54 protein-coding genes (1 of these 54 cut by a window edge) are annotated in these 56,944 nt (G+C 62.8%); 24 read left to right on the top strand and 30 right to left on the bottom strand.

Translation table 11 applies throughout. The annotated features are described in order from the left end of the window. Positions 1-179 precede the first annotated feature (179 nt). Positions 180-1,283, top strand: a complete 1,104-nt coding sequence (locus EJ066_RS16310; protein ID WP_189644533.1) for a GH25 family lysozyme — start codon at positions 180-182, stop codon at positions 1,281-1,283. Positions 1,284-1,355: 72 nt separating this feature from the next. On the opposite strand, the gene EJ066_RS16305 is transcribed toward EJ066_RS16310, so the two are convergent. Next, positions 1,356-2,231: an AraC family transcriptional regulator gene (locus EJ066_RS16305; RefSeq protein ID WP_189644280.1), complete on the bottom strand. Its 876-nt coding sequence runs from the start codon at positions 2,229-2,231 to the stop codon at positions 1,356-1,358. Positions 2,232-2,443: 212 nt separating this feature from the next. Between EJ066_RS16305 and EJ066_RS16300 the strand changes: the two genes are divergently transcribed. The 6 genes from EJ066_RS16300 (at position 2,444) to EJ066_RS16275 (ending at position 11,437) form a co-directional block, all read left to right on the top strand. Beyond that, positions 2,444-3,910 carry an alpha-glucosidase/alpha-galactosidase gene (locus EJ066_RS16300; protein WP_126039652.1) on the top strand — a complete coding sequence of 489 codons (1,467 nt, stop codon included), beginning with the start codon at positions 2,444-2,446 and terminating at the stop codon, positions 3,908-3,910. A 112-nt stretch (positions 3,911-4,022) separates the two neighbouring features. After that, on the top strand, positions 4,023-6,107 hold the full coding sequence (locus EJ066_RS16295; protein WP_126039649.1) for an ABC transporter substrate-binding protein: 2,085 nt from the start codon (positions 4,023-4,025) through the stop codon (positions 6,105-6,107). 114 nt (positions 6,108-6,221) lie between these two features. Further along, complete coding sequence (locus EJ066_RS16290; RefSeq protein WP_126039646.1) at positions 6,222-7,229, top strand: ABC transporter permease; 1,008 nt, start codon at positions 6,222-6,224, stop codon at positions 7,227-7,229. After that, positions 7,230-8,369: an ABC transporter permease gene (locus tag EJ066_RS16285; protein WP_126039644.1), complete on the top strand. Its 1,140-nt coding sequence runs from the start codon at positions 7,230-7,232 to the stop codon at positions 8,367-8,369. 10 nt (positions 8,370-8,379) lie between these two features. Next, positions 8,380-10,047 (top strand): ABC transporter ATP-binding protein, encoded by a 1,668-nt coding sequence (locus tag EJ066_RS16280; RefSeq protein WP_126039642.1) that lies wholly within the window; start codon positions 8,380-8,382, stop codon positions 10,045-10,047. A gap of 19 nt (positions 10,048-10,066) precedes the next feature. Continuing rightward, positions 10,067-11,437 carry an alpha-glucosidase/alpha-galactosidase gene (locus EJ066_RS16275; RefSeq protein WP_126039640.1) on the top strand — a complete coding sequence of 457 codons (1,371 nt, stop codon included), beginning with the start codon at positions 10,067-10,069 and terminating at the stop codon, positions 11,435-11,437. A gap of 14 nt (positions 11,438-11,451) precedes the next feature. Here EJ066_RS16275 and purD read toward each other — a convergent pair whose 3' ends face one another. Together purD and EJ066_RS16265 are read right to left on the bottom strand one after the other, a co-directional pair. Next, a complete protein-coding gene (purD, locus tag EJ066_RS16270; protein ID WP_126039638.1) occupies positions 11,452-12,738 on the bottom strand; it encodes a phosphoribosylamine--glycine ligase in 1,287 nt (428 codons plus the stop codon). A gap of 341 nt (positions 12,739-13,079) precedes the next feature. Then, entirely contained in the window at positions 13,080-13,601 is a 522-nt protein-coding gene (locus EJ066_RS16265) for a hypothetical protein (RefSeq protein ID WP_245454902.1), read from the bottom strand. Positions 13,602-13,861: 260 nt separating this feature from the next. Between EJ066_RS16265 and ubiA the strand changes: the two genes are divergently transcribed. Next, entirely contained in the window at positions 13,862-14,845 is a 984-nt protein-coding gene (ubiA, locus tag EJ066_RS16260) for a 4-hydroxybenzoate octaprenyltransferase (RefSeq protein WP_126039636.1), read from the top strand. A gap of 49 nt (positions 14,846-14,894) precedes the next feature. Here ubiA and EJ066_RS16255 read toward each other — a convergent pair whose 3' ends face one another. From EJ066_RS16255 to EJ066_RS16245, 3 genes are all read right to left on the bottom strand, one after another. Beyond that, the gene (locus EJ066_RS16255; RefSeq protein ID WP_126039634.1) at positions 14,895-15,461 is read right to left on the bottom strand and encodes a DUF6101 family protein; all 567 of its coding nucleotides are present in this window, start codon (positions 15,459-15,461) and stop codon (positions 14,895-14,897) included. 182 nt (positions 15,462-15,643) lie between these two features. Further along, a complete protein-coding gene (locus EJ066_RS16250) occupies positions 15,644-17,074 on the bottom strand; it encodes an FAD-binding oxidoreductase (protein WP_126039632.1) in 1,431 nt (476 codons plus the stop codon). Positions 17,075-17,092: 18 nt separating this feature from the next. After that, on the bottom strand, positions 17,093-18,091 hold the full coding sequence (locus tag EJ066_RS16245; protein ID WP_189644279.1) for an L-threonylcarbamoyladenylate synthase: 999 nt from the start codon (positions 18,089-18,091) through the stop codon (positions 17,093-17,095). A gap of 209 nt (positions 18,092-18,300) precedes the next feature. Here EJ066_RS16245 and EJ066_RS16240 point away from each other — a divergent pair, with 209 nt between their 5' ends. Continuing rightward, positions 18,301-18,765, top strand: a complete 465-nt coding sequence (locus EJ066_RS16240) for a hypothetical protein (RefSeq protein WP_126039628.1) — start codon at positions 18,301-18,303, stop codon at positions 18,763-18,765. Positions 18,766-18,833: 68 nt separating this feature from the next. Here EJ066_RS16240 and EJ066_RS16235 read toward each other — a convergent pair whose 3' ends face one another. Further along, positions 18,834-19,178 (bottom strand): hypothetical protein, encoded by a 345-nt coding sequence (locus tag EJ066_RS16235; RefSeq protein WP_126039626.1) that lies wholly within the window; start codon positions 19,176-19,178, stop codon positions 18,834-18,836. Positions 19,179-19,289: 111 nt separating this feature from the next. Continuing rightward, complete coding sequence (gene glyS / locus EJ066_RS16230) at positions 19,290-21,689, bottom strand: glycine--tRNA ligase subunit beta (RefSeq protein WP_126039624.1); 2,400 nt, start codon at positions 21,687-21,689, stop codon at positions 19,290-19,292. A 212-nt stretch (positions 21,690-21,901) separates the two neighbouring features. On the opposite strand from glyS, the gene EJ066_RS16225 reads away from it, so the two are divergent. Then, positions 21,902-22,084 (top strand): hypothetical protein, encoded by a 183-nt coding sequence (locus EJ066_RS16225; protein ID WP_126039622.1) that lies wholly within the window; start codon positions 21,902-21,904, stop codon positions 22,082-22,084. Here the strand turns inward: EJ066_RS16225 and EJ066_RS16220 are convergent. Both EJ066_RS16220 and EJ066_RS16215 read right to left on the bottom strand, forming a co-directional pair. Further along, the gene (locus EJ066_RS16220; protein WP_189644532.1) at positions 22,081-23,001 is read right to left on the bottom strand and encodes a glycine--tRNA ligase subunit alpha; all 921 of its coding nucleotides are present in this window, start codon (positions 22,999-23,001) and stop codon (positions 22,081-22,083) included. The genes EJ066_RS16225 and EJ066_RS16220 overlap by 4 nt on opposite strands. Positions 23,002-23,172: 171 nt before the next feature. Further along, entirely contained in the window at positions 23,173-24,948 is a 1,776-nt protein-coding gene (locus tag EJ066_RS16215) for a tetratricopeptide repeat protein (RefSeq protein WP_126043908.1), read from the bottom strand. Positions 24,949-25,187: 239 nt separating this feature from the next. Between EJ066_RS16215 and EJ066_RS16210 the strand changes: the two genes are divergently transcribed. Beyond that, positions 25,188-26,321, top strand: a complete 1,134-nt coding sequence (locus tag EJ066_RS16210) for a helix-turn-helix transcriptional regulator (protein ID WP_245454901.1) — start codon at positions 25,188-25,190, stop codon at positions 26,319-26,321. 274 nt (positions 26,322-26,595) lie between these two features. On the opposite strand, the gene EJ066_RS16205 is transcribed toward EJ066_RS16210, so the two are convergent. Next, a complete protein-coding gene (locus tag EJ066_RS16205) occupies positions 26,596-27,612 on the bottom strand; it encodes a polyprenyl synthetase family protein (protein ID WP_126039618.1) in 1,017 nt (338 codons plus the stop codon). Between the two features lie 166 nt (positions 27,613-27,778). Between EJ066_RS16205 and EJ066_RS16200 the strand changes: the two genes are divergently transcribed. The 6 genes from EJ066_RS16200 to moaB all read left to right on the top strand — a co-directional run bounded on the left by EJ066_RS16200 (position 27,779) and on the right by moaB (position 31,704). Then, positions 27,779-28,003: a DUF2007 domain-containing protein gene (locus tag EJ066_RS16200; protein WP_126039616.1), complete on the top strand. Its 225-nt coding sequence runs from the start codon at positions 27,779-27,781 to the stop codon at positions 28,001-28,003. Continuing rightward, a complete protein-coding gene (locus EJ066_RS16195) occupies positions 28,003-28,803 on the top strand; it encodes a methyltransferase (RefSeq protein WP_126039614.1) in 801 nt (266 codons plus the stop codon). The genes EJ066_RS16200 and EJ066_RS16195 overlap by 1 nt, the downstream gene beginning before the upstream one ends. Positions 28,804-29,096: 293 nt before the next feature. Next, the gene (locus EJ066_RS16190) at positions 29,097-29,963 is read left to right on the top strand and encodes a S49 family peptidase (protein ID WP_126039612.1); all 867 of its coding nucleotides are present in this window, start codon (positions 29,097-29,099) and stop codon (positions 29,961-29,963) included. An 83-nt stretch (positions 29,964-30,046) separates the two neighbouring features. Next, complete coding sequence (locus tag EJ066_RS16185) at positions 30,047-30,232, top strand: hypothetical protein (protein WP_126039610.1); 186 nt, start codon at positions 30,047-30,049, stop codon at positions 30,230-30,232. Between the two features lie 4 nt (positions 30,233-30,236). After that, positions 30,237-31,160 carry a 4-(cytidine 5'-diphospho)-2-C-methyl-D-erythritol kinase gene (locus EJ066_RS16180; RefSeq protein WP_126039608.1) on the top strand — a complete coding sequence of 308 codons (924 nt, stop codon included), beginning with the start codon at positions 30,237-30,239 and terminating at the stop codon, positions 31,158-31,160. Further along, positions 31,147-31,704, top strand: a complete 558-nt coding sequence (gene moaB / locus EJ066_RS16175) for a molybdenum cofactor biosynthesis protein B (protein WP_126039605.1) — start codon at positions 31,147-31,149, stop codon at positions 31,702-31,704. Before EJ066_RS16180 ends, moaB begins: the two co-directional genes overlap by 14 nt. A gap of 65 nt (positions 31,705-31,769) precedes the next feature. Here the strand turns inward: moaB and EJ066_RS16170 are convergent, their stop codons facing one another. Continuing rightward, complete coding sequence (locus EJ066_RS16170; RefSeq protein ID WP_126039602.1) at positions 31,770-32,744, bottom strand: hypothetical protein; 975 nt, start codon at positions 32,742-32,744, stop codon at positions 31,770-31,772. Between the two features lie 202 nt (positions 32,745-32,946). Continuing rightward, a complete protein-coding gene (locus EJ066_RS16165) occupies positions 32,947-33,453 on the bottom strand; it encodes a glycosyltransferase (RefSeq protein WP_126039600.1) in 507 nt (168 codons plus the stop codon). Positions 33,454-33,602: 149 nt separating this feature from the next. Here EJ066_RS16165 and EJ066_RS16160 point away from each other — a divergent pair, with 149 nt between their 5' ends. Further along, positions 33,603-34,757 (top strand): PA0069 family radical SAM protein, encoded by a 1,155-nt coding sequence (locus EJ066_RS16160; protein ID WP_126039597.1) that lies wholly within the window; start codon positions 33,603-33,605, stop codon positions 34,755-34,757. A gap of 154 nt (positions 34,758-34,911) precedes the next feature. Continuing rightward, complete coding sequence (locus EJ066_RS16155) at positions 34,912-35,607, top strand: ribonuclease HII (RefSeq protein WP_126039594.1); 696 nt, start codon at positions 34,912-34,914, stop codon at positions 35,605-35,607. 163 nt (positions 35,608-35,770) lie between these two features. Here EJ066_RS16155 and EJ066_RS16150 read toward each other — a convergent pair whose 3' ends face one another. From EJ066_RS16150 to EJ066_RS16115, 8 genes are all read right to left on the bottom strand, one after another. Continuing rightward, positions 35,771-36,262: a F0F1 ATP synthase subunit B gene (locus EJ066_RS16150; RefSeq protein ID WP_126039591.1), complete on the bottom strand. Its 492-nt coding sequence runs from the start codon at positions 36,260-36,262 to the stop codon at positions 35,771-35,773. Between the two features lie 10 nt (positions 36,263-36,272). Further along, the gene (locus tag EJ066_RS16145; RefSeq protein ID WP_126039588.1) at positions 36,273-36,872 is read right to left on the bottom strand and encodes a F0F1 ATP synthase subunit B; all 600 of its coding nucleotides are present in this window, start codon (positions 36,870-36,872) and stop codon (positions 36,273-36,275) included. 77 nt (positions 36,873-36,949) lie between these two features. Continuing rightward, positions 36,950-37,174: a F0F1 ATP synthase subunit C gene (locus EJ066_RS16140; protein WP_056103679.1), complete on the bottom strand. Its 225-nt coding sequence runs from the start codon at positions 37,172-37,174 to the stop codon at positions 36,950-36,952. An 81-nt stretch (positions 37,175-37,255) separates the two neighbouring features. Next, the gene (locus tag EJ066_RS16135) at positions 37,256-38,014 is read right to left on the bottom strand and encodes a F0F1 ATP synthase subunit A (protein ID WP_126039585.1); all 759 of its coding nucleotides are present in this window, start codon (positions 38,012-38,014) and stop codon (positions 37,256-37,258) included. Positions 38,015-38,083: 69 nt separating this feature from the next. Continuing rightward, positions 38,084-38,482: an AtpZ/AtpI family protein gene (locus tag EJ066_RS16130; RefSeq protein WP_126039582.1), complete on the bottom strand. Its 399-nt coding sequence runs from the start codon at positions 38,480-38,482 to the stop codon at positions 38,084-38,086. 242 nt (positions 38,483-38,724) lie between these two features. After that, positions 38,725-39,891 (bottom strand): cell wall hydrolase, encoded by a 1,167-nt coding sequence (locus EJ066_RS16125; RefSeq protein WP_189644278.1) that lies wholly within the window; start codon positions 39,889-39,891, stop codon positions 38,725-38,727. 445 nt (positions 39,892-40,336) lie between these two features. Beyond that, positions 40,337-41,770 (bottom strand): ribosome biogenesis GTPase Der, encoded by a 1,434-nt coding sequence (gene der / locus EJ066_RS16120; protein WP_126039577.1) that lies wholly within the window; start codon positions 41,768-41,770, stop codon positions 40,337-40,339. 67 nt (positions 41,771-41,837) lie between these two features. Next, on the bottom strand, positions 41,838-42,503 hold the full coding sequence (locus EJ066_RS16115; RefSeq protein ID WP_126039574.1) for a tetratricopeptide repeat protein: 666 nt from the start codon (positions 42,501-42,503) through the stop codon (positions 41,838-41,840). 193 nt (positions 42,504-42,696) lie between these two features. Between EJ066_RS16115 and EJ066_RS16110 the strand changes: the two genes are divergently transcribed. Continuing rightward, complete coding sequence (locus EJ066_RS16110; RefSeq protein ID WP_126039570.1) at positions 42,697-43,701, top strand: polysaccharide deacetylase family protein; 1,005 nt, start codon at positions 42,697-42,699, stop codon at positions 43,699-43,701. 29 nt (positions 43,702-43,730) lie between these two features. On the opposite strand, the gene sbmA is transcribed toward EJ066_RS16110, so the two are convergent. The 3 genes from sbmA to EJ066_RS16095 form a co-directional block, all read right to left on the bottom strand. Further along, entirely contained in the window at positions 43,731-44,990 is a 1,260-nt protein-coding gene (sbmA, locus tag EJ066_RS16105) for a peptide antibiotic transporter SbmA (protein ID WP_126039567.1), read from the bottom strand. A 121-nt stretch (positions 44,991-45,111) separates the two neighbouring features. Beyond that, positions 45,112-46,272 carry a YbfB/YjiJ family MFS transporter gene (locus EJ066_RS16100; protein WP_126039562.1) on the bottom strand — a complete coding sequence of 387 codons (1,161 nt, stop codon included), beginning with the start codon at positions 46,270-46,272 and terminating at the stop codon, positions 45,112-45,114. A 418-nt stretch (positions 46,273-46,690) separates the two neighbouring features. After that, positions 46,691-46,903, bottom strand: a complete 213-nt coding sequence (locus EJ066_RS16095; protein ID WP_126039559.1) for a hypothetical protein — start codon at positions 46,901-46,903, stop codon at positions 46,691-46,693. A 95-nt stretch (positions 46,904-46,998) separates the two neighbouring features. On the opposite strand from EJ066_RS16095, the gene EJ066_RS16090 reads away from it, so the two are divergent. The 3 genes from EJ066_RS16090 to EJ066_RS16080 all read left to right on the top strand — a co-directional run bounded on the left by EJ066_RS16090 (position 46,999) and on the right by EJ066_RS16080 (position 49,632). Beyond that, positions 46,999-47,913 carry a LysR substrate-binding domain-containing protein gene (locus EJ066_RS16090; RefSeq protein WP_126039556.1) on the top strand — a complete coding sequence of 305 codons (915 nt, stop codon included), beginning with the start codon at positions 46,999-47,001 and terminating at the stop codon, positions 47,911-47,913. 84 nt (positions 47,914-47,997) lie between these two features. Beyond that, complete coding sequence (locus EJ066_RS16085; protein WP_126039553.1) at positions 47,998-49,254, top strand: aminopeptidase; 1,257 nt, start codon at positions 47,998-48,000, stop codon at positions 49,252-49,254. Between the two features lie 21 nt (positions 49,255-49,275). Next, positions 49,276-49,632 (top strand): DUF488 domain-containing protein, encoded by a 357-nt coding sequence (locus tag EJ066_RS16080; protein ID WP_126039550.1) that lies wholly within the window; start codon positions 49,276-49,278, stop codon positions 49,630-49,632. A gap of 141 nt (positions 49,633-49,773) precedes the next feature. Here EJ066_RS16080 and ugpC read toward each other — a convergent pair whose 3' ends face one another. The 5 genes from ugpC to EJ066_RS16055 form a co-directional block, all read right to left on the bottom strand. Further along, positions 49,774-50,841 carry a sn-glycerol-3-phosphate ABC transporter ATP-binding protein UgpC gene (gene ugpC / locus EJ066_RS16075; protein WP_126039546.1) on the bottom strand — a complete coding sequence of 356 codons (1,068 nt, stop codon included), beginning with the start codon at positions 50,839-50,841 and terminating at the stop codon, positions 49,774-49,776. Between the two features lie 34 nt (positions 50,842-50,875). Further along, on the bottom strand, positions 50,876-51,601 hold the full coding sequence (locus EJ066_RS16070) for an SDR family oxidoreductase (RefSeq protein WP_126039542.1): 726 nt from the start codon (positions 51,599-51,601) through the stop codon (positions 50,876-50,878). A 63-nt stretch (positions 51,602-51,664) separates the two neighbouring features. Next, positions 51,665-53,170 (bottom strand): extracellular solute-binding protein, encoded by a 1,506-nt coding sequence (locus tag EJ066_RS16065; RefSeq protein ID WP_126039539.1) that lies wholly within the window; start codon positions 53,168-53,170, stop codon positions 51,665-51,667. A gap of 59 nt (positions 53,171-53,229) precedes the next feature. Beyond that, entirely contained in the window at positions 53,230-54,102 is an 873-nt protein-coding gene (locus tag EJ066_RS16060; RefSeq protein WP_126039536.1) for a carbohydrate ABC transporter permease, read from the bottom strand. Position 54,103: 1 nt separating this feature from the next. After that, positions 54,104-54,991 (bottom strand): sugar ABC transporter permease, encoded by an 888-nt coding sequence (locus EJ066_RS16055; protein ID WP_126039533.1) that lies wholly within the window; start codon positions 54,989-54,991, stop codon positions 54,104-54,106. 155 nt (positions 54,992-55,146) lie between these two features. Here EJ066_RS16055 and EJ066_RS16050 point away from each other — a divergent pair, with 155 nt between their 5' ends. Continuing rightward, positions 55,147-56,067, top strand: a complete 921-nt coding sequence (locus tag EJ066_RS16050) for a sugar-binding transcriptional regulator (RefSeq protein ID WP_189644277.1) — start codon at positions 55,147-55,149, stop codon at positions 56,065-56,067. A gap of 225 nt (positions 56,068-56,292) precedes the next feature. Here EJ066_RS16050 and EJ066_RS16045 read toward each other — a convergent pair whose 3' ends face one another. Continuing rightward, a protein-coding gene (locus EJ066_RS16045; protein WP_126039528.1) for an HAD-IIB family hydrolase crosses the window boundary here: on the bottom strand, positions 56,293-56,944 show its 3' portion. Its footprint extends 152 nt past the window's final position; only the last 652 of its 804 coding nucleotides appear in the window; its start codon lies beyond the right edge, outside the window; it ends in the stop codon at positions 56,293-56,295.

Below are 56,944 nucleotides of genomic sequence, written 5' to 3'. Positions count from 1 at the left end.
AAGCATTTCCTTAACCATGGCGGTTCAGGATCGGGCTTTGGCCAGCAAGGATCTGCCGTTTGAAAACGCCGGCGCACCCTCTTCGCCGCTTCAAGCCTTTGTTTGTGCATGTCGTTATCCCAAAGCCGCTGCGCGCTTTTGGGCGACCTGCACTGGTGCTTCTCGCCATCACCGCCGCGATGGTGCTGGCGCAGGCAGCAAGGGCTTCCGATTTCTCCCAGCCGTGGAGGAATGCCGACCGGGCGCTGGTGATCGACGCCTACGAATACAATTCCATCGATTGGGCTAAGCTTACAACCGATAAGCGCATCGTCGGCTTCATCAACAAGGCGTCCGACGGGATGCCGCCAGCCTATTTCTGTTTCGGCGGCGAGACTGAGACGAGGCTCTGCAAGACGCTGTGGAAGCGCCATGCAGTGGCACAGGAACTGTTTCAGACGCGCAAGGTGGTGGCCAAGGCGCTCGGCCTGAAATGGGGCGCTTATCATCTAGGCCGCCCCGGCAACCCGGTGGGACAGGCCAATAATTTCATCGATTTCGCGAAACCTGGTCCGGATGACCTGCTTGCCCTCGACATCGAGGACGACGACCCCACGCAATGGATGTCGCTCGAGGATGCCGAGGAATTCGTTCGCCATGTGCATCGGCGGCTCGGCCGCTTTCCGGTGCTCTACACCAACGGCAAGACCGCCAGGTACATCGCCGACAACAAGTACAAATACCAGCTCCTGTCACGGCTGCCGCTCTGGTATGCGCGCTACAAGCCCGACATCGGCGTGCATTTTCCGATAGGCAACTGGCAAGGTTACGCACTCTGGCAGTTTTCGGCGAAAGCCAATTGCGGCCGGTTCCGCTGCCCCTACCGGGTCGCGGGCACGCCAAACGATATCGATGTCAATGTCGCACCGATGGATGCCGCCGCATTGCGCGCGCAGTGGCCGTTCGGCGGCCTGATCGATGTGCAGCCGGATTACCTCGCCTCGATACCGGTGCCGCTCTCACGCGAGGCCGGGCTGGCCGGCGACACCATCACCTACGCCACCGTGGCGACACCACCGACCTTCGCAGAAATGGTCGCCGTGTTCAGCACGCGCTGGGCCAAATTTCGCAACAGCTTTCAAATGCCTGCCGTGAAGACGGCGCCACGCGCTCCGCGCGGAATTGCCGAATATGTGGCCTGGACGCGGAAGGAAAAGCGCTCGACATCAGCCGTTGAAGCCGTGCCCGTCGCCAGCGATCCGGTCAGCACCGCCTCGACCGAGTTCGACCGAGGCCTGCGCTGAAGCGCGTGGCGCTTGAACGGACCATGCGACGCCGCGCACCCTCGCGACATGCATCAAAGCGCGTTCATCTGGTCAGCGGCGGCTGCCCATGCTGGCGTACATGCCGGTGGTGCGGAACTGGCTGGGCGTAATGCCGTAGCAACGGCGAAAGACTTTCGAAAAGTAATTCGCATCCTCGAAGCCGCACATGATGGCGACTTCCTTCACCGGCAGGAAATCCGCCTTTGTCAGCAGCTTCGCCGCGCGTTGCAACCGCTGCTGCAACACGAACTCGGCCGGTGGGATGCCTTCGCTGTCGGCGAAAGAGCGCGAGAAGTGCGCGCGGCTGAGACCGCTGATCTGAACGAGATCCGCCACCGGCAAGGCCTTGTCGAGATTGGCGCTGATGTGATCGATGATCGGTTGCATGGCGCTCTGTTTTTCAGCGAAGGCGTGTGAGCCGAAAATATCGTCATAGAGGGCCATCGCCGCCTCATAGGCGACGGCGGAAGCCGCGCCCGGTGAAGCGGCCCCCTTGATCAGACGCAGGCTGCAATCAGCAAGATGATCGATCGTCGCCGGCTGCAGCCGAAACACCGGACCCGATGTGCCAAGAATCGACTTGTGGATGCGCAGCGCCTCCTCGCCGTTCATCGAGATCCAGAAATATTCCCAACGATCGCCTTTCGCCAGCCAATAGCGATGGTTGTGCGGCACCAGCACCAGCAGCGTGTCGTTCTTCTGCAGGCGGTAATTGCGGTTCTCGTAGCGCAGCTGGCCGGTTCCGCTGATCGTATGCTGGAGCACGGTGAACGGTGTCTGGCCGCGCTTTCGCCCGTCCCAATCATAGGTCTCGTCCTCGCGCACCTCGTAGCCCGTGCTCGTCGGCATGGCGTGCAGGCGCTGGCGGCCGCGCGGCAGCGAGATCGTCCGCATCGATGGCCCGTTGGCGATCAGATCTTGCAGCACAAAATTACCCCTGAAAGCACAATCCTTCTCTGTTCGCGCTTGCGAATAAGCGCATAATCCCTCCTCAGAGAACGCGAAAGACCTGCGGTCGAGGAGCGAGCGGGGAGGAAAAAAGCCGGAATCCGGCTTAAATGGCAGGTGCGCCGTGACGCATGGCCATATCTTCCCTTGTTGTTCCTTTGCTAGCATTCGATTGGATCGAGGTGAAGGTGATGAGTTTCAAAATCGCTATTATCGGTGCGGGTAGCGTCGGATTCACCAAGAAGCTGTTCACCGACATTTTGTGCGTGCCGGAATTCAAGGACATCGAATTCGCGCTGACCGACATCAGCGAGCATAATCTGCAGATGATCAAGGCGATCCTCGACAGGATCGTCGACGCGAACAAATTGCCGACAAAAGTGACGGCGACCACCGACCGCCGCAAGGCATTGGAAGGCGCACGCTACGTCATCAGCTGTGTACGGGTCGGCGGCCTCGAAGCCTATGCCGACGACATCCGCATTCCCCTGAAATACGGCATCGATCAATGCGTCGGCGACACGATCTGCGCCGGCGGCATTCTCTACGGCCAGCGTAATATTCCGGTGATCCTGGATTTCTGCAGGGACATACGCGAGGTCGCCGAGACGAACGCGAAATTCCTCAACTATGCCAATCCGATGGCGATGAACACCTGGGCGGCGATCGAGTATGGCAAGGTCGACACGGTCGGGCTGTGCCACGGCGTCCAGCATGGTGCGGAACAGATCGCCGAGGTGCTGGGCGCGAAATCGCGGCAGGAGCTCGACTACGTCTGTTCCGGCATCAACCACCAGACCTGGTTCATCGATCTGCGCCTCAACGGCCGCCGCATCGGCAAGGACGAACTGATCGCTGCCTTCGAGGCCCACCCTGTCTACTCCAGGCAGGAAAAGCTGCGCATCGACGTCCTGAAGCGCTTCGGCGTCTATTCGACCGAAAGCAATGGCCACCTTTCCGAGTACCTGCCCTGGTACCGCAAGCGGCCGGACGAAATCACGCGCTGGATCGACATGTCCGACTGGATCCATGGCGAGACGGGCGGCTATCTCCGCTATTCGACCGAGACCCGCAACTGGTTCGAAACGGAATATCCGCAATTCCTCGAAGCGGCATCAAAGCCGATCGACGCGTCCAAACGCTCCAACGAGCATGCCAGCCATATACTGGAAGCGCTGGAAACCAACCGCGTCTATCGCGGCCACTTCAATGTCAGGAACAATGGGGTGATCACCAATCTGCCGCAGGACGCCATCATCGAGTCGCCGGGTTTCGTCGACCGTTTCGGTATCAACATGGCCGCCGGCATCACGCTGCCGGAAGCCTGCGCCGCCACCTGCATGGCGTCGATCAATGTCCAGCGCATGTCGGTGCATGCCGCGATATCAGGCGATATCGATCTCTTGAAGCTTGCCGTGCTGCACGACCCGCTGGTTGGTGCGGTTTCGACGCCGGAAGAGGTCTGGCAGATGGTGGATGAGATGGTCGTCGCCCAGGCCGACTGGCTGCCGCAATATGCCCATGCGGTTCCCGCCGCCAGGGAGCGGCTTTCGAAATCCAGGGTCAAGACCCGCGAATGGGCCGGCGCGGCACGGCGCAATGTTCGCTCGATCGAGGAATTGCGCGCCGAAAAGGCCGCGCTGAAGCAGGCCGGCTGACACGTCAGGCGCGAAGACGGAACTACCGGAGGTAGGCCCGCCGCGATGCACCGTCCTGCTTCGAGGAGAAACGGAGCAGCAGCAAAGGCTTCGAAACACGAGGGAGGAGACTATGAGGAATTTACGCAGGATCGGCATTGTTACGGGACTGGCGCTGAGCGTTTCTGCCCCGACACTCAACGCATTCGCCTCGGAGTCGACAGTTCCACCAGCGCCGGCGCAGTTTCCGGCCGAGGGCAAAATCAACTACGTGCCGCGCGACTCCATTCTGGAGTTCAAGGCGCTGCCCGAATATCACGAGCCGGACTGGGTTACCGAGAAATATGTCAAGACCGGCAAGCTGCCACCGGTGAAGGACAGGTTGCCGAAGGAGCCTCTGGTCTTCAAGACAGGCAACATGCCGGACGGCACCGGTGTCTATGGCGATACGATGCGCCATGTCATCGGCGGCCGGCCGGAAGGCTGGAACTACAGCGCTGGCCAGACTCAAGGTTGGGGTGGTATCGATATCGGCCTTTTCGAATGCCTGACGCGCACGGCGCCGCTGTTCCAGGTCGAGGCGAAGGACACCGAGCCACTGCCAAACCTGGCCAGGAGTTGGGACTGGTCGAGCGACGGCCACAAGCTGACCATGCATCTGGTCGAAGGCGCCAAATGGTCGGACGGCGTGCCCTTCAAAGCCGATGATGTCATGTTCTACTGGGACGACGAGGTCATGGATCCAAACGTCTCGCCGCTTAACGGCGCGACGCAGGAAACCTTCGGCGTCGGCACGACGCTGAAGAAGATCGACGACTTCACCGTGGAATGGACCTTCAAGGAAGCCTTCCCCAAGCAATACCTCTATACCATGGCCTTTGGCACCTTCTGCCCAGGCCCGGCACATGTCTTGAAGCCGCAGCATCCGAAATATTCGAACAACACCTACGAGCAGTTCAAGAATGCCTTTCCGCCGGAATACATGAACATGCCGGTCATGGGCGCCTGGGCGCCGGTGGAATACCGGCCGGACGACATCATCGTCATGCGCCGCAATCCCTACTACTGGAAAGTTGACGAAAAGGGCAACCAGCTGCCCTACCTCAACGAGCTACACTACAAGCTGTCGACCTGGGCCGACCGCGACATCCAGGCGGTGGCCGGCTCAGGCGACTTCTCCAACCTCGAGCAGCCGGAAAACTTCGTCGCCTCGCTGAAGCGCGCGGCAGAGGCGAACGCGCCGGCCCGGCTCGCCTTCGGCCCGCGGCTCATCGGCTACAATCTGCGCATGAACTTTTCCGCCAATGGCTGGGGCAACCCCGACGAACGCGGCCAGGCGATCCGCGAGCTGAACCGCAACGAGGACTTCCGCAAGGGGGTCACCATGGCGCTCGACCGCAAGGCGCTGGGCGACTCGCTGGTCAAGGGTCCATTCACCGCCATCTATCCCGGCGGCTTCTCCTCGGGCACCAGCTTCTATGACCGCAATTCGACCGTGTACTATCCCTTCGACCTAGAGGGCGCCAAGGCCGAACTCGCCAAGGCCGGCCTCGAGGACACGGACGGCGACGGCTTCGTGAACTTCCCGGCCGGCACCGCCGGGGGTAAGAATGTCGAGATCGTGACGCTGGTCAACAATGACTACACCACCGACAAGAGCCTCGCCGAAGGTGTCGTCGCCCAGATGGAAAAACTTGGCCTCAGGATCGTGCTGAATGGGCTCAACGGCGCCCAGCGCGATGCCTCCCAATTTTCCGGCCGCTTCGACTGGCTGATCCGGCGCAACGACCAGGAGCTGACCTCCGTCGTGCAGAACACCGTGCAGCTCGCTCCCGTCGGTCCGCGCACCAGCTGGGACCATCGCGCGCCGGAGAATGGCGAGGTCGATCTGATGCCTTTCGAGAAGGACCTCGTCGACATCGTCAACAAATTCGTCTCGACACAGGACAATGACGAGCGCGCCAGCCTGATGAAGCAGTTCCAGAAGATTTCGACCGAGCACCTTTATAATATCGGCCTGACGGAATATCCCGGCGCGCTGATCATCAACAAGCGCCTCTCGAACATTCCGCAGGGCACGCCGATCTTCATGTTCAACTGGGCAGAGGATTCGATCGTCCGCGAACGGATCTTTGTCGCCGCCGACAAGCAGGCCAAATACGAGCTCTTCCCCGAACAGCTTCCCGGAAAACCCGGAGACAAGGGCCTGATGGACTAGGTTTACCTCCCCTGACTGAGAACTCCGGCCGCGCCAGCTGGCGCGGCCGGACAAAACCAACCTCCGTACGCGCTCAAAGGGAGCGACCGGCGAGACAAGGAAGCGGTCCGTCCGATGTTGCGATTCCTGCTCACGCGCATAGCGTCGGCGATCCCGGTCCTCGCCATTTTGAGCCTGGTCACCTTCGCCATCATCCAGGCGCCACCGGGCGATTACGCCGACTACATCCGCTCGCAGATGATCAATCAGGGCGGCGCCTCATTCGCCGAGGCCGACGCGCAGGCCAAGGCCTATCGGATAGAACATGGCCTCGATAAGCCGCTGCCAGTCCAGTATCTCAACTGGATCGGCGGCATCATCACCCGCGGCGATTTCGGCTACAGCCTCTATTACAACAAGCCGGTGGCCGACGTGGTCGGCGAGCGCCTGCCGCGCACGCTGCTTCTGGCGCTGGTGTGCCATCTGCTGGCCTCGGTCCTCGGTATCACCTTCGGCATATGGGCAGCGACCCGGCAATATTCCTGGATCGACAGCACGCTGTCGGCCATTTCCTTCCTCGGCATGACGGTGCCGCGCTTCCTGATGGCGCTGATCATCGTCTACCTCCTCGTCTTCCAGTTCAACGTCTCGGAGATCGGCAGCTTCTTCTCGCCGCAATATGGCGGCGCTCCATGGTCGTGGGCCAAGTTCGTCGACCTGGTCAAGCATGTCTGGCCGGTGGTGGCGATCGCGACCTTCGGCGGGCTCGCCTACAATATGCGCGTCATGCGCGGCAATCTTCTCGACACGCTGAACGCGCAATATGTCGAAACGGCAAGGGCCAAGGGCCTGACCGGCAGCGCCGTCGTGATGCGCCACGCCGTGCCCAACGCGCTGCACCCGCTCGTCATGTATCAGGGCGTGGTGCTGCCCTATATGCTCACCGGCGAGATCGAGACGGCGATCATCTTCGCGCTGCCCACCGTCGGCCCGGCCATCGTCGGTTCGATGGCGGTTGGCGACGTCTATGTCACCGCGACCTTCATGATGGTGCTGTCGGCGACGCTGATCGTCGGCAACATCATCGCCGACATGCTGCTTGTCCTGCTCGATCCCCGCATTCGCCAGTTCGGGGAGCGCTAGATGTTGGCCCGCGATACATCACTGCCACCGCCGCCGGCCGAGGGAAACCCTGCAACCAAACCGGCGCGCGGCAATGAGAGCTACATCGCGCTCGTCTGGCGCCGGTTGAAGCGTTCGTGGACCGGCATGGCCGGGCTTTGGCTGGTCGTGCTGCTGCTGGTCATGGCGGTATTCGCGGAATTCCTGGCGCCGATGGACCCGAAAGCGACCGATGTCGGCTTCGCACCGCCGCAAGTGCCGAGCTTCTACGACAAGGACGGCAATTTCGTCGCGCGACCGAGGGTCTACGCGCTGGCCGATTCAGCCGAACTCGATCCGGTCACCTTCCAGCCCATTGTCGGCCCCGACTATGACCATCCAAGGCTGCTCGGATTCTTTGTCGAGGGCGCACCCTACAAGCTCCTCGGGCTCATTCCGGCGAACCGGCATCTGTTCGGCTCGTTGGACGGGCAGCCGGTGCATTTCCTCGGCACCGACAAGTTCGGCCGCGACGTGCTGTCGCGCGCCATCCAAGGCTCGCGCGTCTCGCTGATGATCGCACTGACGGTCGTCTTCATCGTCACCATCATCGGCACCACGGTCGGCATGGTCTCCGGCTATTTCGGCGGCAGGTTCGATATCTGGATGCAGCGCTTCGTCGAACTGGTGCTCGCCTTCCCGCAACTGCCGCTCTATCTGGCACTGACGACGCTGATCCCGGTCACGGCTCCGACCAACGTCTTCCTCGCCTTCGTCATCATCGTCATGTCGGCGCTGGGCTGGGCGCAGATGTCGCGCGAGGTGCGCGGCAAGACGCTGGCGCTGGCGCAGATCGAGTATGTGCGCGCCGCCATGGCGGTCGGCGCCACCGACCGGCGCATCATCATGCAGCATATCTTCCCCAATGTGATGAGCCATGTGATCGTCGCCGTGACGCTGGCGATCCCGACGGTCGTGCTGCTGGAATCCTTCCTCGGTTTCCTCGGCTTCGCCGTCAAGCCGCCGCTGATCTCGTGGGGCCTCATGCTGCAGGACACCGCGACCTACTCGGTGATCGGCACCTATCCCTGGATCCTGTCACCGGTCGGTTTCGTGCTCGTCACCGTCTTTGCCTTCAATGCACTCGGCGACGGCCTGCGCGATGCCGTCGATCCCTATTGAGGTGGCAGAGATGACCGTCACGCTCACTGAGCCCTTCGCACCAACCGTCCGGCACGACCATGACGGGCGCCAGGATCACCCCGTCATCGACGCCCGCAATATCGAGGTGGCCTTCAAGGTCGAGCACGGCGTCGTCGAAGCCGTCAAGGATGTCTCGTTCCAGCTCTACCGCGGCGAGACGATCGCGATCGTCGGCGAATCCGGTTCCGGCAAGTCGGTGACGGCGCGCACAGTCATGGGGCTGCTTTCGCGGCGGGCCACGGTGTCGCCCAAATCGAGCGTCTGTTATGACGGGCAAGACATCCTGAAGTTCTCCGAGCGCGCCCGGCGCAAGCTGCGCGGCAACCGCATCTCGATGATCTTCCAGGAGCCAATGAGCTCGCTCAACCCGATCTACACGATCGGCAGCCAAATCGTCGAAGCGATCAGGGTTCATCACAAGATGAGCCGCAGGGCGGCCTGGGCACGGGCGCTCGAACTTTTGCAGCATGTCCAGATTCCCGATCCCACTGCCCGGCTCAAGCAATATCCGCACCAGCTCTCGGGCGGACAGCGCCAGCGGGTGATGATCGCCATGGCGCTGGCCAACGATCCCGACGTGCTGATCGCCGACGAGCCAACGACGGCGCTCGACGTCACGGTCCAGGCGCAGATCCTGAACCTGATCCGCAATCTGCAGCAAGAGCTGCGCATGGCGGTGATCCTGATCACCCACGACCTCACCGTGGTGCGCCAGTTCTCCGACTATGTCTATGTCATGCAGCACGGGGAAATGCGCGAGCACAACGTCACGGAACGCCTCTTCGCCGATCCGCAGCACCCCTATACGAGGCGGCTGCTTGCTTCCGAGCCGCGCGGGCGGCCGAAACAGCTGCCGGACGGCTGCGGCACCATTCTCGAGGCGAGCGGCGTGCGCGTCTGCTTCATGCTGCGCCATGGCACCTTCCTGAAACCGGACTGGCGCGAGCTGGTCGCCGTCGACGATCTCGACCTGAGCCTGCGCCGCCATGAGACGCTGGGACTGGTCGGCGAATCCGGCTCAGGCAAAACCACCTTCGGCCAGGCCCTGCTCCGGTTGACCGACGCCAAACGCGGCGAGATCCGTTTCGACGGCAAGCCGATCCAGGACCTGTCGCGGACCGAGATGCGGCCGCTGCGTTCGCGCATGCAGATCGTCTTCCAGGATCCGTTCTCGTCGCTCAATCCGCGCATGACGATCGGGCAGATCATCGAGGAAGGGCTGATCGTCAACAGGATCGGGACGACGCGGCGCGAGCGCATCGAACGGGTCGCCGAGGCGCTGGTCAGCGCCGGCATGCCCGGCGATATACTGTCGCGATTTCCGCACGAATTCTCCGGCGGCCAGCGCCAGCGCATCGCGATTGCCCGCGCCATCGCGCTGGAACCCGAATTCATCCTGCTCGACGAGCCGACATCGGCGCTGGACCTCTCCGTCCAGGCGCAGATCATCGATCTCCTTCGCAAGCTGCAGGACGAGCGCGGCCTCAGCTATCTCTTCATCTCGCACGACCTCAAGGTGGTGCGCGCGCTGTGCCACCGCGTCATCGTCATGCAGCACGGCAAGATCGTCGAGCAGGGTCCCGTCGACGACGTCCTGTCCAATCCCAAGACCGCCTACACCGAACGGCTCGTCAGGGCCGCATTCGACGTGGCCTGAACATATGCCGGAGGTTAGCGTGGCAAGAAATCCCAAGATCACTTTCATCGGCGCCGGCTCGACTGTGTTCACGAAGAACATCGTCGGCGACATGCTGCAGCGTCCGTCGCTTTCGGGCGCGACGATCGCGCTGATGGACCTCAATCCGCAGCGGCTGGAGGAGAGCGCCGTCGTCGTCAACAAGCTGATCGCGACGCTCGGCGCCACGGCAAAGGCCGAGACCCATTCCGACCAGCGCAAGGCGCTGGCGGGCGCCGATTTCGTCGTCGTCGCCTTCCAGATCGGCGGCTACGAGCCCTGCACCGTCACCGACTTCGAAGTGCCGAAGAAATACGGCCTGCGCCAGACGATCGCCGACACGCTCGGCGTCGGCGGCATCATGCGGTGCCTGAGGACCGTTCCGCATCTGTGGAAGATCTGCGAGGACATGCTCGCCGTCTGTCCCGAGGCGATCTTGCTGCAGTATGTCAACCCGATGGCGATCAACACCTGGGCGATCGCCGAGAAATATCCTGACATCAAACAGGTCGGCCTCTGCCATTCGGTACAGGGCACGGCGATGGAGTTGGCGCACGACCTCGACATCCCCTATGAGGAAATCCGCTATCGCTCGGCCGGCATCAACCACATGGCCTTCTATCTGAAGTTCGAACATCGCCAGCCGGACGGCTCCTACCGCGACCTCTATCCCGACCTCGTGCGCGCCTATCGTGAAGGCCGCGCACCCAAGCCCGGCTGGAATCCGCGCTGCCCCAACAAGGTGCGCTACGAGATGCTGACGCGCCTGGGCTTCTTCGTCACCGAAAGCTCCGAGCATTTCGCCGAATACACGCCCTATTTCATCAAGGAGGGCCGGCCCGACCTGATAGAAAAGTTCGGCATCCCGCTCGACGAATATCCGAAGCGCTGCATCGAACAGATTGAGCACTGGAAGGGGCAGGCGGAGGCCTACCGCTCGGCAGACCGGATCGAGGTCGAACAGTCGAAGGAATATGCCTCCTCGATCATGAATTCGGTGTGGACCGGCGAGCCCTCTGTGATCTACGGCAATGTCCGCAACAATGGCTGCATCACCTCGCTGCCTTTTGACTGCGCGGCCGAATTGCCGTGCCTGGTCGACGCCTCAGGCATCCAGCCGACCTATATCGGCGACCTGCCGCCGCAATTGACGGCGCTGATCCGCACCAACATCAATGTGCAGGAACTGACAGTGCGGGCGCTGATGACGGAAAATCGCGAGCACATCTACCACGCGGCGATGATGGATCCGCACACCGCCGCCGAGCTCGACCTCGACCAGATATGGTCGCTGGTCGATGATCTGCTCGCCGCTCATGGCGACTGGCTGCCGGCATGGGCAAGAACGAGCCGCACGAACCAGGCAGCCTGATCCCCCTGGCGGGATCAAGGTCCGGCGCCGGCCTTCTCGCGCGCGACGGCCTGCCAGCCAATGTCGCGGCGGCAGAAGCCTTGCGGCCAATCGATCCGGTCGAGTGCGGCATAGGCTCGTCTCTGCGCCTCACCGACCGTGCCGCCGGTCGCCGTGACGTCGAGCACGCGGCCGCCATTGGCGACCAGCGCGCCGCTGTTGATGGCGGTGCCGGCATGAAAGACCTCGACGCCGTCATCCGCGGCCTCTTCGACGCCGCGGATGACCGAGCCCTTTTCCGGCGTGCCGGGATAACCCCTGGCCGCCATCACCACGGTAAGCGCTGCCTCGTCGCGCCAGCGCGCTGACATATGCGCAAGCTGGCCGTCGGCGGACGCGTTGAGCAGGACCAAGAGATCGTCCTTCAGCCGCATCATCAGCACCTGGCATTCCGGATCGCCGAAACGGGTGTTGTATTCGATCAGCTTCGGCCCCTTGTCCGATATCATCAGCCCGGCAAACAGCACGCCCGAAAACGGCGCGCCAAGTTCAGCCATGCCGCGCATGGTCGGCTCGACGATCTCGCGCATCGTGCGCTCGATCATCTCCGGCGTCATCACCGGCGCCGGCGAATAAGCTCCCATGCCGCCGGTGTTCGGGCCAAGGTCGCCGTCACCGACGCGCTTGTGGTCCTGGGCGGTGCCGAATGGCAGCGCGGTGACGCCATCGCACAGGCAAAAGAAACTTGCTTCCTCGCCGGTGAGGAACTCCTCGACCACCACCTCCGCGCCTGCCTGTCCGAAGGAGCCTTCGAAACAGGCATCGAGTGCCGCCAGCGCCTCGGTCAATGTCATGGCGACGGTGACGCCCTTGCCGGCGGCCAGCCCGTCGGCCTTGATGACGATCGGCGCGCCCATCTTCTCGACATAGGCCCTGGCCGACGCGAGGTCGTCGAAACGGCCATAGGCGGCGGTCGGAATGTCGTATTTCGCGCAGAGGTCCTTGGTGAAACCCTTCGAGCCTTCCAGCCGCGCTGCAGCCCTGGACGGGCCGAAGACGCGAATGTCTGCGGCGCGAAGGTCGTCGGCAATGCCGGCGACCAGCGGCCCTTCCGGACCGACCACGACGAGGTCGATCTTTTTCTCCGTGCAGAACCGGGCCACCGCCGCGTGATCGGCAATGTCGAGCGTCACCAGCTCGGCTTCCTGGCCGATGCCCGGGTTGCCCGGCGCCGCGTAAAGCTTCGTCAGCAGCGGCGAGGCCGCGATCTTCCAGGCCAGGGCATGTTCGCGGCCGCCGGAGCCGATCAACAAAACACGCATGCCCAGATCCCTTGCCATCCACGATCAGGACTGCGCTATTGCGCCCCGGACGATGGGTCAAGACATTTGGGTGGTTTGACCCCACTTGCACACGGGAACGTGCGGCATCGGAGTATCCGATGCGCGCGATCCTGCCGGCTGCGATCAGCTCCGGAAGACGACCGGAAAACCAGTCTTCGCGCAGTTTCTGTCATGTCGTGGCCGGGATGTGGAGGAGACGTTCGGCGGGGCGCTCGACATAGCATCGTCGCCGACAATCGCAGCGACCGCGCCTTGCGCGGGCTGGTTCTCGCCCCTCAACAGGCCGGCATGAGTCAGGAATACCCGTTAAGCGGATACCACTAGCTCCAGCAATTTGTTCGGCGAGCTAAATGTTCATACGTGATTTGCCAAGGGTCGCTCTCGGAAGATCTTTCCTCGCCGATCCAATGGAAGCTGTTGGCAGTGATCTCAGTGAAACGCCATCGAGTTTTCAGGCCGCGCGAGTCATTGCCGAGCTGGACAATGTCCTTACCCTCGGCCCGCCCGATCTGGCGCGAGTGATCTTGGTTGAGCGGGTCATTCCATATGATGTGCCAGCCACCGATCCCAGGATCGAAGATGCGCAAAGTCGTGCCATACATCGTCGACGGCGCAGGGCGCTTGGGCCTGATCCAAACGTCCTGAATCGCGCGGCCTTCGAGCACCCAGCCAAAATGGCATTCTCCAGTCCATTTCTGGATTGTGCCGTCGTCGAGGTGGCGGACCGTGTCCATTTCCCAGCTTCCGATTAGCCATCCATACAGGTCCATGTCTTTCGCTCGGTCGGCTGAGGGGCCTTCGGATCCGAGAGCAGAGAGAAACGGGGAAATCGTCATCGTCATGGTTTCTCCTATGGATAAGCGAGAGCCGCCGCAAGGCGCGCCGGAACATTGCCGCCACAACTTGCAGCGTTGCGGTTTCCAGGGCTTGGGGAAAATTGCTGTAATGCGGCCTTGGGCGGCTTCCTTGAATTTGTCGATTTGGGGCTTTTCAGCCTTTTGCGCGGCCCTGCTGGACGAAATTAATCGAGTGGTTCGAATTTCAAACTGACCCACTGCCGACGAGACTTGACGCTTTCCGCCGCTGCTGCCACTTCAGCACAATGGAAACCGTCCAGTCGAAAGCGGCCCAGGGCCGCGTCGCCGATGCGCCGAGCGGCCACTGGGTCTACCGCGTTCTGCCGCGCTGGCTATGGCCCTATGCGCAGCTTGCGCGATGGGACCGGCCGATCGGCTGGCAGTTGCTGCTGTGGCCGTGCTGGTGGTCGGCAGCGCTTGCGGCAAGCGCCTATCCTCGCCCTAGCGACCCGCTGCTCTCGCTGCTGCCAGCGCCATGGTATCTCGTGCTGTTCCTGATCGGCGCCATCGCCACGCGCGGCGCCGGCTGCACCTACAACGATCTGGTCGACCAGGACATCGACAACCGGGTGGAACGCACGCGCTCGCGGCCACTGCCGTCGGGAAAGGTCACGGGCCGGCAGGCCTGGGCGTTTCTCGCCATCCAGGCTTTGGTCGGCCTCGCAGTGCTTGTGCAGTTCAACAGCTTCGCCGTCCTGCTCGGCATCTGTTCGCTCGTCGTCGTCGCCATCTATCCATTCATGAAGCGGTATACCAACTGGCCGCAACTGGTTCTTGGTCTTGCCTTTTCCTGGGGTGCACTGATGGGATGGGCGGTCGAGTTCGGCGATATCGATGGACCCGCCGTCATGCTCTATATCGGGTCGATCCTTTGGGTGATCGGCTACGACACGATCTATGCGCATCAGGACAAGGAAGACGACGCCATCGTCGGCGTGGGCTCGACCGCACGCCTGTTCGGCGACAACACCAAGGCCTGGCTTGCCGGGCTTTATGGCGGAGCGCTGGTCTGCTTCGCCATCGCCTTCGCGTCGGCGCAGGCGCCGATGCCGGCGCTGGCCGGGCTGATCGCCGCCGGCGCCCATATGGCGCGGCAGATAGCAAGGCTGAATATTGACGATCCGGACCAGTGCCTGCGTCTTTTCAGGTCGAACAACCAGGTCGGCTGGCTGATCTTCCTTGGCCTGATCGGAGGCGCTGTGTGGGTGGCGGTGAAGCCGCTGGTGTAAGAGTCTTGTTCCCTTCTCCCCAAGAAGGGGAGAAGGGAGAACTGCGGGACTATTCCCGCGAAATGATCTCCTGGCCGCCGATGACCAGCCTGAGGCCGAGGTCGCCGGCCCTGCGGCGGGCGAGGAAGCGCGGCCGGCGCGTGGTCGAGACACGGCCCTTGCGGCGATCCTGCGCCGGAAGCGTCTTGATGGCGGCGCCAAGCGATTCCTCAAGCGTGCGGGCGACGCCGTCCGATTCGATCAGCAGCATCGGCAGACGGTAGGCATCGGCCCAGGCGCGCCAGTCGGCGGCGACATCCTCGAGATCGTGGGCCACCAGCAGCGGCACCGACAACATCGGATCATTGTGCAGAAGCTCCAGCGTCACCGTGACATTGCCATCCGGATCCTCCATCGCGCGGGCGGCCACACCGCGAAACGCGCTGGCGGGCAGAGCGATGATCGCCGGCACGCCGCTCATCTCCAGCGTGCGGCGAATGACGGCGCCGCGGTGGTCGATGGTGAAGGTAACGTGGCCATAATCGTCGCGCGTGGCGTAGCTCACCACCTGCGGCAGGCGGAATGGGTCGAGGCGCATGTTGCGTCCGGCCCAGACTGGCTTCAGTCCAGTGTTCATGTAATGCCTTCCTGTTTCTCCTGAGAGCCGGCTTTCCGGTGCTCCGGGCCGGTTTTTCCAGCCTCGTTGTGGGGAAACATTAGCGCGGGCTTCTTACCGCCCCGCTTAAGAAAGTCAGTTAAATTTTGCTGACCTCAGGCGATGGTTATCGGAATACGACCAGGCACAGGACGTCGAAAGGATCAGATAACCTTACCGGGATTCATGATGCCGGCTGGGTCGAAGGCCCTCTTCACCCTGCGCATCAGGTCGATCGCCATTGGCGGCGCCGTCGCGATCAATTCGTCGCGCTTCAACTGGCCGATGCCGTGCTCGGCCGAGATCGAGCCGTGAAGGCTGCGTACGACGTCGTGCACGGCCTGGTTCATGGCGTGGTAGAGGCCGAGAAACGCGTCGTCGTCGCCGCCGACCGGCCGGGAAATGTTGTAGTGGAGATTGCCGTCGCCCATGTGGCCGAAACAGACCTCGCGCGCACCGGGGCTGACGGATTGCACGGCGCCGGCCGCCTTTTCGATGAATTGCGGGATGGACGCCACCGGCACCGAGATGTCGTGCTTGATCGAGGCGCCTTCGGGCTTCTGCGCGTCGGGCAGCACCTCGCGGAAATTCCAGAAGGCGTCGCCCTGGGCGATGCTCGCCGCGATCACCGCATCACCGACGATCTCCTGCTCGAGACCTTCCGAAAGCACCTCCTCGATCAGCACCCTTGCATCCTCCGCCGAGCGGCCCGAAGAGACCTGCATCAGCACATACCACGGCCAATCCCCGGCCAGCGGCCGCGCGACGCCTTGCGCGTGGGCAAGCGTGAAGTCGTAGGGCCTCTGGCCGATCAGCTCGAAAGCGGTGAGTGCGGCGCCGGCGCGGTCCATCGCCAGGCTGAACAGAGACAGCGCAGCCTCCGGCGACGACAGGCCGACAAAGGCCACCTCGCGCCCCTTGGGCTTGGGGAAGAGCTTGAGCACGGCGGCGGTGATGACGCCGAGCGTGCCCTCCGCGCCGATGAAAAGGTTCTTCAGGTCGTAGCCGGTGTTGTCCTTCTTCAGCTTGCGCAGATCGTCGAACACCTCGCCGGTCGGCAGCACCACTTCGACGCCGAGGCAGAGCTCACGCGCATTGCCATAGGCAAGCACGCCGGTGCCGCCGGCATTGGAAGAGAGATTGCCGCCGATTTGGCAGGAGCCTTGCGCGGCAAGCGACAACGGAAACAGCCGGTCGGCGGCATCGGCCGCTTCCTGCAGGGTCTGCAGGATGACGCCGGCCTCGACGGTGACCGTGTTGGACAGGACGTCGATCTCGCGGATGCGGTTCAGCCGCGACAGCGACAGCACGATTTCGCGGCCGGACATATCAGGCACCTGCGCGCCGACCAGCCCGGTGTTGCCGCTTTGCGGAACGATGGGCGTGCCGGTCTCGGTCGCCAGGCGCATGATGCGGCTGACCTCGTCGACGCTGCCGGGCCTCAGCACCAGCGCCGTCCTGCCATGCCACCGACCGCGCCTCTCAATGAGGTAAGGCGCGATATCCTGCTGGTCGCGAAGCGCATATTTGTCGCCGACGATGGCCGCAAAGCGGTCGATGAGGGCGGGGTCGAGGTCCGGGGATATGTCGTTCATGGATGGAAACTATGGTGCTCAGTCGATCTTGTCACGCGGGGCGGACTGGTCACGCGGGGCGGACTGGTCACGAGGGGCGGCGGCGCGCGAAAGCCGGTCGTTGATCGCCTCGCCCAACCCGTCGAACGGGATCGGTTCGACGGCGATTGTCCTGGCGCCGCTGCGATCGAGATCCTGCATGTGAGCGAAGAGATTGGCCGCGGCCTCGCGCAGGTCGCCTGCCTCGGACAGATTGCGCAAGGCGACAGCGCCCTGCCAACCTTCGGCACGGCGGGGGCCGAACGCCAGCAAGGCTTCGCCCTTTGCCACTTTTGCGGCGTTGACCCGCACCGCGGCACCCGGCGCATAATGCGAGGCGAGCATGCCCGGCGCCTCGATGCCCGCCGCACCGCGCGACAGCCTTACGTCGGCGGCAGCCTCGATCTCCTCGGCGGCAACGCCGCCCGGCCGCAGTAACCGCAGTTTTCCGTCCTCGACCTTGACGATCGTCGATTCCAGCCCGACCGACGTCGGCCCGCCATCGACCACCAGCCTGATTTTTGAACCGATATCCGCCGCCACGGCCTCGGCCGTCGTGGGGCTGATCTTGCCCGATGAATTGGCGCTGGGCGCGGCAAGGGGGCGGCCGAGCCTGGCGATCAGTTCGCCGCCAAAACCTTTCGGCATGCGCAGCGCGATCGTATCAAGCCCGGCCGTGACCAGCGGATGAATGCCGTTGCCGGGCCGCTGCGGCAGCACCAGCGTCAGCGGTCCGGGCCAGAACGTCTGCGCCAGTCTTTTCGACAGGGGATCGAACAGCGCGATGCGCTCGGCCATCGCCAGATCGGCGACATGGGCGATCAGAGGGTTGAACCGCGGCCGGCCCTTGACCTCGAAGATGCGCGCCACGCCAACGCCATTGGTCGCGTCGCCGGCCAGTCCGTAGACGGTTTCCGTCGGAATGGCGACGACATCGCCGCCTTCCAGCAGCGCCAGCGCCCGCTCCATCGCCTCGCCGGGGGCAAGTATCTCAGCCACTCTCGTCACCTCACAGATGCCGGGTGCGTAATACGGCGACATTCATGTGGCAAGTCCGGCATGTGGCAAGTCCGGCACGGGGCAAGTCCGGCACGGGGCAAGTCCGGACGTTGGCGAATGACCGATCGCTAAAATGCCATCTTTCCTCGCAAGCCCGCATCAATCCCCCGACGGCTATGGTGCCAGCCTGTTGGGCAAGGGGAATTATCATGGTCTGGGTGCGTATCCTGGGGGCGCTTGGTCTCACTCTGGCGGCGGGCGGAGCGCAGGCTTCGTCCTTCGTCGCCCTCGGAGCATCGACGTCGACGCCGTCCGTCGTCACGCTCAGCGCGCCTGAGCCAGAGAAGGCGGCTGAGAGCACAAAGGCCGGCCCCTCGACGCCATCGATCGTGGCGCTCGGCAAACCGGTGCCTGACGTCACTTATGAAAAAGTTGCCGCGATCCCGAGCCAGGCCGAGCCTAAGCATGATTTCAGGCAAAGCCCGATGATCATTCGCGGCGGTATCGTCGGCGACGCCTTCGCGAGACCGGCACCCCTCGCCGCACCGGCTGCGGTCACGGCTGCCAAAGCGCCCGCGGCGAGTACCAGGTCCGACAAAGAGGCAACGGCAACGAACGGCGAACCCGCGACGTCGCAGCCGACACCGATTCCCGATAGCGACCTGGCCGAATAACAGTTCGAGGCCAGGACGACGCGCGCGCCGTCCTGGCTCACCGGGCAAAATCCCGTCGCTGAAAAACTTCAGGCCGCGACCTCGTCGTCCGCGTCGTCGGTGGACTCCTCGGCGGACTCTTCCTCTTCGCCGGTGTCCTCTTCGTCAGCATCCGGGGCTTCAGCCTTCACGCTGTCGTCGTCTTCCTCATCGTCATCTTCTTCTTCGTCTTCCTCGTCGTCATCCGAGAGGGTAGCAGCGCCTTCCTCGCCCGCCGCTTCGTTTTCGTCGTCGTCACCGTCCTCGTCGTCGTCCGCCAGATCGGCAGCTTCGATCGCGGCAGCAGCGGCCCGGTCGAGGGTCGTTTCGGAAGCGGACTCAAGCGTCTCGGCGGGAGTTTCTTCTGTCACTTCGATGTCGCGAGCGGAATTCATGGAAGCCTCCGTGGGGTTGGGGAACATGTCCCTTGTGCCACGCAGAGATCATCGTCATATGACTGTAAGCCGGCTCGAATCGCCGGTTGGAAGGAATTCTTCTCCCAAGCCTCAGCCGGCGATCTTCGAGAAATCCGCGACCTGGTCGGTCGCTGCCCGGATGCGCGCCAGCAACGCCAGACGATTGGCACGAACGGCCTGATCCTCGTCGTTTACGAGCACTTGCTCGAAGAATGAATCAACCGGTTCGCGCAAAACGCTAAGCGCCAGCATGGCGGCGGAAAAGTCTTCGTTTCGAATCGCTTCGCCGGCCTCCCTCTCGGCCTGGTTCACCGCCGCAAACAGCGCTTTCTCGGCATCTTCGCGGAATAGAGCCGGCTCAACAGTCTCGGCGATCGTCGTTTTTTTCTTCTCCTCGGCGGCGAGAATGTTGGCCGCACGCTTGGTGCCGGCAAGCAGGTTCTTGCCGTCCTCGGTGTCGAGGAAGGAACCAAGCGCTTCGACGCGGCGGACGATTTGCAGGAGGTCGTCGTTTTGGGATTGGCCAATCTCCCCCCTCGTGGGGGAGATGCCCGGCAGGGCAGAGGGGGGCGCCTCGCGCTGAGATGATGGCGGGACAGCGCCCCCCTCGGTCGGCTTCGCCGACATCTCCCCCACTAGGGAGAAGATCGGGCGCGAACCCGCTGCCAGCACCGCGTCGATCAGATCATGCCGCGCGCCCTGATCGCGGAGATAGACTTTCAGGCGGTCGTGGAAGAAGGTGAGGAGGTCGGAGCGGTAGATTTGTTCCGCCTTCCCTTCCAGCGTTGTAACGGCATTCTTGTCGAGATAGTTCGCCCACTCATAGACGGTTCCGAAGACGGGTGTGAGCGCCAGTCGGATACCGTTCTCAATCAGTATTCTCGTTACCCCAAGCGCTGCCCTTCTCAGCGCATAGGGGTCCTTCGACCCCGTCGGCTTTTCGTCGATCGCCCAGAAGCCGACCAGCGTGTCCAGCTTATCGGCGAGCGCGACGGCAATCGAAACCGGATCGGTCGGCACACGATCTGACGGGCCCTGCGGCTTCCAATGTTCCTCGATTGCGGCGGCGACGGAAGGATGCTCGCCTTGCAGCAGCGCATATTTGCGGCCCATGGCGCCCTGCAATTCCGGGAACTCGCCGACCACTTCGGTGGTGAGGTCGGCCTTGGCCAGAACGGCAGCACGCTCGGCGCGCTCGCGGAGATATTTCTGCTCGACGTTCAGATCGTCGGCGGACAGAAGCTTGCCATCGAAGAAATTCAGCTGCTTCGACAAAAAGGCGGCAATCTCACCAGCCAGCCGCTTGATGCGCTCCACCCGCTCGCCCTGCGTGCCGAGCTTGGCGTGGAAGGTGACGCCGAGATGGTCGAGGCGGGCCATGCGCTGGTCGAGCGGCTTTTTGAGATCGAGCCCGAACTTTTCCGCCGATGCCTGCAACTGGTCGAGATCAGGCAGGTCGCCCTGGTCGGTCTTCCAGAAATAGAGCGCGTCGGACAGGCGGGCGCGCACCACCTTGCCGTTGCCGTGGGCAATCTCCTTGCCGCCATCCTTGGCCTCGATGTTGGCGGTCAGGAGGAAGCGGTTGGAAAGCTCCTCGCCGGCGCCGTGCGGCCGTGTCACGAAACATTTCTGGTTGGCGCGGATGGTTAGCCGGATTACCTCGGCCGGAATGGCGAGAAAGTCCTGCTCGAATTCGCCCATCAGCACGACAGGCCATTCGACCAGGCCTGACACTTCCTCGAGCAGCCCCTCGTCCTCGACGAGGTCGAGCCCGTTGGCGAAAGCGAGGTTCCTGCCGTCGGCGAGGATGATCTGCTTGCGCCGGTCGGCATCGAGCACGACCTTGGCCGCCTCCAGCTTGGCGGCATAATCGTCGAAGCGGCGCACGGTGATCGCGCCGGGAGCATGAAAACGGTGGCCATAGGTGATGTTGCCCGAGCGGATGCCGTCGATCTCGAAATCGACCACCACCGGCTCCTCGGTTTCCGGGCCGAAGGTGCACAGGATGGATTGCAGGGGCCGCACCCAGCGCAGGGATCCTGGTTTGGCCGAGGCCGGCCCCCAGCGCATCGATTTCGGCCACGGAAAGCCACGGATGATGCCCGGCACCAGCTCGGCGATGATCGCCTCTGCCGCCCTGCCCGGCTTGGAGATGTGGGCGACGTAGAAGTCGCCCTTCTTGGGATCGGCATGGACATGCGCCTCGGCGATCGAGGAAAGACCGGCCTTGCGCAGAAAACCCTGAACCGCCTGTTCGGGCGCCTTGGTCGAGGGCCCCTTGATCTCCTCGTTGATGTCCTTCGAGCGCGCGGTCACGCCGCGAATGTCGAGCGCCAACCGGCGCGGCGTCCAATATTCGCGTGCCGCCTCATAGGTCAGCCCGGCCTCGACCAGACCGTCCGTCACCATCTTCCTGAGATCGCCCGCCGCCTTGCGCTGCATGCGGGCAGGAATCTCTTCCGAGCGGAGTTCTAGAAGCAGGTCGGGCATTGATGGTGCTCACGCGGCAAAATGGTCCGGGCGGGGCATAGCAACTCGGCTGGCCGCTGTCACCCTTCCCCGTCTACCGATGATCTCCAAAAATATTCCGCCGCCTGTCGGGCCGAAGCGGGGTCATCCGTCCTTGGGTCAAAGATTTCCATGAACCGAACGCAGCGCTGAAGCGACCCACGCTCAGGCAGAGAACTATTGGCTGAACGACCATGAAGACGGCATCGACATTCCTGCAGATCCTCGCGCTCAGCGCCTGTTTCGCGGCGCAGGCTCATGGCACGTTCGCGATGCCTGGCGTTAGACAAGCGCTGCGGACAATGGACGGTGCGAACAGCCAGAGCATGCCGCCGATCACCGCCTCGCTCGAGATTGCACGGAGCGCCTTGAACTAGGCCGCCAGCCCGCCGGCCTGCGTCAGCAAAAACGCCTCGCCGCAGGCTTTCGCCAGATTGCGCACCCGCAGGATGTAGCTCTGCCGCTCGGTGACGGAAATCACGCCGCGCGCGTCGAGCAGGTTGAAGACGTGGCTGGCCTTGATGCACTGGTCGTAGGCGGGAAACACCATGCGGTGCATCGCCAGATTGTCGTTCGAAGCTGGCGCGCCGGCATCGAGCAGCGCCTTGCACTCGGCTTCGGCGTCCTCGAAATGCCGGAGCAGCATCGCCGTGTTGGCGAATTCGAAATTGTGGCGCGAATATTCCTGCTCGGCCTGCAGGAAGACGTCGCCATAGGTCACCTTGTCGGCGCCATCGCGGCCATTGAAGTTGAGGTCGTAGACATTGTCGACGCCCTGCACATACATGGCCAGCCGCTCCAGCCCATAGGTGAGTTCGCCCGCCACCGGCGCGCATTCGATGCCGCAGACCTGCTGGAAATAGGTGAACTGCGACACTTCCATGCCGTCGCACCAGCACTCCCAGCCCAGCCCCCAGGCGCCCAGCGTCGGGCTTTCCCAGTCGTCCTCGACGAAACGGATGTCGTGCAGCAAAGGATCGACGCCGATCGCCGCCAGCGAGCTGAGATAAAGCTCCTGCAGGTTGGGCGGGTTCGGCTTCAGGATCACCTGGTACTGGTAATAGTGCTGCAACCGGTTCGGGTTCTCGCCGTAGCGCCCGTCCTTGGGCCGGCGCGAGGGCTGCACATAGGCCGCGTTCCAGCGCTTTGGCCCAAGCGCGCGCAACGTCGTCGCCGGATGGAACGTGCCGGCGCCGACCTCCATGTCATAGGGCTGGAGAACGACGCAGCCATAGTCCGCCCAGTAGTTATGCAAGGTCAGGATCAGCCCCTGAAACGAGCGGCTGGGATGCATATGGGCTGGGATATCAACAGTCACGGCGGCCTCGACGGAGCGGCGGGATGCGGGCACCTGTTGGATCAGGCCGCATGATCTTGTCCGAAAAGTCTGCAACTTTTTGCTGCGCTGACCTTCGGTTCGGGATCAGGCTCTAGAGTGCCGACCGCCAAGCGTCAAGGCGAGGGATCAGCCCTTCGGCGCGGGCGCCGGCGCGGGCTTCACCTTCTGGATTTCCTGCGCCGTGTTGGATTCGATCGGCGGCAGGCCCTTCAGCAGTTTCTGCTGCAAGGCGGCGAGCACACCGGGATCCGGCTTCAGGTCGCGGGCCTGGTTCCACTGGAAGGTGGCTTCCAGCCGGCGGCCGACGCGCCAATAGGCATCGCCGAGGTGATCGTTCAGCACCGGATCTTCCGGCTTCAACGATACGGCCCGTTCCATTTCGCGCACAGCGTCGTCAAACCTGCCCAGGCGGAAATAGGCCCAGCCCAGCGAATCGACGATGTAGCCGTCGCTCGGCCTGAGGTCGACGGCCTTCTGGATCATCTCAAGGCCTTCCTTGAGGTTGATGTTCATATCCACCCAGGAATAGCCCAGATAGTTCAGAACCTGCGGCTGGTCGGGGAACAATTCCAGCGCCCTGCGGAAATTCGGCTCGGCCTTCGGCCACTCCTTCAGCCGCTCATAGGCGATGCCGCGCTGGTAGAAGATGTTCCAGTCGGCGCGGGTCGGAGTCTTCAGCACAGCCACCGCCTTGTCATAGAGACCGGCCGCGGAGCGGAAATCCTCCTTCGAGGCATAGACGCCACCGAGCGCCTGATAGGTGCGCATGTCGTCGGGATGCGCTTCGACGAGGGCCTTCAGATGGGCGATGGCCTCGTCATGGCGGTCGAGATCGGCAAGGTTGAGGCCGAGCTGCAGTTCCGAAAGCGCCTTCAGCGGCGAACTGTCCGGGATGCGGCGATAGAGGGCGATGGCCCCCTCCCCGTCCTTCAACTGCTCGGACACGGCGGCGAGCTGTGCAAGGGCCGCGTCGCTGTCGGGCTTCAGTGCCAAGGCATATTGCAGATAGAGGCGGACGAATGGCTCGCCGCCGCCGCGATTGAGCGCGGTGGCGAGATCAAGCAGGATTTCCGAGGCGCCGTCGGACGGGCCGGCAACAAAGGGTTCGATCTTCTGGCCCTTGGTAATCTTGTCGCGAAGCGCCAATATCTCCACCTTGCCGGATGCAAATGCCTCGGCCTGATCGAGCACGGACAGCGCCTTGTCCTTGTCGCCCTTGCGGGCAAGGAAGGAGGCATAGGCCTGCGCGTTGCGCATCCAGGTTTCGGGCGCCGCGCCACCGGTCGCGGTGTCCTGCAGGGTGGCGGCGTAGATCGCATCCGCCTTTTCGGGCAGGCCCGACGCATCCGCGATCAGCGCGCGATGGAAGGATTTGAAGAGACCGAACCAGTCCGGACCCTGCAGCTTGTCGATGGACGCCATGGCCTCGCCGGCATCGCCGGCGCCCTGCTTGGCCCAGCCGGTCATAACGCCGGAGATCAGCCGGTCGAGATCGGATTCGAGCGAAAGCTTGAGCCAGTATTCGGCCTTGGAAAAGTCCTTCTTGTGAAAGGAACCTACGGCCAGCGCCAGGCGCGAAAACCGTTCGACGTCGGGAACCGTCTTGAGCTTGTCGGCATAGACCAGGGATTCTTCGAAGCGCCCTTGCGCGATCAGCGACAGCATCAGGCTTTGCTGCAACGAGGTATCGCCGGGAGCGAAGGCGAGCGCCTGCTTGTAGTAGGCGATGGCGCTGTCGAGATCATTGTCGCCTTCAGCGACCCGCGCAGCGAGATAGGCCCCCGAGAAAGACGTGATCTTGACTGGCTCGGTGGTCTCTTTGGCCAGGGCAGGCAGACCGGAGATCGCCATGCCCGTCACAATTGCCAGCCCTGTCAGCCAGCGCGCACATCCTTGCCGCATCGTATCCCTTTCAGTCAAAGCCATGTCCGCGTCAGCGGGATCGCCATAGACTCGATCTTTTCCTGATAAAGCATGGCCTTTTTGGGGTCGCGCTTCAACCCGGCGCAAATTCACAATCGAGTCAGGGGATTAACAAAGCATGGCGAAGCGCGCCCCAACCGGCATCCGATGCCGTAAGCGATCCGTAAGCGGCGGGCGTTGAAAGTTTACGCAACGGAATGATGCGTGGAACCGTGCAGATGGATGCCGTTGCTTCGCCCAGGAAGATGCCGATGCTGGAAATGCCGCGGGACGAGCAGGCCTTCGCCATTGTCGATCGAATCTACGAAGCGGCGCTCGCGGCCGAGCTGTGGCCGGATGCATTGGAAGCGGCCAGCGCGCTGTCTCGCTCGGCAAGCGGCGCGATCTTCCTGGTCAGCGACCAACTTCCGGTTCGCGCCATTGGCGAGGCGCATCTCCAGCCCTTGCTCGACGAATTCATGGCGGGGGACAACTGGACGCTTTCCGAGAGCGTGCAGCGCATGTGCAGTATGCAGCCCGCAAGCTTTGTGCGGATCGACGATTTCATGACCGGCGAAGAAATCGAGCGTGACCCGATTTATGCTTGCGCCAAAACGTTCGGCGTCGGCTTGCCTGTCTGCACATCGATTTCGATGCCCAGCGGAGAGCTTGCTTTGTTTGTCTTCCAGCGCTGGCTGAGGGATGGGAAATATGATCAGGCCGCGATCGATCTGTTGAACGGACTGCGTCCGCATTTCGCACGGGCCGGACTTGTCGCCGCGCGCCTAGGCCTGGAACGGGCCAGGACCGCCGTTTCCATCCTCCGGGACATCGGGCTGCCGGCTGCAATCATGAGCGGGTCCGGTCGTGTACTGACGGCCAATCTGCTTCTCGAAGACATGGCGGACGTGTTGATTCCCTTGGCCCATGGCGGCATGGCGCTTGCCGATGAGCAGGCAAACGCGCTTTTCCAGCAGGCCATCACGCAGAACCAGGATAATCGCATCGTGCGGTCCATCCCGGTTGCGGCCATCGAGGGGCGGCCCGCTCTGATCGTTCACGTGTTTCCGCTGCGCCGCGCCGCGCATGATTTTTTTTCGGGCGCGGATATTCTCGTTGCCACAACCGCAGTCGACATCGGCGCGAATGTTCCGTCGCCGAGCATCCTTTCAGGCCTGTTTGATCTGACGCCGGCGGAAGCCCGGCTTGCCACCGAGCTTGCCTCCGGCCGTTCCGTGCAGGAGGCGGCCATGGAAATCGGCGTCTCCATCAAATCGGCCCGAACCTACCTCGAACGAATCTTCCGAAAGACCGAGACCAGCCGTCAGAGCCAACTCGTGGCGCTGCTCAGAAGCGCGCGGACGTTTCCATGATCTCATCAACCGCCCACGTTCCGATGTTGCGTGATGACGACTGAAGGCACCGGAATCGATGCAAAAGCAGGAGTTTTTCCGCGCATTGTAGGCATCTTCCGACTGCCCAGGCCACCAAGAAAGGTCTTCGGCTGTCGGCTCGGTAAAGGCGGTCCGGAAGCACCGGCAACGGAGCCACTAAAGGCTGTTTCCTCGGAAACACCCGACCCGCCGACGCCGGAGATCAATCCAAAAAGGCCGGCTGAACAATCCAGCAAATGCCGGGACCAAACACTCAGTTCACCCGGCTGATACAGAAATCGATGACATCGATCAGCGCCGATTTCTGCGGCGTCGCCTCCAGCGGCGCCAGCGCGTCGCGGGCGATCTCGCCGAAATGGCCGGCGCGCCCGATGGTGTCGGCGATCGCCCCGTGGCGGGTCATCAATCCGATCGCCTTTTCCAGCCCGGCGTCGTCGGTGACATTGTCCTCGATGGCGCGCTTCCAGAAGGTGCGTTCGGCCTTGGTGCCGCGCCGGTAGGCGAGAATCACCGGCAGCGTCACCTTGCCTTCGCGGAAATCGTCGCCGACATTCTTGCCCAGATCCTTGCTGGTGCCGCCGTAGTCCAGCGCATCGTCGATCAGCTGGAAGGCAAGGCCGAGATTCATGCCATAGGAGCGCAGCGCCGCGCGATCGTTTCGCGTGGCCTGGGCGATGACCGGACCGACCTCGGCGGCTGCCGAGAACAGCGCCGCGGTCTTGGCCTTGATCACCGCGAAATGCTCATCCTCGGTGGTTTCGAGGTTCTTGGCGGCGGCGAGCTGCATCACTTCGCCCTCGGCGATGATCGAGGCAGCACTTGACAGGATATCGAGCGCTTCCAGCGAGCCGACATCGACCATCATGCGGAAAGCCTGACCAAGCAGGAAATCGCCGACCAGCACGCTTGCCTGATTGCCCCAGATCATGCGGGCGGTCTTCTTGCCGCGCCGCATGCCGCTCTCGTCGACGACATCGTCGTGGAGAAGCGTGGCCGTGTGCATGAACTCGACCGATGTGGCGAGCTTGACGTGGCCCTCGCCGGAATAGCCGAACATCTGGGCCGAGGCGAGCGTCAGCATCGGCCGCAGCCGCTTGCCGCCCGAGGAGATCAGGTGGTTGGCAATCTCCGGGATCATCTCCACATCGGAACCGGCCTTCGACAGGATCAATTTGTTGACGCGCCCCATATCGGCCGCCGTCAGGTTGATGAGATCCTTGATGGAGGCGGCTTCCCGCTTCCCGTTTTCGATGTTGAGAACGACACCCACCACAAACACTCCCGTCTATAAGTCACGCGCACGACGGCACCCTGATCCCGCCACAGACTCTAGGGCGGTACCCACGGGCACGGCAAGAGGCGATTTGGCGCGGTCGAGGCTGGCGACGAGAACCACCCACGTTTACATAGACGCTGCAACCTGCGAGTTTCATCCGATGATAGAGCTTATCCGCACCAACGATGCCGTGATCATCTCCTTTGTCGAATCGCTGATGCGCGATGCCGGCATCGGCTGTTTCGTCGCCGACCAGAACATGAGCGTGCTCGACGGTTCGATCGGCATCCTGCCCCGGCGTATCATGGTCGACGCCGATCAGGCCGATGCGGCGCGGCGCATCCTGACGGATGCCGGCATCGCCAACGAGATCCGCCAGAAATAATGTCCGCGGCACGCGCCACCCTTGCCCAGGACACGCCGGCCCATACGGTCGATGCCTTCCATCGCGGACGGTTCTGGCTGGTGCAGCCGAAACAGGCCGGCCATCGCGCCGGCATGGACGCCATGATGCTGGCCGCTGCGGTGCCGTCCTCCTTCGCCGGTCGCCTTGCAGATTTCGGAGCGGGCGCCGGTGCCGCAGGGCTGGCGGTACTGTCGCGCTGCCCCAATGCCGAGGCCGTGCTCATCGAACGGTCTCCGGAAATGTCCGCCTTCGCCGCAACGACGCTTGCCCACCCCGGCAATGCACATCTCAACGACCGCGCCTTTGTACTCGCCGCCGACGTCGCGCTGTCGGGCCGGGCGCGAACGGCCGCCGGCCTTGCCGACAAGTCCTTCGATTTCGTCATCATGAACCCGCCCTTCAACGCCGTCGAGGATCGCGCCACATCAGACCCGCTCAGAAAGGCGGCGCATGTCATGGAGGACGGGCTGTTCGACAGCTGGATCCGAAGCGCGGCTGCCGTGGTCAAGCCGCGCAGCGGTCTTGCCGTGATTGCCAGGCCGGATCAGTTCGGCGCCATCCTCGCTGCGATGTCAGGCCGTTTCGGCGACGCCGAGATGCTGGCCGTCCACCCTCGCCCGGAGGCAGCGGCGATCCGCATCGTCGTCAGGGCAATATCAGGCGCACGCGGGAAACTGTCGATCCGCCCGCCGCTGATGCTGCATGCACAATCGGGCGACGGCCCCACGGAGCGGACCGAGATGATCAACAACGGACTTGCATCGCTGTTCGGCGATTGACTTTAGGTTTTATGCATGTCGTTGCCCCAAAACCGCGGCACACTTTTGGGCGACATGCATTTGGTTTTATGCATGTCGTTGCCCCAAAACCGCGGCACACTTTTGGGCGACATGCATTTGGTTTTGTGCATGTCGTTGCCCCAAAACCGCGGCACACTTTTGGGCGATATGCATTTGGTTTTGTGCATGTCGTTGCCCCAAAACCGCGACACACTTTTGGGCGACATGCATTGCAGCATTGCCGTTGGCCGACGAATCCCTACATGCCATCAAGCCAATTGACCGGAGACCCCGTGAAACGCTTTCTCAACCGCCTGCTGCCGAAATCCTGGCGCTCCGACATCGTCACCATTCCCGTCATCCGGCTGCATGGAACCATCATGGCCGGCGGCGGTCAATTCCGGCCGAGCCTATCGCTCGCGTCCACCGCCGGCCCTATCGAGAAGGCGTTTTCCTTCGAAGCACCCGCGGTCGCCATCTCGATCAATTCGCCGGGCGGCTCGCCGGTGCAGTCGCGGCTGATCTTCAGGCGCATCCGCGACCTGGCGACCGAGAAGAACAGAAAGGTCCTGGTCTTCGTCGAGGACGTGGCGGCGTCGGGCGGTTACATGATCGCGGTCGCCGGCGACGAGATCTTTGCCGATCCGTCCTCCATCGTCGGTTCGATCGGCGTGGTATCGGCCTCGTTCGGCTTTCCCGAGCTGATGAAGAAGATCGGCATCGAGCGCCGCGTCCATACAGCCGGCCAGAACAAGGCAGTGCTCGACCCGTTCAAGCCCGAGAAGAAGGAAGACATCGAGCGGCTGAAGGCGCTGCAGCTCGAGGTCCACGAAACTTTCATCGACCTCGTCAAGGACCGGCGCGGCGCCAAGCTCAAGGACGACCCGGATCTGTTCACCGGCCTGTTCTGGACCGGCAAGAAGGGGCTGGAGCTCGGGCTTGTCGATGCGCTCGGCGATATGCGCAGCGTGCTGAAAACCCGTTTCGGGCCAAAGACCCAGCTCAAGCTGATCACGGCGCCGCGCGGCCTGTTCGGCCGGTTCGGCTGGTTCAGCTCAAGCAAAGGGGGCTTTTCGGCGCCCGATATCGCCGCTGCTGCCGCAAGCGGCGTGATCGATGCGGCTGAAGAGCGCGCGCTGTGGGCTCGCTTCGGGCTTTGAAAAACCGTTGAAAACGTCTAGCATGAGGCTTCGATCGATCCGACCGGACGCCTCTGCCGGCCTTGCGAGGGAGGAGTTTCGACATGCCGCAGATCATTTTCTTCGCCCTCGTCGGCGCCGTCGCCTATATCGGTTATCGCTCCTTCGTCAGGGAAGCCGAGCGCGTGACGGCCAAGATACGGCGCACCGAAAAGCAGGCAAGCAACGGTACAATGGGCACGCTGGTCAAGGATCCGAAGACCGGCGAATACCGTCTGGCCAAGGACTGACATCATCCCCCTCGCGGCTGACACAGTAGATTCCGGCATCACCGTGCGGGCTTTGCACGCGCATGCCAAGATAAATCTCGCGCTGCACGTCACCGGCAGGCGCGCCGACGGCTATCACATGATCGAGAGCCTGGCGGTGTTCACGCGCTTCGGCGACAGGGTCGAGATCGAGCTCGCCGACAGCGACGGGTTTTCCGTGTCGGGCCGATACGCCGCCGCAGTCCCGCTCGACGGCAACAACCTGGTGGTGAAAGCGCGCGACGCGCTGCGAGATCAAGCCGGTCAGCGGCATACGCCGCCGGTGGCCATCAGGCTCGAAAAGAACCTGCCGGTCGCATCCGGCGTCGGCGGCGGGTCGAGCGATGCAGCCGCGGTGCTGCGCGGGCTGGCTGAGATATGGAGGCTGGACCTCGATGACGCCCAACTGGCGCGGGTCGGCCTCCCGCTGGGCGCCGACGTTCCCATGTGCCTCGCGGCAAAGCCGCTGATCGCGCGCGGCGTTGGTGACGAGCTGTCGACCGTGCCGGGCTTTCCGGCGCTTGGGCTGGTTCTCGTCAATCCCGGCATCGCCGTCTCCACGGCTGAGGTATTCAATGCGCTTTCCGATCGCGACAATGAGGGGCTGCCGCCGTTGCCGCGCAGCCTCGACTTCCACAGTATCCGCAATTGGCTGGAGATCACCCGGAACGATCTCGAGCCCGCGGCGCGGACGATCCAGCCGGCCATCGGCAAGGCGATTTCGGTGCTCAACAAGGCCGGAGCGGGGTTCGCCCGGATGTCCGGTTCCGGCGCGACCTGCTTCGGGCTGTTCGAGACCGGCAATGTGGCCAAGCGCGCGGCCGTCGATATCCGCGGCCGCCATCCCGACTGGTTCGTTGCCGCGACGCGAAGCATGACATCGGAAGCTGACACGCATGGCCAGGATTGACGACGAGAGCCGCTCCTTCATTCCCGTGCGCATCGCGGTGCTGACGGTCTCCGATACGCGCAGCCTCGCCGACGACAAATCAGGCCAGACGCTGGCCGACCGCATCATGGAGGCCGGCCATATCCTTGCCGCGCGCGACATCGTCACCGACGACCGCGAAAAAATCCGCGACAGGGTCTTGGGCTGGTCGAAGGACGAAGCGATCGATGTCGTCATCACCACCGGCGGCACCGGCTTTACCGGCCGCGACGTGACGCCGGAGGCGCTGGAGCCGATCTTCGAAAAGCGCATGGACGGCTTTTCCGAAGTGTTCCACCGCATCTCCTACGACAAGATCGGCACCTCGACGATCCAGAGCCGGGCGACCGGCGGCGTCGTCAACGCGACCTTCGTCTTCGTGCTGCCGGGCTCGCCCGGCGCCTGCAAGGACGCCTGGGACGGCATTTTGAAGCCGCAGCTCGACTACCGGCACATGCCCTGCAACTTCGTCGAGATCATGCCGCGCCTGGACGAGCATCTGCGTCGCGGCACCAAGACAAGTTAGGCCGTTTCCCGGAAGGCTGTTTCGGGGGCTTTCCCAAAACCGGCGGCAAAAATCAGCGCCAAAAATCAGCGAATAACGGGCTCGCCGTGGAAGCGCCGGCGCGAGGGCGGCGAAACGCCGAAGCCGACTTCCATCATCAGCCGCGGTGTGCGCGTCGGCACGGTGCCCATGTGGAAGCCGAAGGGATCCTCGACAAAGCCCAAACCCGCCTCGCCGGTTAGCATGACCGGGCTCTGTGCGCCGTAGACGTCCAAGACCTCTTCCGCCGGATGGCCGACAAGAAGCGTCAGTTGATGCTTGAGGCTGCGGCGGTTGTGGCTGCCCCTGACATAGACATGGGGGCCGGTGTCGGCATCGACCGGATTGAGATAGAAGAAGAATTTCAGCATTCGCCAATCGTCGAGGTCGAAATGGTATTTGCCGAGCGACGCCAGGTTCTTCTCGGCATCGGAGACGGAGTTCGTCGGAAAGCTCCACCAGACGCGCGTGGTGATCAGCTTCGCCTGGCTGCCGAGATAGTGGGCGGCAATGTCGAGAAGCAACGGGTCGCGCTGCACGGTAAGCGCGGCATTACAGTCGAGAATCCGCTCGAAAAAGTGCCCGCTGAGCAATGGGCGGCCAAAGTGGCTCTCGGCCTCCGCATGCTTGGCCGGCAGGAACTCCAGCCGACGGTCGAAATTGCCGAAGCAAGGCGTGCGCTGCGCGAAGCCGGCGATCTCCTCGTGGATCGACGATGGCAGGACAAGCCCGGAAAACAGGCCCTCCGAGCGGAGCGCACCGACCACCGCATCACGATCAACACCGGTGAACATCGTTTCCTGGACGTTCTGTGCCGGTCGGACGGGTTTTGCGCCGCGCCAATGCAATCGCCGCGCCGGCATGGTGCGCGCCAGCATGAACATCGGCAGCCATGCCGGATTCTCGCGAAGGTCCGTCAGATAGGTCGGAATCCGCACGGCGATGCGGCGCAGCAGGCTGCCGTTTTGGGCAATCGACTCGAGGCTTGCAGCACCGGATTTGTCAGGGCTTGAAGGGGTCATCGGGATCCTCAACTATCAAAACAGCATAGCGTCGGTCGCTTACTGCTCTGGCGCTACCCAAACCCAACCGCCCGTCTCAAAAGAATGGTAACCCGAGGTCAGATTTTGTGCAATGCACAATAAACGACGGCTTTTGCAAAAAATTCATCTCGGCGAAGGGATGCGACCTCCGTCGTCCGCGCACCGGGAGAGGGAAAAACCCTCACTTCGCCGGAGCCACCCAGATCTCGGCATCGAGCCTCCTGGTCGCAAGGCCGCGCGCGATTGCTTCGGCGCTGCGGGCATGCTTCGACAAGGCCGCGGCCTGGCGCTTGCTGATCAGCAGCCCTTCGGCCAATGCCCGGTTCCCTGAAAACACCCGCGACAGGAACGGCACGCGACTGCCGCGCGCCCGCGAGAACCGCGCCGGCATGGTTTGCCTGGCCGCATGGGCGGCGACCTCGTCGATCCAGCCTTCCGCCAGCCGCGCACCCGGCTCCAGCAGCAGCAGCCAGTCGCCCTTGGCCTGCCTGATGCCGGCGGCGATGCCGCCGCTCGCCACGTAGAGGCAGCCGGCATGTTCGGCAACGCGGTGCGTCTGGTCGGTCGAGCCGCTGTCGCAAACGACGACATCGCGCACCACGCCCTCGACCGCACCGCCGATCAGCGAGGCGAGCGTGCGGGCAAGTCTCTCTTCGTCATTCAGGGTCTGGATAAGAACGCTGAGCATCGTTAGCCGAATAGCGGAAAGCCGGGCGTGGCGCCAGTTTTGCGTGGCACCATAAAAAGTTCTTGCTTTGTTCTCTTTCATGAGATAGGAATAATTTCATGAGCAGAGCGATTCGACGGCCGACCGACAGTCCGTGGGAGAGGGCGAAAATGGAACAGATCGTACGTGCCGACATTGCAGCCTTCGGGGCAGGAAGAGCCGAGATGGCCAATGCAATGATCGAGCAGAGCGGCGTACGTATCCGTCCGGACCGCAATCGCGGCCGGTCTGCCGGCATCAACCCATCCGGCCGGTTCGAGCCGGTCAGCCGGCATGTGTTCGACGATGGCTGGAATTCTCTGGAGGAACTGCCGCCCTTCAAGACCGAGGTACAGGTCGAGAAGCCGCGCACCATCATCACCCGTAACGAATCCCCGGACATTTCCTTCGACCGCTCGATCAATCCCTATCGCGGCTGCGAGCATGGCTGCGTCTATTGCTTCGCCCGGCCGACGCACAGCTTCATGGGCCTGTCGCCGGGGCTGGATTTCGAATCGAAGCTGTTCGCCAAGCCGGATGCGGCGCGGTTGCTCGACAAGGAGCTGTCGAAGGACGGCTACCAGCCGCGCACCATCGCCATCGGCACCAACACCGATCCCTACCAGCCGATCGAGAAACAGTACCGGATCATGCGCGAGATCCTCGAAGTGCTGGAGGCGCGCGGCCACCCGGTCGGCATCGTCACCAAATCCGCGCTGGTGACGCGCGATATCGACATCCTGTCGCGCATGGCCGAACGCGGGCTGGCCAAGGTGGCGCTGTCGGTGACGACATTGGACCGAATGCTGGCCAGAACGATGGAGCCACGCGCGTCGACGCCGACCAAGCGGCTGGAGGCGATCAGGCAGCTTTCGGATGCCGGCATTCCGGCCTCGGTCATGGTCGCGCCGATCATCCCTGGCCTAACCGATCAGGAGATGGAGCGTATCCTCGATTCGGCACGCGCGGCAGGAGCGCGCGAGGCCGGCTATGTCGTGCTGCGCCTGCCGCTGGAGGTCGCGCCGATCTTCAAGGATTGGCTGCTGCGCCATTATCCGGACCGCTACCGTCACGTGATGTCGCTGATCCGCTCGATGCGCGACGGCAAGGATTACGATTCGGAATGGGGCAAGCGCATGAAAGGGTCCGGCCCCTATGCCTGGCAGATCGGTCGGCGTTTCGAGATCGCCGCCAAAAGGCTTGGCCTCAACGCCGAGCGGCGGTCGCTGAGGACCGACCAGTTCGTCGCCGCTGCCAAGGCAACCGAGCAACTGATGTTGCTGTGAAGACATCATGTGCGCCGTTGCCGGCGGCACATGAAAGAATCCCGTCCGGCCTGTCTTGTCCCCGGGCTTGCAGACGGTGCCCTCCGGGTCCGGTGCCCCACCCGACCCGGAGGGGCTTGCGGAGAATCGGAGCCGATGCGAACCTCGCCGCAACATGGCTCGCGCGCGTTCTGATTCTCCGCTTCTCTTCGAAATCGTAGAGAGACCCGATTTCTCCTTCGAGACGAAGGCGATGGCTGAAGGCCTATGGCCAGTGGCGGGAATGGACGAGGCCGGCCGCGGCCCGCTCGCCGGGCCGGTCGTCGCGGCAGCGGTGGTGCTCGATCCCGCCAACATTCCCGACGGTCTCGACGATTCCAAGCGCCTCAGCCATCTGCAGCGCGAGGCGCTGTTCCTGAAAATCCTCGGATCCGCTCTTGGCGTGTCGATGGCCTCGGTCAGCGCGGAAGGCATCGACGGCAGCAATATTCTCAAGGCCAGCCTCGAGGCGATGCGCCGCGCTCTGGCCGGCCTGCCGGTGCAGCCGAAACTGGCGCTGGCCGATGGTCGCGACGTGCCGCCAGGCCTGTCCTGCGCGGGCAGAGCGCTGATCAGGGGCGACCAGCGATCGCAGTCGATCGCCGCCGCCTCGATCGTCGCCAAGGTGATGCGCGACCGCATGATGTGCGGCTGCGGCAGCCATCACGCGCAATACGGTTTCGAGGTCCACATGGGCTACGCCACGGTCCGCCACCGCACGGCGATCGAGGCGCACGGGCCCGTGGCGCGGCTGCACCGCGCGTCCTTCGCGCCGTTCCGGCTTGGCGGGGCAGAAGTGGTCGAAGAAGAGAGCCTTGCGGGACTGGATTGAGGCGATTCATACCGCCCGTCGAGTTTCTTCGCACCCCCCATGGCCGGCAGGCCAGAGGGGTACTGTCCTGCCGGCCTTGGTATGGGGCTGTGCCTCGTTTCCACCCAACAAAAAAGCCGCCAGGTCGCCCGGGCGGCTTCGATTGTACGACTGTTATGGTCGCCTAGTTCAGTTTGGACTTCACGTCCTGAAGCGAGGCCTTGAACAGGTCGGCGCCGGCCTTGGCGTCGATCTTTCCGGCGAGCAGCGTGCGGGCGGCTTCGACGGCTATATCGACGGCGCTGGCGCGCACTTCGCCGATCGCTTCGCGCTCGGCCTGGCCGATCTTCAGTTCGGCAAGAGCTGTGCGCCGGGCGACATAGTCCTCGGTCTTCTTGTGCGCCTCTGCGGCAAGCAAGTCAGCCTCGCGCTTGGCGGCGGCGACGATGTCGGCGGCCTCCTGCTCGGCTTCCTTGCGCTTGCGCTGGTATTGGCCGAGCAGTTGCTGGGCCTCCTCGCGCAGCCGGCGCGCGTCCTCAAGCTCGTTGCTGATCTTGTCGGCGCGGGCATCGAGCGCCTTGGCAATCAGCCCCGGCACCTTGATGTAGATGGCAATGCCAAGGAAAATGACGAGGGCGACCGTGGCCCAAACCGTTGCGAGTGATGTGGCGTCCATGATGCGCTCCTCACCGGGCTACGGATTTGACGGCTGCCGCGATCTCGGCCTTGCTGGCCTTGCCGCCGACAAGCGCCTCGACGATGGCCGAAGTGGTGTCCTCGGCGATCGTGCCGACTTCCTTCATGGCATTGGCCTTGATGGACGAAATGCGCGTCTCGGCTTCGCCAAGCTTCTCGTCGAGGGCAGCCTCGACCTTCTTGCGGGCGGCCTCGGCTTCCGCCTTGGCGGCATCGCTGGCCTGCTGGCCGATCGCATTGGCCTTGGTCTTGGCCTCCGCCAGTTCCTGCTCATAGGCGGCAACGGCGGCATCGGCCTCGCCCTTCAGCCTGGCGGCATGGTCGAGGTCCTGCGTGATGCGGTCATTGCGAACGTCGATGATGCCGCCGACACGCGGCATCACCACCTTCTTCAGGAACAGGTAGAACAGCCCGAAAGTGATCGCCAGCCACAGAAGCTGCGACGGAAACGTCGCCGGATCGAATGGCGGGAACACGCCGTGCCCCTCGGCGGGCACGCCGGTTTCGGAATGCGTATCGCCTTCCGTGCCGGCATGGCCGCCTTCGACGGCGGGCGCGGACTCTTGCGCAAAGGCAGATGTCACGAACATGGACTATCCCCGATAATCAAGCCCGCCGCTGGATCGCGGCCGGCCCGTCCAATTCCCAATGCTAGCCGAACAGGGGCTCAGCCGAACAGGGCCAGAAGCGCGATGAGAAGGGAGAAGATGCCCAGCGCTTCGGTCACGGCGAAGCCGAAGATCAGGCGGCCGAACTGGCCATCCGCGGCCGACGGGTTGCGCAGCGCGCCCGCCAGATAGCTGCCGAAGATGTTACCGAGGCCGATACCGGCGCCACCCATGCCGAGGCATGCGATGCCGGCGCCGATGTACTTTGCTGCTTCTGCTTCCATGTTTTCAACTCCTTTAGATCTAAAATTCCGTTGCGATTCCATCCGGCAGCAATGCCGGAAACTCTTGGGTCCATGCCTGGGTCAGTGCCCGGGATGCAGGGCGTCGTTCAGATACATGCAGGTCAGCACGGCAAAGACGTAGGCCTGCAGGAAGGCGACCAGCAGTTCCAGCGCCGTCAGCGCCACGGCCATCGCCAGTGGCAGGACCGATCCGGCAATGCCAAGCGTGCCGAGCGCGCTCAGGCTCACCACGAAGCCCGAGAACACCTTCAGCGTGATGTGGCCGGCCAGCATGTTGGCGAACAGACGAACCGAGAGGCTGACCGGGCGCGAGACGAAGGAAATCACCTCGATCAGCACCACCAGCGGCAGCAGGTAAACCGGCACGCCATGCGGGACGAACAGTTTCAGGAAACCGATGCCGTGCTTCATGAAGCCGTAGACGATGACGGTCCCAATCACCAGCGCGGCAAGGCCGAAGGTGACGATGATGTGGCTGGTGACGGTGAAGAAATACGGGAAAAGACCGAGCAGATTGGCGACGAGCACGAACATGAACAGCGAAAACACGAAGGGGAAGAACTTCATGCCTTGCGTTCCGGCTGCGTCCCTAAGCATGTTGCCGACGAATTCGTAGGCCATCTCCGAGATCGACTGAAGACGGGTGGGAACGAGGCTGCGGCTCGAGGTGGTGAGATAGAGGAACGCCGCCGCAACGGCGACGGTTGCGACCATGAAAAGAGCCGAATTGGTGAAGGACAGATCGTAGCCGCCGATGTTGATTGGAATCAACTTGACGATGTTGAACTGGTGGATCGGATCGACCTTGTCAGCAGCCACTTTAAATCCCCATCAAAGCCGCACGCGGCTTCAGTGTCCTGTTCGTTGCGCCGGCAAGCGGCCACAAGCTCATTCTTTCGGATCGCGCGTTTTATCGCCCTGTCCGAATTCCGCCATAAGCCCTGCGGAACGCAGGACGTTGAGCACGCCGGCGCCAAAACCCAGCAGCAAGAAAACGATCAGACCCCATGGCGATGTCCCCGCCAGACGGTCGATGATCCAGCCGATGCCGACGCCAACCACTATCCCGGCGATGAACTCGCTGGACAGTTTGAGCGCCTGGCCATATCCGGCCGCACTGCCCGCTTTCGCGTCGTCTTTCCCCTCGAGCCGGTCCGGCCGCCTTGTCGCAAGCGATGCTTCAAGGTCACGCCGGCGGCGCTCAAGATCGTCGTCGCGGATGTCGGCTTGACGCTGTTTGCCGCGGCCGGTTTCTCCGGTTCCGTCTGGCCCATTCATGTCGGCCATCGCAACCCCCTTGCCCGGTCAGATCGTCGCCGTCCGTCCGCTCTTAAGTCGCCGGCAACATAGTTAGAGGGTCCGCGCCCGTCAAGCCACGGGCGGAACTTCAGCCTTAAGTATTTTTCTAATTAAAATCAATAACTTGCCAAGGTGCGACATCGTGCCCGATACCGTCGTTGGCGTGCCGCGGCCGAATCCCTCCGGCGACGGGTCTTCGATCGACCGCGCCTGGAGCCTTGCCGAACCGCTCAGCTCCAGCCGCCGCCATAGGTGCGGTAGAAGATATGCAGGCCGATCTTGGTCATTTTTTTCATCGTTCGCGCCCAGCCCGGATTGACGTAGTTGGCGTAGTAATGGGTCGACGATCCCACTTCCGGGATGAAGACCTTGCCGGCGGTGACCGCCATGGCGACATCCTGCGCAATTCTGTAGTTGGCGGGGCTCTGGATGCGCTTCTTCCTGCCGTCGCAGGCGAAGGAGAACTGGCAGCGGTTGAACCACTTGTCGTTCTGGTAGACGACGCCGCAGATCGAGTTCGGATAGGCCGGATTGCGGACGCGATTGAGGATGACCTGGGCGACGGCAGCCTGGCCGCGCACGGTCTCGCCGCGCGCCTCGAAGTAGATGCCGTTGGCCAGGCAAGCCTGTTCCTTCTTGGAGAAGACGCTTGCCGGCAGCGGAGTCTGCATCCACGAATGATCGCCCTTGGCCATCGGCGGAATGAAGCGGCCATCGTTCGGCTTCTCGTCCTGAAGCAAGGCCTCGAAGGGCGAAGCCTGCGCATAGTCGGGCGCGGCCGGGGCGTAGGCGGTCGCCAGGACGTCGGGGCGGTCGTTGTTGACCAGTGCGGCAAGCATGGCCGGCACGCCGGGATCCGGCTTCTTGTCCACGCGCGCGTGGAACGCGGCGGCAATCTGGATCTCCTTGCCTTTGATCTCGGGCTTGGCGAAAGCCATCTTCAGGCCGCCGTCCATGCTGGGGCGAAGCAGCGAGGAGGTGCGCTCGAAGATCGAGCCGGCATTGAAGTTCTTCGGTGGCGCGACCGGCGAGACCATGATGATGCGGCCCTTCTTGTCGGCACGCATGATGCGGTCCTCGTCGGGCGTCGCGCTGGCAACGCTGCCCTTGCCGCGAAACGAGACGGCGCCGATGCCGGGCAGCCGAACGCCGGAACCCGAGATCGAACCGGTGGTGTCGGAATCAAGGAAAGGCATTTCGGCGGCATGGACCGAGCCGGCGACGGATTTCTCGACATAGGCGTTCCAGCGGGCGTTCGGCGCTTTGAGGCCCGAGACCAGGCTTCCCATGTCCTGGTAGGCGATGACAGAGGGAAAGCCGAGCCAGATGCCAAGCCCAATGACCAGAGGAGAGACGAGTGAACGTCCTTTCCCACCGGCGGCGGCGAGCTGCGTCAAAATACGTCGATGCGCGGAACTCTTGGGAAAGCCGACCCGAGCGCACAGACCAACAATGGACGAAGACAGGAGTGAACGTCTTTTCTCACCGGCGACAGCGACAAGCCGCTTCAAAACACGTCGATGCACGGAACTCTCCAGAAACGCAACGGACCCCACTGGAGAGGCACGATGATGCATTAACCTTGATGGGGCGTTAACAGGTTCGATCGTGTTTTCCCTGTCGATTCGGAGTCAGGCGCTTTTGCGGCCATGTTCGGGCCGAAGAAAGATCGGCTAAGCAGGTTCCGCAAAAGTGTCCCACGGTTTTGCGACCAGAACCTGCGATAAACAAAGGAATCTAAGCAGACATTCGTGGGACAACCCACGAATGTCTGCTTAGGCGATCGGCGCGCAAAAAGCCGCAGCCAGCCAGACGCCGTCCACGACCAGAGGGCGCCGGCGCTCAGCGGCGCTTTTTCGCCCTGCCGGCGAACGGATTTTCCGAGGTGCGCAAGGCGATGCGGATCGGCACGCCTGGCATGTCGAAGGCTTCGCGAAGGCTGTTGGAGAGATAGCGGACATAGGATTGCGGCATCGCGTCCGGCCGTGAGCAGGACACGACGAAGCCCGGCGGCCGCGTCTTGGCCTGCGTGACATATTTGATCTTCAGTCGGCGCCCCGCCACGGCGGGCGGCGGATGGTGCGCCAGGATGCCTTCCAGCCAGCGGTTGAGCTTGCCTGTCGAGACACGGCTGTTCCACACTCTGTGCGTCCTGATGACGGCGTCCATCAGCTTGTCGAGACCGCGCCCGGTTTCGGCCGAAACCGGCACCGCCTGCAAGCCACGCGCCTGCGGAAGAAGCCGCTCGGTCTTCTCGCGCAGTTCCGCCAGGAGTTCCTGCGGGTGGTCGATCAGATCCCATTTGTTGAAGGCGATCACCGGCGCGCGGCCCTCGCGGATGATCAAATCGGCGATCTGCAGATCCTGCTTCTCGAAGGGAATAGTCGCGTCGAGCACGACGATGACGATCTCGGCAAAGCGGATGGCGCGCAAGCCGTCCTGCACCGACATGACTTCCAGCTTCTCGTGAATCCTGGCCTTGCGGCGCATGCCGGCGGTGTCGAACAGTTTGAGGCGGCGGCCATGCCAGTCCCAGTCGACGGAGATCGAATCACGGGTGATGCCGGCTTCCGGTCCGGTCAGGAGCCGCTCCTCGCCGATCAGCGCGTTGATCAGCGTCGACTTGCCGGCGTTCGGGCGGCCGACGACGGCGATGCGCATCGGCTTGGTATCGTCATAGCTCGGTTCGGCATCCGGATCGATGATGTCCTCGCCGATCAGCACCTCGCTAGCGGCGATCTCCTCATCCGTATCTTCTTCATCCTCGCCGAAGGCGCGCGCCTCGCCAAGTGCTGATATCACCGCATCGCGCAAATCGGGCAGGCCCTGGCCGTGTTCGGCCGAGACCGGGATCGGCTCGCCAAGGCCGAGTTCCCAGGCCTCAAGCATGCCGCCTTGGGCGCCGCGCGCCTCGGCCTTGTTGGCGACGACGACAACCGGCTTGCCGGACTTGCGCACGATCTCGGCAAAGGTCTTGTCGTCGGGCATCAGCCCGGACTTGGCATCGATCGTGAAAAAGATCAGGTCGGCTTCACGGATGGCGATCTCGGTCTGGGCGCGCATGCGGCCGGGCAGCGTCGAAGCGGCAGCATCTTCGAAGCCGGCGGTGTCGATGACGTCGAAATGCAGATCGTAGAGCTTGGCGGCGTGGACGCGACGGTCGCGGGTGACGCCCGGCGTGTCGTCGACAAGCGCCAGCTTCCTTCCCACCAGCCTGTTAAAAAGGGTCGATTTGCCGACGTTAGGCCGGCCGATGATGGCGACTTTGAATGTCATGCAGCTCTACCATCTATTGTGCATGTCGTTGATCCCAAAACCGCTTCGCACTTTTGGGCGACATGCACTACGACGCGCTGCCCGACCCACGGATCAGCTCGGACATCAACGTCGCCCGCTCGCGCGCGTTGCGCGGGGCGCCATCATCCGAGGCGATCTGGTCGAACAGTTTCAGTGCGTCCGTCGCCTTGCCTTCCTTCCAGGCGGCAAGGCCGAGCGCCTCGCGCGCCGTGTGGCGCAGCGTGTTGGTGTCGGCGGTGAGAGCCTCGACGCGGCTGGAGACATCGGCGAAGGAACCATGGTCGACGAGCAGCAGTGCCGCCCTGAGGCGCGCCATGTCGCGAAGGCCTGAGGGAATGGCGGTGTCGGCGGCGACCTCGTCGAAGTCCTTGACGGCGGCGGCGACGTCGCCCTTGTCCGCCTTGACGGTCGCGGCGCGCATGCGGGCGAGCAGCGGATAGGCGCCGTAGCCATCCTTCTCCAGCGCAGCGAGGGCCGTCAGCGCTTCGTCGCTCTTGCCGTCATTGGCAAGCTTCAGCGCCTGCGAGAAGGCATCGCCCGAGCGATTGGCGCGGGTCTCGTCCCAATAGCGATAACCGACGAAAGCGGCGGTTCCGACCACCACCAGCACTGCGAGCCCAAGCAAGAACGGACCAAAACGGTCCCACAGCGCATGCGCCTGGTCGCGACGCATCTCTTCATTGACTTCACGGATAAAACTGTCGTCCGACATGGATAAAAACCATTCCTGCCCCGACCGGGGCGGTTTATAAGCCCCGCGTTTTAGCGAAATTTTGTCGGCATGGAAGGGGTGCGGCAGGAAAATCGGCTAATCGGTGGACAGGTGGCCGCCAGAGGCGATCGTACCCACGCCACATTTCGCCGATAGCCGGTGCCGGCCATTGCTAAATCCAGACCGGATGCTGATGCCTCGTTTGTCCCGCGTTATTGCATTTTCTCTTGCCTCGCTTGCGATGGCAGTCACTGCCCTCGCCGATCCGCCTGCGGCGTCAGCACCGGCAAAGCCGAAGCAGGCGGTCATCATCTCGTTCGACAGCGCCCGCGATATTTCGCAGTGGAAGCGCAGCCGGGCGCTGGCCCAGCGCACCGGCGCGCGTTTCACTTATTTCGTGTCCTGCGTCTTCCTGCTCTCGCCGGAGACACGCAAGGAATACGCGGCGCCCGGCAAGACATCAGGCAAATCCAATATCGGCTTTGCCGCCTCGAAACAGGAGGTCACCGAGCGGCTTGAACAGATCCGGTTCGCCGCCTCGGAAGGCCACGACATCGGCAGCCATGGCTGCGGCCATTTCGACGGCAAGGACTGGACCAAGGCCGACTGGCTGAGCGAGTTTGGCTCTTTCTCGCATATTCTTGAGAACGCCTATTCGATCAACGCCATTGCCCCCGAACCCGCGGGCTGGCGCGACATCGCACGCAAGGTGGTGGGCTTTCGCGCGCCCTATCTGTCGGCAAACGAGGCGCTCTACAGGGCCCTGCCAAAAGCAGGCTTCCTGTTCGACGCAAGCGGTGTGTCGCGCGGCCCTGCCCTGCCACCGACCGGCAACGGCATCACGCGCTTTTCGCTGCCGCAGATTCCGGAAGGTCCGAGATCACGACCGGTGATCGCCATGGACTACAATCTCTATGTCAGGCACTCCGGCGGCTTCGAGCGGCCGAGCAAGGCGGCCGAGTTCGCCAACCGGACCTATGACGCCTTTCGCGCCGCCTTCGATACCCAATACCAGGGCAAACGCATTCCGCTGGAACTCGGCTTCCATTTCACGCTGATGAATGACGGCGCCTACTGGGATGCGCTGGAGCGCTTTGCCGGCGAGGTCTGCACCAAGCCCGACGTCGAGTGCATCAGCTATCGCGACTATGTTTCGCGCCAACGCACCGGCGAAAAGCAGGCGTCGGTGGGCGGCTGAGCCGCCACGTCCTTTGTTTCCAAAAAGCCTCAGGCCGGGTCCTCGGCGCCTTGACGTTCGAGATAGCGCTGGTCGATTTCGGGCAGCGGCTCTCCTTCGAGCGTCGCCTCGAAGGCGCGCAGGCGTTTGTGTATGGAGATCAACTCGACGATCGTCGGCCAGGCATTGACCAGATACTGAAATGAGGAGCTGACCTGGCTGAAAGCGGTGGAAACCTGCTGCCATATGCCCAGCGTAATAGTTCCAGCAGCAATCGTGGGAATGAGGATCAAGCTGGAGAAGATGGCATCTGCCTGCAGATAGCCGGATCGGACGATGTTGAAGTAGGCGTAGTGGAAGTAGAGGGTGAAGTAGTTGCGTCGGACATGGGAAAAGAGTTCGGCCACTGTCGGCGGTGCTGCGCGCGCCGCATCGTCTTCGCCGTATACGAGTTCTTTGCGGTAGGCTGCCTCGACTCGCTGATTCTTGAACTCCAACCCCGGCAGTTTTACGCCGGCAGCCATGAGAAGAAACGTACCGAAGATCGACCAGGTGACAGCGGCTACAACCAGAGAATAGGGAATTTCGCCGACGAGGGGCAAGACTTTCACATGGCTGGAGAGTTGCGCGAGCAATGGCAAGAACGCAATCAACGTCATTACGGAGTCAACGAGCGATACTCCAAGGCCCTCCATCGTAGTGGAGAACCGCATCGTGTCCTCTTGTACGCGCTGAGACGCGCCTTCGATGTGTCGCAATCTCTGCCAGTGCGCCATGTAGTAGTCATTCATGGCCGTGCGCCAGCGGAAGATATAGTGGCTGACGAAGAACCGGGTGACGACGAACAAGGCCATGCCCGAAGCGCCAATCCAGGCGTAGATCCAGAACATCGAATAGAGTTCGCCGGCGGTCACCGAGCCGGGTGTCGTAATCGCTTTCTGGAAGAGATCAAAGAAAGGTCCGCGCCAAGTATTCAGCGCCACATAAATCTGCACGTTAAGATATGTGGAAAACAGGATGAGCGCCGAACCGAGGATCGACCAATCCTGCCACGAGTGAGGAGAATAAAAGCGCCAGAAGGCGTAGAAAGCACCAACAAGAAAACCAAAATAGATATAGAACCAAATAAACGGCTTGGTCCAGAAAATCGCCATTCCGAGAACCGGAGGGACACCAGCCGCTGCCGGCGGCAGACCGACCAGGGCGCCGAGCTGTTCCCCACCAAAGAACCAGAACAGAATTCCGGCAAGACTCCAGACGGCGGCCGAAGTGAAGAACAACTTCGGCTGCGGGAAGAAGGATACAAACACGGTGGGGAAATCCTCGGTCGATGCGCAAATCAGCGGCGTTGCTGTTCAGCGGGCATAAGGTCACACATTAGTGGGAAAGAAAATGCCCGTGCCCGGTGCCCGGCACCGAGCAAGACCATAATCATGGCGATTTTGGCGCAGCCGACCAGATGATCACACCGGAGACAAGCAGAACGGCGGCGGCGACGATCGACGCGAGGAAGAAGTCGCCCGTGGCTTGCGCAAGCAGGCCGGCAACGATCGGACCGATGATCTGACCGAGGCCGAAGGAAGCCGTCATCAACGCCAGGACCCGGCGTGGCGCTTGCGGGACAAGCTGCCTTCCGGTCTGCAGGCCGAGCGCGGTGATGGCGATGAAGGTTCCGCCAAGCAGAAACCCGCCGAGCAGCGGCCCAATGTGTCCGCCCATGGCGACGCTCGCGGTGACGCCAACCACCTCGACGAGGCAGCCGAAGGCATAAGCCGCATACAGGCCGATCCTTGCGGCGATCTTCTGCCAGAGCCAGATCGAAGGAATCCCGGCAAGGCCGGTGACCATCCAGACCACGGCTTCGAACGCGCGTCCTCCACCACCCTGCCGGACAATGGCGATCAGAAACGTCGCCGTCACGATATAGCCGAAGCCGAACAGGCCATAGGCGACGATGATCTTCATCAGCGAGCGGTCCTTCGGCAACGCCGGTTCGCGACCATCGGCGCCGTTGGCGGTCGCGGTGCTGCCGACCAGTAGCGCCACCACGGCAAAGCCACATGCTGAGATCGCGGCGGACCAGAACCAGCCTGCCGCCCAGCCGGCATGTCCGGTCACGAGGATCGCCATCAGCGCCGAGGACGCCGCTATGCCGAGGCCGACGCCGCCGAAATGCAGCGCCTGCAGGTCGTTTCGGCCGGCCGCGGCCAGATGGCCGAAAACGATGCTGGACATGAAGACCAAGACGAAGGCGCTGGCCAGACCGGCAAGAAAGCGGATGACGAGAAAGGCCGCCATCGTGTCGGTCAGGCCCATCAGCCCAGCGAGGATGGCGCTGGCGGCCAGGCCGGAAAGCATCAGCAGGCGCTCGCGGCCGTGCGCCCAGCCGCCAACCGCTGCAAACGCGCCGACGAGATAGCCGAGATAGTTGGCGGATGCGATCCAGCCGGCGTCCGCCGCCGACAGGCCGAGCTCTTCCATCATGCCAGGCAGGATCGGCGTATAGACGAAACGGCCGATGCCCATGGCGACAGCCAGGGCGGCCATGCCGGCGAAGGCGAGGCGCAAAGGGGATGGCGAAGCGGCTTTCATTGCAGTGCACAATAGGTGCACGAGCCTGTCAAACAATCCGCTTCTTGTTGGGCCAGAACGGTTTCGTGGGCCGCAGGTAAGCGGTTCCCAATCTCTGACATTTGCGATTGGCCGCAGACCACCATGGCTTCGTCATTCCAGGGCGGAGCGAACCGAAGCGGAGCGCAGACCCTGGGATCCATGCCGTGACATCCGGCGTAGAATGCGGCGGCTGTGAATAGTGCTTATATCCGCTGCGAAAAAGCGCTCGTTTCTGGTCCGTCGGAGCACTGCCGCTAGGGAACGGCATGGATCCCAGGGTCTCCGCGACGGAGCTTCGCTCCTGCTTCGCCCAGGGATGACGAAGGGAGGGATGTCTCGGCCAATCTCCAAGTTTACCGCCGAAAGGAGCTGAGCCACCCCTACTTCGCTCGCATTTTCAGCCGCAGCCGGCTCCCGCCGTTGCCGTCTCATAGGCGGTGCGCCGAGCCGTCAGCCTGAACGGAACGTCGCCGAGTTCGCGCTCCGACATGGTGTCAAGCACTGGATGCGACAGCGGATCGATCACCCATCGGGTGGTCTCGCTTTCATGCGACCGGCTCTGCCGCGCGCCGGCAACGGAAAAGACCCTGAGCAATGACAAAATCTTCATCGGATTTCCTCCAGAGGTCTGATTGCCCGCTAGAATCTGCCATTCCGCGTTGTGTTTCAATTGAGATTTCAACCGTATAAGTTTAGAAAAACTATATGGCCATGCTGAACCGCGTCCATCTCAACGGCCTGCGGGCCGTCGAAACCGTCGCCCGCCTGGGATCGCTTTCGGCCGCGGCGAGCGAACTCAACGTGTCCCCCAGCGCCGTCAGCCAGCAGGTCAAGCGGACGGAAAAGCAGCTCGGCCAAGCACTGTTCGAACGAACGGCAAGCGGTCTCGTGCTGACCGAATTCGGCACCGTCTTCAGCGCGCGGCTCGGGGCAGGTTTCCGCGAGCTTGCACAAGCCGTGGCGCTCGCCGACGACGCTTCCGAATGCACTCTGGTGGTTTCGGCCGCGCCTGCTTTCGCGTCGAAGTGGCTGCTGCCGAGACTGTCACGTCACTTCGCCCGGCATCCGAACGTGCTTTTGCGCATCGACGCCTCGGTACGGATTGCCGATCTCGATCGCTCGGACATCGACATCGCGATCCGGCTTGGCGACGGCAAATGGCCGAGCGGGCGCGCGGAACTGCTGCTGGCGCAGGAGGTCTTCCCGGTCTGCGCCCCGGTGATCGCCAGCAAGCTGAAATCGATCGAAGACCTCGCCTCGACCTGCGCGATCACCGACGAAAGGGCGATGATCAGTTGGGAAAGCTGGTTCGAGGCGGCCGGGGCAGAGCCGGTCACCTTCCTCAAAGGCGCGCGCTTCACCGACCCGATGCTGTGCCTGGAATCGGCGATCGCCGGCCACGGTGTCATGCTCGGCTGGCAGTTGCTGACCGCCGACGCGCTGGCCGACGGCCGCCTTGTCGCGCCTTTCGGCGTCCGCGCCCAGAGCGGGCTCGGCTACTGGCTGGTGACCTCCGCCGCCAAGACCGAAAGCCGCAAGATCAGGGACTTCAAGACCTGGATCCGCGAAGAAATAGCGGCGACCATGGCGCAATTCGGGTCGCTCGCCAGCGCGGACTGAACCTGTACGGTGCAATCGCGGTGGAAAGGAGAGCAGCGCCGGTCTATGTAGGAACTAGGCTCCCACATCACGGCAGGCAGGATCATGACCACACATTCGCGCGGCGTTTCCGCAACGATCGACCCGGTGAAGCTCGACAGGCTGGCCGAGGTCGCCATCAAGGTCGGGGCGCAGTTGCAGCCGGGGCAGGATCTGGTGCTGACTTCGTCGATCGCGGCGCTGCCCCTGACGCGGCGGATCGTCGAGCATGCCTACAAGGCCGGCGCCGGACTGGTGACGCCGATCTTCAACGACGACGAGATCACGCTGGCGCGCTTCCGCTATGGCGCTGACGCCGGCTTCGACCGCGCCGCCGGCTGGCTCTATGAGGGCATGGCGAAGGCCTTCGCCAACAATGCGGCCAGGCTCGCCGTGCGCGGCGAGGATCCCTCGCTGCTGTCGGCACAGGATCCGGCCAAGGTAGCGCGTGCCAACAAAGCGAATTCGATCGCCTATCAGCCGGCGTTGGAAAAGATCACCGGTTTCGACATCAACTGGAACATCGTCGCCTATCCCGACCTGGCCTGGGCCAAGCAGGTTTTCCCTGACGATGCCGACGACGTCGCCGTGGCAAAACTCGCCGATGCCATCTTCGCCGCCTCACGGGTTGATGTGGATGACCCGATCGGCAACTGGAGAGCGCATAATGCCGCGTTGCGCAGCCGCACCGAATGGCTGAACGGCCATGATTTCCATGCGCTGCATTTCACCGGACCCGGCACCGACCTGACCGTCGGGCTGGCCGACGGGCATGAATGGATGGGCGGCGCCTCGACCGCCAAGAACGGCATCACCTGCAACCCCAACATCCCGACCGAGGAGGTTTTCACCACGCCGCATGCAAGGCGCGTCGAGGGGCATGTCTCAAGCACCAAGCCGCTGTCCTATCAGGGCACGCTGATCGACGGCATTGCCGTGCGTTTCGAAGACGGCCGCATCATCGAGGCCAAGGCCAGCCGCGGCGAGGACGTGCTGAAGAAAGTGCTCGACACCGACGAAGGCTCGCGCCGACTTGGCGAAGTCGCTCTGGTGCCGCATTCCTCGCCGATCTCGGCGAGCGGCCTGCTGTTCTTCAACACGCTGTTCGATGAGAATGCCGCCTGCCACATCGCGCTCGGCCAGTGCTATTCGAAGTGTTTTGTCGACGGCGCCTCGCTCAGCCAGGACGAGATCGCGGCGCGCGGCGGCAACAAGAGTTTCATCCATATCGACTGGATGATCGGCTCGGACAAGATCGACATCGACGGCGTCGGCAAGGACGGCAGCCGCGTGCCGGTCATGCGCAAGGGCGAATGGGCCTGAGAGAACGCGTCGCGAGGTTCCATGGCCGTCGATATCGCGCTCAAGCGCATCTATGAGCCGCCATCGCCCACCGACGGGCAGCGAGTGCTCGTGGACCGCATATGGCCGCGCGGGGTCCGCAAGGCAGATGCTGCGCTGACGCTTTGGCTGAAGGACATCGCGCCAAGCGATGAATTGCGCCATTGGTTCGGCCATGAGCCGGCGCGATGGGCGGAATTCCAGCAGCGATACCGCGACGAGCTCGACGGGAACGGCGAGGCCGTCGGGCAATTGCGCGCCCTGCTGGGCAAAGGCCGGGTGACGCTGCTCTATGGCGCCCATGACGAGATGCACAACCAAGCGGTGGCTTTAGCTGGCTATCTGCGCCGAACGGGCTGAGGCAGCGCACCCTCGAGGTGCTGCCGCCGCCATGCAGCACAAGTTCAGGATCGCCACCAAGCAGCCGCGTTGCATGGACGACCCGGCCGCGTCGTGGTCGGATGATTTTGATTTCATGATCGTCCGATCGCGAATCTCTCCTCAGGCGACACGAAGCTCCGTAGCCGCATCGAAGAGATGCACCTTGCCCGGCAGTACCGAAAGATTGATCGCGGTGCCGGCGTTGCGGCGCTCGTCACGCGGCACCACGGCGACGGCGTCGTATCCCGCCACGCGCAAATGAATCTGAACGTCCGCGCCGGTCGTTTCGGACAGCACGACCTCGCCCTTGATCTCACCCGCATCCGAAATGCCCAGATCGTGTGGCCGGACGCCCATGATGACCTTTTGGCCCGGCTCCGCCTTGATCTCCGGCGAGAGGCCGATCGACACCCCTTCGGCGACGAAGCGAGGACTGCCGCCCGCGATCTCGACAGCCCCAGCGATGAAATTCATCGAAGGCGAGCCGATGAAATCAGCGACATATTTCGAGTTCGGGCGCTCGTAGACCTCGTCCGGCGTGCCAATCTGCATGATCCTGCCGGCGTGCATCAGCACGATCTTGTCAGCCATCGTCATCGCCTCGATCTGGTCATGGGTGACGTAGATCGTGGTCGTGCCGAGACGATTGTGGAGTTGCCGGATTTCCACACGCATATGAGTGCGCAACTTCGCATCGAGATTGGAGAGCGGCTCGTCGAAAAGGAAGACGGCGGCATCCCGCACCATGGCGCGGCCCATGGCGACGCGCTGGCGCTGGCCGCCCGACAGTTCCTTGGGATAGCGCCCGAGATAGGGCGTGAGATTGAGGATTTCCGCCGCCCATTCGACCTTCTTCCTGATATCCGCCTTGGGCACTTTCGCCACTTCGAGACTGAAGCCGATATTGTCGAACACAGTCATCGTCGGATAGAGCGCGTAGTTCTGGAACACCATCGCGATGTCACGATCGCGGGGGTGAACGTCGTTGACCCGCCTGTCGCCGATCAACAGATCGCCGTTGGTCACGCTCTCGAGCCCTGCTGTCATGCGCAGGAGCGTCGTCTTTCCGCAACCGGACGGCCCGAGAAGCACGACGAATTCGCGGTCGGCAATGCCGAAGGAGATATCCTTCATCACCTCGACATGCCCGAAACTCTTGGCGATGTTCCTGTATTCTACGGTGGCCATTCTCTCTCTCTCTCCAGAAGCCGGGGGCGGGTCGTCAGTATTTCTGCCTGGTCGGCGTGATGACGATTTCCTGCACGAGAGCGTTCTGTGGCATCTGGTAGGTGTGCAGCATGAGCTCAGCGACGTGCTCCGGCCCAATCCCGCCGCCGATCTTGAGCTTGTTGGCCTTGTAGTTGGCTAGCGTTTGCGGGTCGAGTACGCCGCTCAGAACTTCGGTTTCGATCACCCCGGGCGAAAGCACGACCACGCGGACGTCATAGTCGGAAAGATAGTCACGCAGTGATTCCGACACGGCGTGAACGAAGAATTTCGTCCCGCAGTAAACGGTATGATCCGGATAGACTTTCCGGCCAGCGATCGAACTCATCATGAACAGCGTCCCATGACGGCGCTCCATCATGCCCGACATCACCGCATGGACCGAATTCAGCACGCCTTTCGTGTTGATGTCGATCATCTCGTCCCATTCCTCGGGCGGCTGGCGGCCTATATCGGCAAGACGCGCGATACCGGCATTGGCAAAGAGCATGTCGACCGGCCCGTATTCGGCTTCCGCCTCCTTCACGGCGGCTGCGATTGCGGCGCGGTCCCGGACATCGACCTGCCGGGCCATGCTGTCGGGCAGGTTCAGCGCCTCCATGCGCTCCAGACGGCGGGCCATCATCAAAACAGGGTGGCCGGCGCGCGAGAACGCCTTGGCGACGGCCTCGCCGATGCCGGAACTCGCTCCTGTCACCGCTACGAGCTGTTTTCCAGCCATTGCTTTTCCTCTTGGGGGTTGTCGATACCCAGGGTGGCGGCCTTAGCCGCCACCCTGGAACACTCAGCCCTTGGCGACGAGATCGTCGACCTGGGTTTTCAGAGCGTCGAGCGATTCCTTGGCCGTGCCCGACTGGCCGGCAAAGTACTTGCCCAACGCAACCGGGATCATGTCGCTCGAGAGTTCCGCCCATGCCGGCAGGTCTGGCTCGGATCCCATGTAGTTGGCGATGGTGTCGCGCACGACCGGCAGATGGCGGGTCGTGCCGGCGCCGACGCGGGCATTGGCCAGCACGCGCGGATCATCATAGACGCTGGTGCGCGTTGGCCCCGTACCGCCGCCCAGAACGGTTATCAGCGCCTGGGTGTCGGCTGAAGTCGCCCATTGCATGAAAATCCAGGCAGCGTCCGGGCTCTTCGAGTATTTCGACACCGCGAGCGAAGAACCGCCCTGGTGACCGACGCCGGGAATTTCGCCGAATCCGGTCTGTTCGACCGTGCGTAGCGTGGCGGCTGGCTTCGGCGGAACCATCGCTTCCATCAGACCGGAGACCTTGGAGGCGTTGGGATCGTCGAAGAACGGGAAGAACTCGCCCCAGGACAGCATCGAGGCGGCAACGCCCTGGCCGACCGACTGGCCCTCGCCATCCCATGTCCAGCCGTCGACGCCGGGCGGCATCGTCGCCTTGAGCTTGTCCCAGTAGGCCATGGCGGCCAAGCCTGCTTCGTCGTTGCCGGTGAATTTGCCGTCGGCGCCGAAAATCGAACCGCCATGGCCCCAAAGCCACGCCGTCCAATCGCATTCGAGGCTGTAATGGCCCGATTTCATCTGGCCGCTGGTGCCGTACATGTTCGGGCCCTTGGCGTCGGTGATCGCCGCGGACGCCTGCAGCAAATCCTCCAGCGTGGCCGGAGGCGGCAGCTTGAGCTCGTCCCAGATGTCCTTGCGGTACTGCGTGATGAAGATCGGGATGTCGTAGGGCACGCCGACCATGCGGTCCTCGTACATGGCGATACCGTCGACGAGAGGTTTCAGGAAGTCGTCGATGTTGTAGTTCGGCATCGCCAGATCGGCGTTCTTGAGCTGCTCGCGCGGATCGAAGACGTCCTGGCTGAAGCTCGCCGCCCAGCTCTGGTCGATATAGTAGAGGTCGTAAGTGCCGAGGCTCGACGCCACATCGAGCGTCAACTTCTGCAGCACCTGCTCGAGCGGCAGCACTTCGATCTCGACCTTGATGCCGGTGGCCTCCTCGAAATACTGCTTGAGCTGCGTGGCGATGGCGTTCGACGGCGGCGTCGATTCCGTGGCGAGACGGAGCGTCGTTCCGGCAAAGGGCTTGCCGACATCCGAGAGCCACTTGGTGATTTCGGCGCTGGGCTTCAGTTCCTGTTCCTGAGCCGCTGCCTGGCTGATGCCGTAGAACGGACGTCGTCCCAGGCCCATGCCGAGCGCGCCGGCGCCGAGGCCGAGAATGCCTGCTGCGCGAAGAAACGAGCGCCGGTCCATCTGTCCGCGAACGAAGCGATCGGTGACAGAGGCAAGATGCGCCTTTCTGATGCTGTCTTTCATTGTCTACTCCTCCGGTTTAATTCGCGATTTTCACAAGGCTGCGAATTCGAGCCTCCCATCTATTGTTTCAACGATCCCATCGTGAGACCGCGCACGAGGTGCTTTTGAACCAACAGAATGAAGATGAAAGCAGGAATGATGGATGCGGCGCCAAGCGCGGCCATGTTGCCCCAGGCGGTGCCGATCGAGGTGACGAAGGTCGACGAGACGACAGGCACGGTCTTGAGCGACGTGGTGGTCAGGGTCAGCGCAAAGAGGAACTCGGTCCAGCTGAAGATGAAACAGAGGACCGCCGTCGCGGCGATGCCGCCCTTGGCCATCGGCAGCACAATCCGCCGGAAGATCATGAAGCGGCTGGCGCCATCGACGATCGCGCTCTCGTCGATCTCGGAGGGAATGTCGTCGAAGAAGCTCTTCATCAGAAGGACGGCGAGCGGCAGGTTCATCAGCGCGTGGATCAGCACCATGCCGGTATAGGTGTCGATGAGCCCGAAATTCTTGTAGATGAAGAACATCGGAACCGCGACCGCGACAGGCGGCATCATGCGCGTGGACAAAACCCATCCGACGAAACTGTGCCGGCCGCGGAAGTTCATGCGCGACAGGGCATAGGCGGCAACCGTGGCGATGGCGACGGCGAGCACGGTCGACAGCGTCGCGATCACGATCGAATCCCAGACGCGGGGCGCCATGTAGAAATTGCCGCCGCCCGGAGTGACCGTGATGCCGCCGCTGCCCAACGAAATCCCGAACACTTTCTGGAAATTGTCGAAGGTCGGCGTGAAGGCGAACAGTTTCGGCGGCCGGTTGAAAATGTCATTGCCGTGTTTGAACGCCACCGACGTCCAGTAGTAGATCGGAAAGAAGAAGACTGCGACCACAACCCAGGCGGCGATGGTGCGAAGCATGCGCGTCGAGAAGGAGCCGTTCATTCTACCATTTCACCTTCGCAATACGGATGAAGAGGTTGGCAATGACGAGGATGATCACGAGGGTGACGAGGCTGAGCGTGGCGCCATAGCCCCACTTCACGAAGCTGAACGTCTGCTGCCAGGCGTAGAGGGAAAGCGAATAGGTCGAGGCTCCCGGCCCGCCGGACGTCATGACGAAGACGTAGTCGAAGACGCGGAAGAGATCGATGCCGCGGACCAGGACGGCGATGGCGATCACCTTGGACATCATCGGCAGGGTGATGCGCCGGAAAATCTGGAACGACGACGCGCCGTCGATCATCGCGGCCTCGTAAGGCTCCGGCGGCAGTGCCCTGAGACCAGCAAGGAAGATGAGGACCATGAACGGCGTCCACTGCCAGATTTCCGCAACGAGAACGCCGGCAAGCGCGGTCGACGCCGTAGCCAGGATGGGATTGTTCGGATTGAGCAGACCAATCGACTGCAGGAGATAGCTGATCACCCCGAACTGCGGATCCTCCATCAGCAGATACATCATGCCGACAATGGCCGGGGGGATGACGAGCGTCATCGTCAGCACGCCGCGCAGGAATCCGAAACCGAAGCCGTCGCTGTCCAGGAGCAGCGCGATCGCCATGCCGAGCACCAGTTCAAAGGCCAGCGCGATGGCGAAATAGGTGAAGGTGATGACGAGCGACTGCCAGAAGCGCGTGTCGTTCCAGAGCTGCACCCAGTTTTCCGTTCCGACGAATTCAAGCGCCCGCCTGCGCGGGACGAACTCGTGGAAGCTCAGCCAGATGTTGTAGATCAAGGGATAGACGGTGAAGACAAGCAGGATCGCCACCAGCGGCAGCAGCCAGGGCAGCGGATGGTCTGAAATGACGAAACGTCTGGCTTGGGCAACCCGCACGCGTTCCTCCCGAACCGCTTCGTTTTGCGATGCACAAATGTTCATATCTTGTGCATTTGTTCAAATGCTATATCGTCACCATGTCCGTGGCAAGCGCTTGTTGGCCGGCGACAGCGGCGTTCGGACGGATGCGCCACCAGCATCGGAGAACCCTCATGACGTCGATTGGCCTTCTGGCACGGGTTGCCCATCAATATTTCGTGCTGGGCGAAACGCAGCAGGCCATCGCCGAGCGGCTGCAGATCAACCGCACCAAGATCCACAGGCTGCTGGCCGAGGCGAAGGAGCGCGGCATCGTCTCGATCCGCATCAACGCCGGGACGTCCCAGGCCCTCGAAATGGAAGAACAGCTCAGGCGGAAGTACCGGCTCGACATATGCAGCGTCACGCCTGATGACATCGGGTCGGAGCTCGGGCTCTCCGAAGTGATCGGCATCTATGCCGCGCAGACCGTCGAGACGCTGCTCCGGGACGACATGACGGTCGCCATGGCATGGGGCCGAACCATGAGATGGCTCGCTTCCAACATCGAACCGGTGACGCTCAGGAACGTTACCGTCGTACCGCTTCTCGGCTCTCTGTCGCGCCGGTCGTCGATCGACAAATACGACGCCGCCGCCGTCTTTGCCCAGCGCACTCAGGCCGAATCCTATTATCTTCCCGGACCCATCATCTGCGACAGCCGCGAAAGCCGCGAGACGATCCTGCAGCAACCGAGCGCGCGCGAAGTTATCCAGAAGGCGCTGAACGCCGACCTTGCGCTGATGAGCGTCGGCGGCACGACCAGCTCGACGCTTCGGAGCGTCGGTTATATGACGGACGAGGAATTCGACGACATCCTGAGAATGAAGCCGATCGGGAACTTTCTCGGCTATTTCTTCGACCGGAACGCCGAACTCATCGACCATCCCGTCAACGAACGCATCGTCGGGGTTTACCCTCTCGACACGCTGAACATTCCCAAACGCATCCTTGTTTCCGGCGGAAAGAACAAGGTCGGCATCATGGCCAAGCTCCTGCAAAAGGGATTCTTCACCGGCCTCATCACCGACCAGGAGACGGGCGGTTCGCTCTGACATCCGCCGGCCGGGATTGCCGCAGCAACCGGGAGTGCTGTGCGATGTTGCCCGGAACATCGCGCTCGCTTTCATCTGAAACCAGATTGGCATCTGAAACCAGATTGGCATCTGAAAGCAGATTGGCACCGAGTCCTCCCTAAGCCGTCCCTGGTTCCGTTCCATCGCCTGCAGAACATCCTTTGCGTCTTTTCCGGGCGGTCCACTTCGCGCCGGCCGATCAGGCTACCCCGACCTCCGGTTTGCCAGGATCATGTCGGCAATCTCGACGAAGCCGCGGCCACCCCGCGACGTCGCGACGAAAGCGGGTTCGGCGTCGATCTGTCCCTGGAACTCCATCACATTCGCGACCCCGAACGAGTTCGGAAAGAACCCGAACATCGGCGCGTCGTTCGGGCTGTCTCCGACGAACGCATAGGCCTGTCTTTCAGCATCGAGATCGGTCCCGAGCCTCTCGCTCGCAAAGCGACGCGTCATCGACAGCTTGTCGTACCGGCCAAACCAACCGTTCACATGGATCGACGAAATCTTGGCGACAGCGCCGGCTTCCTCGAAAATCTGCTTGATGCGCCTGGCATCGGACATCGGCAGCGCCGGAACATCTTCGCAAAAGTCGATGGCCAGATCGGCTTCGCGATATTGCTGGTCGGCGGACACGGCCGAACCCGGCACTTCCCGGACGATGCGTTTTTCCAGTTCGGCGAGCCTGCGCCCGTTTTCCCGGCGTTCCTCAGCGCTCGCCGCGAAAACCCGGACCATCTTTCGCGTTGGCTGATCATAGGCGAAGTAAAAAGCGCCATTTTCACCGACAACGCCCGTCACCGGCCAGAACCGGGCAATCATGTCGCACCAGCCCGCGGGTCTCCCGGTAATGGGA

Origin of the sequence: Mesorhizobium sp. M9A.F.Ca.ET.002.03.1.2 (assembly GCF_003952365.1) — a bacterium.
Classification (GTDB): domain Bacteria; phylum Pseudomonadota; class Alphaproteobacteria; order Rhizobiales; family Rhizobiaceae; genus Mesorhizobium.
Note: the sequence above shows the minus strand (reverse complement) of the source record. Positions and strands in the feature narration are given on the sequence as shown.

Bases quoted from the DNA above. Each gene is read 5' to 3' on its own strand.
- EJ066_RS16195 (WP_126039614.1), top strand. From the start codon at position 28,003: ATGTCCGCGGCACGCGCCACCCTTGCCCAGGACACGCCGGCCCATACG.
- EJ066_RS16165 (WP_126039600.1), bottom strand. From the start codon at position 33,453: ATGCTCAGCGTTCTTATCCAGACCCTGAATGACGAAGAGAGACTTGCC.
- EJ066_RS16070 (WP_126039542.1), bottom strand. From the start codon at position 51,601: ATGGCTGGAAAACAGCTCGTAGCGGTGACAGGAGCGAGTTCCGGCATC.
- ugpC (WP_126039546.1), bottom strand. From the start codon at position 50,841: ATGGCCACCGTAGAATACAGGAACATCGCCAAGAGTTTCGGGCATGTC.
- der (WP_126039577.1), bottom strand. From the start codon at position 41,770: ATGACATTCAAAGTCGCCATCATCGGCCGGCCTAACGTCGGCAAATCG.
- purD (WP_126039638.1), bottom strand. From the start codon at position 12,738: ATGCGTGTTTTGTTGATCGGCTCCGGCGGCCGCGAACATGCCCTGGCC.
- EJ066_RS16095 (WP_126039559.1), bottom strand. From the start codon at position 46,903: ATGAAGATTTTGTCATTGCTCAGGGTCTTTTCCGTTGCCGGCGCGCGG.
- EJ066_RS16300 (WP_126039652.1), top strand. From the start codon at position 2,444: ATGAGTTTCAAAATCGCTATTATCGGTGCGGGTAGCGTCGGATTCACC.
- EJ066_RS16200 (WP_126039616.1), top strand. From the start codon at position 27,779: ATGATAGAGCTTATCCGCACCAACGATGCCGTGATCATCTCCTTTGTC.
- EJ066_RS16065 (WP_126039539.1), bottom strand. From the start codon at position 53,170: ATGAAAGACAGCATCAGAAAGGCGCATCTTGCCTCTGTCACCGATCGC.
- EJ066_RS16220 (WP_189644532.1), bottom strand. From the start codon at position 23,001: ATGCATCCCAGCCGCTCGTTTCAGGGGCTGATCCTGACCTTGCATAAC.
- EJ066_RS16255 (WP_126039634.1), bottom strand. From the start codon at position 15,461: ATGAACACTGGACTGAAGCCAGTCTGGGCCGGACGCAACATGCGCCTC.
- EJ066_RS16290 (WP_126039646.1), top strand. From the start codon at position 6,222: ATGTTGCGATTCCTGCTCACGCGCATAGCGTCGGCGATCCCGGTCCTC.
- EJ066_RS16310 (WP_189644533.1), top strand. From the start codon at position 180: ATGGTGCTGGCGCAGGCAGCAAGGGCTTCCGATTTCTCCCAGCCGTGG.
- EJ066_RS16060 (WP_126039536.1), bottom strand. From the start codon at position 54,102: ATGAACGGCTCCTTCTCGACGCGCATGCTTCGCACCATCGCCGCCTGG.
- EJ066_RS16265 (WP_245454902.1), bottom strand. From the start codon at position 13,601: ATGACGATGACGATTTCCCCGTTTCTCTCTGCTCTCGGATCCGAAGGC.
- EJ066_RS16235 (WP_126039626.1), bottom strand. From the start codon at position 19,178: ATGAATTCCGCTCGCGACATCGAAGTGACAGAAGAAACTCCCGCCGAG.
- EJ066_RS16115 (WP_126039574.1), bottom strand. From the start codon at position 42,503: ATGTCGGACGACAGTTTTATCCGTGAAGTCAATGAAGAGATGCGTCGC.
- EJ066_RS16150 (WP_126039591.1), bottom strand. From the start codon at position 36,262: ATGGACGCCACATCACTCGCAACGGTTTGGGCCACGGTCGCCCTCGTC.
- EJ066_RS16130 (WP_126039582.1), bottom strand. From the start codon at position 38,482: ATGGCCGACATGAATGGGCCAGACGGAACCGGAGAAACCGGCCGCGGC.
- EJ066_RS16280 (WP_126039642.1), top strand. From the start codon at position 8,380: ATGACCGTCACGCTCACTGAGCCCTTCGCACCAACCGTCCGGCACGAC.
- ubiA (WP_126039636.1), top strand. From the start codon at position 13,862: ATGGAAACCGTCCAGTCGAAAGCGGCCCAGGGCCGCGTCGCCGATGCG.
- EJ066_RS16080 (WP_126039550.1), top strand. From the start codon at position 49,276: ATGGCCGTCGATATCGCGCTCAAGCGCATCTATGAGCCGCCATCGCCC.
- EJ066_RS16100 (WP_126039562.1), bottom strand. From the start codon at position 46,272: ATGAAAGCCGCTTCGCCATCCCCTTTGCGCCTCGCCTTCGCCGGCATG.
- EJ066_RS16140 (WP_056103679.1), bottom strand. From the start codon at position 37,174: ATGGAAGCAGAAGCAGCAAAGTACATCGGCGCCGGCATCGCATGCCTC.
- glyS (WP_126039624.1), bottom strand. From the start codon at position 21,689: ATGCCCGACCTGCTTCTAGAACTCCGCTCGGAAGAGATTCCTGCCCGC.
- EJ066_RS16215 (WP_126043908.1), bottom strand. From the start codon at position 24,948: ATGCGGCAAGGATGTGCGCGCTGGCTGACAGGGCTGGCAATTGTGACG.
- EJ066_RS16160 (WP_126039597.1), top strand. From the start codon at position 33,603: ATGGAACAGATCGTACGTGCCGACATTGCAGCCTTCGGGGCAGGAAGA.
- EJ066_RS16210 (WP_245454901.1), top strand. From the start codon at position 25,188: ATGGATGCCGTTGCTTCGCCCAGGAAGATGCCGATGCTGGAAATGCCG.
- EJ066_RS16085 (WP_126039553.1), top strand. From the start codon at position 47,998: ATGACCACACATTCGCGCGGCGTTTCCGCAACGATCGACCCGGTGAAG.
- EJ066_RS16050 (WP_189644277.1), top strand. From the start codon at position 55,147: ATGACGTCGATTGGCCTTCTGGCACGGGTTGCCCATCAATATTTCGTG.
- moaB (WP_126039605.1), top strand. From the start codon at position 31,147: ATGGCCAGGATTGACGACGAGAGCCGCTCCTTCATTCCCGTGCGCATC.
- EJ066_RS16145 (WP_126039588.1), bottom strand. From the start codon at position 36,872: ATGTTCGTGACATCTGCCTTTGCGCAAGAGTCCGCGCCCGCCGTCGAA.
- EJ066_RS16110 (WP_126039570.1), top strand. From the start codon at position 42,697: ATGCCTCGTTTGTCCCGCGTTATTGCATTTTCTCTTGCCTCGCTTGCG.
- EJ066_RS16295 (WP_126039649.1), top strand. From the start codon at position 4,023: ATGAGGAATTTACGCAGGATCGGCATTGTTACGGGACTGGCGCTGAGC.
- EJ066_RS16250 (WP_126039632.1), bottom strand. From the start codon at position 17,074: ATGAACGACATATCCCCGGACCTCGACCCCGCCCTCATCGACCGCTTT.
- EJ066_RS16090 (WP_126039556.1), top strand. From the start codon at position 46,999: ATGGCCATGCTGAACCGCGTCCATCTCAACGGCCTGCGGGCCGTCGAA.
- EJ066_RS16170 (WP_126039602.1), bottom strand. From the start codon at position 32,744: ATGACCCCTTCAAGCCCTGACAAATCCGGTGCTGCAAGCCTCGAGTCG.
- EJ066_RS16240 (WP_126039628.1), top strand. From the start codon at position 18,301: ATGGTCTGGGTGCGTATCCTGGGGGCGCTTGGTCTCACTCTGGCGGCG.
- EJ066_RS16285 (WP_126039644.1), top strand. From the start codon at position 7,230: ATGTTGGCCCGCGATACATCACTGCCACCGCCGCCGGCCGAGGGAAAC.
- EJ066_RS16225 (WP_126039622.1), top strand. From the start codon at position 21,902: ATGAAGACGGCATCGACATTCCTGCAGATCCTCGCGCTCAGCGCCTGT.
- EJ066_RS16155 (WP_126039594.1), top strand. From the start codon at position 34,912: ATGGCTCGCGCGCGTTCTGATTCTCCGCTTCTCTTCGAAATCGTAGAG.
- EJ066_RS16185 (WP_126039610.1), top strand. From the start codon at position 30,047: ATGCCGCAGATCATTTTCTTCGCCCTCGTCGGCGCCGTCGCCTATATC.